The sequence below is a fragment of the Chelativorans alearensis genome, from assembly GCF_010993735.1.
Taxonomy (GTDB): Bacteria; Pseudomonadota; Alphaproteobacteria; order Rhizobiales; family Rhizobiaceae; genus Chelativorans; species Chelativorans alearense.
Window position 1 is genome coordinate 165430 of sequence record NZ_WQNI01000002.1, and the last position, 54975, is coordinate 220404.

The 54975-nt window shown below is 65.0% G+C and carries 55 protein-coding genes and 1 tRNA gene; 32 read left to right on the top strand and 24 right to left on the bottom strand.

The window, feature by feature from the left end:
• Positions 1 to 27: 27 nt before the first annotated feature.
• On the top strand, positions 28 to 291 hold the full coding sequence (locus GPJ75_RS03595; protein WP_425483111.1) for a DUF1674 domain-containing protein: 264 nt from the start codon (positions 28 to 30) through the stop codon (positions 289 to 291).
• A gap of 117 nt (positions 292 to 408) precedes the next feature.
• Here GPJ75_RS03595 and GPJ75_RS03600 read toward each other — a convergent pair whose 3' ends face one another.
• Positions 409 to 1236 (bottom strand): ferredoxin--NADP reductase, encoded by an 828-nt coding sequence (locus GPJ75_RS03600; protein WP_163265227.1) that lies wholly within the window; start codon positions 1234 to 1236, stop codon positions 409 to 411.
• 161 nt (positions 1237 to 1397) lie between these two features.
• Here GPJ75_RS03600 and GPJ75_RS03605 point away from each other — a divergent pair, with 161 nt between their 5' ends.
• Both GPJ75_RS03605 and GPJ75_RS03610 read left to right on the top strand, forming a co-directional pair.
• Entirely contained in the window at positions 1398 to 3476 is a 2079-nt protein-coding gene (locus GPJ75_RS03605) for a hydantoinase/oxoprolinase family protein (RefSeq protein ID WP_163265229.1), read from the top strand.
• A 2-nt stretch (positions 3477 to 3478) separates the two neighbouring features.
• Positions 3479 to 5233, top strand: coding sequence for a hydantoinase B/oxoprolinase family protein (locus tag GPJ75_RS03610; protein ID WP_163265231.1), 1755 nt, complete (start codon positions 3479 to 3481; stop codon positions 5231 to 5233).
• A 961-nt stretch (positions 5234 to 6194) separates the two neighbouring features.
• On the opposite strand, the gene rpsP is transcribed toward GPJ75_RS03610, so the two are convergent.
• The 5 genes from rpsP to GPJ75_RS03635 form a co-directional block, all read right to left on the bottom strand.
• Positions 6195 to 6653, bottom strand: a complete 459-nt coding sequence (gene rpsP / locus GPJ75_RS03615) for a 30S ribosomal protein S16 (protein ID WP_163265233.1) — start codon at positions 6651 to 6653, stop codon at positions 6195 to 6197.
• A gap of 24 nt (positions 6654 to 6677) precedes the next feature.
• Positions 6678 to 6884: a GNAT family protein gene (locus GPJ75_RS03620; protein WP_163265235.1), complete on the bottom strand. Its 207-nt coding sequence runs from the start codon at positions 6882 to 6884 to the stop codon at positions 6678 to 6680.
• Complete coding sequence (locus GPJ75_RS03625) at positions 6881 to 7219, bottom strand: chorismate mutase (protein ID WP_163265237.1); 339 nt, start codon at positions 7217 to 7219, stop codon at positions 6881 to 6883. The genes GPJ75_RS03620 and GPJ75_RS03625 overlap by 4 nt, the downstream gene beginning before the upstream one ends.
• Positions 7220 to 7228: 9 nt before the next feature.
• A complete protein-coding gene (gene ffh, locus GPJ75_RS03630; RefSeq protein WP_163265240.1) occupies positions 7229 to 8770 on the bottom strand; it encodes a signal recognition particle protein in 1542 nt (513 codons plus the stop codon).
• 351 nt (positions 8771 to 9121) lie between these two features.
• Positions 9122 to 9697 carry a DUF1236 domain-containing protein gene (locus GPJ75_RS03635; protein ID WP_163265242.1) on the bottom strand — a complete coding sequence of 192 codons (576 nt, stop codon included), beginning with the start codon at positions 9695 to 9697 and terminating at the stop codon, positions 9122 to 9124.
• Positions 9698 to 9858: 161 nt separating this feature from the next.
• On the opposite strand from GPJ75_RS03635, the gene GPJ75_RS03640 reads away from it, so the two are divergent.
• The gene (locus tag GPJ75_RS03640) at positions 9859 to 10674 is read left to right on the top strand and encodes a lytic murein transglycosylase (RefSeq protein WP_163265244.1); all 816 of its coding nucleotides are present in this window, start codon (positions 9859 to 9861) and stop codon (positions 10672 to 10674) included.
• A 328-nt stretch (positions 10675 to 11002) separates the two neighbouring features.
• Here GPJ75_RS03640 and acs read toward each other — a convergent pair whose 3' ends face one another.
• Positions 11003 to 12958, bottom strand: coding sequence for an acetate--CoA ligase (gene acs, locus GPJ75_RS03645; RefSeq protein ID WP_163265246.1), 1956 nt, complete (start codon positions 12956 to 12958; stop codon positions 11003 to 11005).
• Positions 12959 to 13227: 269 nt separating this feature from the next.
• On the opposite strand from acs, the gene GPJ75_RS03650 reads away from it, so the two are divergent.
• On the top strand, positions 13228 to 13500 hold the full coding sequence (locus GPJ75_RS03650) for an usg protein (protein WP_163265248.1): 273 nt from the start codon (positions 13228 to 13230) through the stop codon (positions 13498 to 13500).
• A gap of 142 nt (positions 13501 to 13642) precedes the next feature.
• Here the strand turns inward: GPJ75_RS03650 and GPJ75_RS03655 are convergent, their stop codons facing one another.
• Positions 13643 to 14677 (bottom strand): aldo/keto reductase, encoded by a 1035-nt coding sequence (locus GPJ75_RS03655; RefSeq protein ID WP_163265250.1) that lies wholly within the window; start codon positions 14675 to 14677, stop codon positions 13643 to 13645.
• Between the two features lie 38 nt (positions 14678 to 14715).
• Positions 14716 to 15891 (bottom strand): MFS transporter, encoded by a 1176-nt coding sequence (locus GPJ75_RS03660; protein WP_163265252.1) that lies wholly within the window; start codon positions 15889 to 15891, stop codon positions 14716 to 14718.
• A 132-nt stretch (positions 15892 to 16023) separates the two neighbouring features.
• Between GPJ75_RS03660 and GPJ75_RS03665 the strand changes: the two genes are divergently transcribed.
• Positions 16024 to 16932, top strand: a complete 909-nt coding sequence (locus tag GPJ75_RS03665) for a LysR family transcriptional regulator (protein ID WP_163265255.1) — start codon at positions 16024 to 16026, stop codon at positions 16930 to 16932.
• A gap of 24 nt (positions 16933 to 16956) precedes the next feature.
• Here the strand turns inward: GPJ75_RS03665 and GPJ75_RS03670 are convergent, their stop codons facing one another.
• Both GPJ75_RS03670 and GPJ75_RS03675 read right to left on the bottom strand, forming a co-directional pair.
• Positions 16957 to 17337, bottom strand: a complete 381-nt coding sequence (locus GPJ75_RS03670; protein WP_163265257.1) for a hypothetical protein — start codon at positions 17335 to 17337, stop codon at positions 16957 to 16959.
• A 124-nt stretch (positions 17338 to 17461) separates the two neighbouring features.
• Positions 17462 to 18133: a YggS family pyridoxal phosphate-dependent enzyme gene (locus GPJ75_RS03675; RefSeq protein WP_163265259.1), complete on the bottom strand. Its 672-nt coding sequence runs from the start codon at positions 18131 to 18133 to the stop codon at positions 17462 to 17464.
• Positions 18134 to 18379: 246 nt separating this feature from the next.
• On the opposite strand from GPJ75_RS03675, the gene leuS reads away from it, so the two are divergent.
• The 3 genes from leuS (at position 18380) to GPJ75_RS03690 (ending at position 22606) form a co-directional block, all read left to right on the top strand.
• Positions 18380 to 20995, top strand: coding sequence for a leucine--tRNA ligase (leuS, locus tag GPJ75_RS03680; RefSeq protein WP_163265261.1), 2616 nt, complete (start codon positions 18380 to 18382; stop codon positions 20993 to 20995).
• Positions 20996 to 21006: 11 nt separating this feature from the next.
• Positions 21007 to 21549, top strand: coding sequence for an LPS assembly lipoprotein LptE (locus tag GPJ75_RS03685; protein WP_246248894.1), 543 nt, complete (start codon positions 21007 to 21009; stop codon positions 21547 to 21549).
• A 124-nt stretch (positions 21550 to 21673) separates the two neighbouring features.
• On the top strand, positions 21674 to 22606 hold the full coding sequence (locus tag GPJ75_RS03690) for a GNAT family N-acetyltransferase (RefSeq protein ID WP_163265263.1): 933 nt from the start codon (positions 21674 to 21676) through the stop codon (positions 22604 to 22606).
• 132 nt (positions 22607 to 22738) lie between these two features.
• Here GPJ75_RS03690 and fsa read toward each other — a convergent pair whose 3' ends face one another.
• A complete protein-coding gene (fsa, locus tag GPJ75_RS03695; protein WP_163265265.1) occupies positions 22739 to 23392 on the bottom strand; it encodes a fructose-6-phosphate aldolase in 654 nt (217 codons plus the stop codon).
• Positions 23393 to 23496: 104 nt separating this feature from the next.
• Between fsa and GPJ75_RS03700 the strand changes: the two genes are divergently transcribed.
• From GPJ75_RS03700 to GPJ75_RS03740, 9 genes are all read left to right on the top strand, one after another.
• Complete coding sequence (locus GPJ75_RS03700) at positions 23497 to 25680, top strand: primosomal protein N' (RefSeq protein ID WP_163265267.1); 2184 nt, start codon at positions 23497 to 23499, stop codon at positions 25678 to 25680.
• 75 nt (positions 25681 to 25755) lie between these two features.
• Positions 25756 to 26151 (top strand): AGROH133_08824 family phage infection protein, encoded by a 396-nt coding sequence (locus GPJ75_RS03705; protein ID WP_163265269.1) that lies wholly within the window; start codon positions 25756 to 25758, stop codon positions 26149 to 26151.
• Between the two features lie 235 nt (positions 26152 to 26386).
• Positions 26387 to 26947: a F0F1 ATP synthase subunit delta gene (locus tag GPJ75_RS03710; RefSeq protein ID WP_163265271.1), complete on the top strand. Its 561-nt coding sequence runs from the start codon at positions 26387 to 26389 to the stop codon at positions 26945 to 26947.
• On the top strand, positions 26947 to 28476 hold the full coding sequence (gene atpA / locus GPJ75_RS03715) for a F0F1 ATP synthase subunit alpha (protein WP_163265273.1): 1530 nt from the start codon (positions 26947 to 26949) through the stop codon (positions 28474 to 28476). Before GPJ75_RS03710 ends, atpA begins: the two co-directional genes overlap by 1 nt.
• A gap of 19 nt (positions 28477 to 28495) precedes the next feature.
• Entirely contained in the window at positions 28496 to 28933 is a 438-nt protein-coding gene (locus tag GPJ75_RS03720) for a GlcG/HbpS family heme-binding protein (RefSeq protein WP_163265275.1), read from the top strand.
• A gap of 9 nt (positions 28934 to 28942) precedes the next feature.
• Complete coding sequence (locus GPJ75_RS03725) at positions 28943 to 29824, top strand: F0F1 ATP synthase subunit gamma (RefSeq protein WP_163265277.1); 882 nt, start codon at positions 28943 to 28945, stop codon at positions 29822 to 29824.
• Between the two features lie 22 nt (positions 29825 to 29846).
• Positions 29847 to 31439, top strand: coding sequence for a F0F1 ATP synthase subunit beta (atpD, locus tag GPJ75_RS03730; RefSeq protein ID WP_163265279.1), 1593 nt, complete (start codon positions 29847 to 29849; stop codon positions 31437 to 31439).
• 72 nt (positions 31440 to 31511) lie between these two features.
• Complete coding sequence (locus GPJ75_RS03735; RefSeq protein ID WP_163265281.1) at positions 31512 to 31916, top strand: F0F1 ATP synthase subunit epsilon; 405 nt, start codon at positions 31512 to 31514, stop codon at positions 31914 to 31916.
• A 165-nt stretch (positions 31917 to 32081) separates the two neighbouring features.
• Positions 32082 to 32603 (top strand): superoxide dismutase family protein, encoded by a 522-nt coding sequence (locus GPJ75_RS03740; protein WP_163265283.1) that lies wholly within the window; start codon positions 32082 to 32084, stop codon positions 32601 to 32603.
• 90 nt (positions 32604 to 32693) lie between these two features.
• Here the strand turns inward: GPJ75_RS03740 and acnA are convergent, their stop codons facing one another.
• Positions 32694 to 35381, bottom strand: coding sequence for an aconitate hydratase AcnA (gene acnA / locus GPJ75_RS03745; RefSeq protein WP_246248914.1), 2688 nt, complete (start codon positions 35379 to 35381; stop codon positions 32694 to 32696).
• 282 nt (positions 35382 to 35663) lie between these two features.
• On the opposite strand from acnA, the gene ccmA reads away from it, so the two are divergent.
• From ccmA to GPJ75_RS03775, 6 genes are all read left to right on the top strand, one after another.
• On the top strand, positions 35664 to 36305 hold the full coding sequence (gene ccmA, locus GPJ75_RS03750) for a heme ABC exporter ATP-binding protein CcmA (protein WP_163265287.1): 642 nt from the start codon (positions 35664 to 35666) through the stop codon (positions 36303 to 36305).
• The gene (gene ccmB, locus GPJ75_RS03755; protein WP_163265289.1) at positions 36305 to 36967 is read left to right on the top strand and encodes a heme exporter protein CcmB; all 663 of its coding nucleotides are present in this window, start codon (positions 36305 to 36307) and stop codon (positions 36965 to 36967) included. The genes ccmA and ccmB overlap by 1 nt, the downstream gene beginning before the upstream one ends.
• 85 nt (positions 36968 to 37052) lie before the next feature.
• Positions 37053 to 37832 (top strand): heme ABC transporter permease, encoded by a 780-nt coding sequence (locus GPJ75_RS03760; protein WP_163265291.1) that lies wholly within the window; start codon positions 37053 to 37055, stop codon positions 37830 to 37832.
• Positions 37829 to 37996: a heme exporter protein CcmD gene (ccmD, locus tag GPJ75_RS03765; protein ID WP_163265293.1), complete on the top strand. Its 168-nt coding sequence runs from the start codon at positions 37829 to 37831 to the stop codon at positions 37994 to 37996. The genes GPJ75_RS03760 and ccmD overlap by 4 nt, the downstream gene beginning before the upstream one ends.
• Complete coding sequence (locus tag GPJ75_RS03770; RefSeq protein ID WP_163265295.1) at positions 37993 to 38583, top strand: DsbE family thiol:disulfide interchange protein; 591 nt, start codon at positions 37993 to 37995, stop codon at positions 38581 to 38583. Before ccmD ends, GPJ75_RS03770 begins: the two co-directional genes overlap by 4 nt.
• 135 nt (positions 38584 to 38718) lie before the next feature.
• Positions 38719 to 39765, top strand: a complete 1047-nt coding sequence (locus tag GPJ75_RS03775; protein ID WP_246248895.1) for a DUF2332 domain-containing protein — start codon at positions 38719 to 38721, stop codon at positions 39763 to 39765.
• 3 nt (positions 39766 to 39768) lie between these two features.
• Here GPJ75_RS03775 and typA read toward each other — a convergent pair whose 3' ends face one another.
• The 3 genes from typA to GPJ75_RS03790 all read right to left on the bottom strand — a co-directional run bounded on the left by typA (position 39769) and on the right by GPJ75_RS03790 (position 45243).
• Entirely contained in the window at positions 39769 to 41595 is a 1827-nt protein-coding gene (gene typA / locus GPJ75_RS03780; RefSeq protein ID WP_163265299.1) for a translational GTPase TypA, read from the bottom strand.
• Positions 41596 to 42140: 545 nt separating this feature from the next.
• The gene (locus GPJ75_RS03785) at positions 42141 to 43022 is read right to left on the bottom strand and encodes an MBL fold metallo-hydrolase (RefSeq protein ID WP_163265301.1); all 882 of its coding nucleotides are present in this window, start codon (positions 43020 to 43022) and stop codon (positions 42141 to 42143) included.
• Positions 43023 to 43185: 163 nt separating this feature from the next.
• A complete protein-coding gene (locus GPJ75_RS03790; RefSeq protein ID WP_163265303.1) occupies positions 43186 to 45243 on the bottom strand; it encodes a M3 family metallopeptidase in 2058 nt (685 codons plus the stop codon).
• 178 nt (positions 45244 to 45421) lie between these two features.
• Here GPJ75_RS03790 and GPJ75_RS03795 point away from each other — a divergent pair, with 178 nt between their 5' ends.
• Together GPJ75_RS03795 and GPJ75_RS03800 are read left to right on the top strand one after the other, a co-directional pair.
• Entirely contained in the window at positions 45422 to 45865 is a 444-nt protein-coding gene (locus GPJ75_RS03795; RefSeq protein WP_246248896.1) for a MarR family winged helix-turn-helix transcriptional regulator, read from the top strand.
• 40 nt (positions 45866 to 45905) lie between these two features.
• The gene (locus tag GPJ75_RS03800) at positions 45906 to 47153 is read left to right on the top strand and encodes a multidrug effflux MFS transporter (RefSeq protein WP_163265305.1); all 1248 of its coding nucleotides are present in this window, start codon (positions 45906 to 45908) and stop codon (positions 47151 to 47153) included.
• 3 nt (positions 47154 to 47156) lie between these two features.
• Here the strand turns inward: GPJ75_RS03800 and GPJ75_RS03805 are convergent, their stop codons facing one another.
• The 3 genes from GPJ75_RS03805 to GPJ75_RS03815 all read right to left on the bottom strand — a co-directional run bounded on the left by GPJ75_RS03805 (position 47157) and on the right by GPJ75_RS03815 (position 49068).
• Complete coding sequence (locus GPJ75_RS03805; RefSeq protein WP_159589377.1) at positions 47157 to 47801, bottom strand: carbonic anhydrase; 645 nt, start codon at positions 47799 to 47801, stop codon at positions 47157 to 47159.
• Between the two features lie 110 nt (positions 47802 to 47911).
• The gene (gene pdxY / locus GPJ75_RS03810; protein ID WP_163265841.1) at positions 47912 to 48781 is read right to left on the bottom strand and encodes a pyridoxal kinase PdxY; all 870 of its coding nucleotides are present in this window, start codon (positions 48779 to 48781) and stop codon (positions 47912 to 47914) included.
• 8 nt (positions 48782 to 48789) lie between these two features.
• Positions 48790 to 49068, bottom strand: coding sequence for a hypothetical protein (locus tag GPJ75_RS03815; RefSeq protein ID WP_246226198.1), 279 nt, complete (start codon positions 49066 to 49068; stop codon positions 48790 to 48792).
• 62 nt (positions 49069 to 49130) lie between these two features.
• Between GPJ75_RS03815 and GPJ75_RS03820 the strand changes: the two genes are divergently transcribed.
• The 5 genes from GPJ75_RS03820 to ppa all read left to right on the top strand — a co-directional run bounded on the left by GPJ75_RS03820 (position 49131) and on the right by ppa (position 52534).
• The gene (locus GPJ75_RS03820) at positions 49131 to 49763 is read left to right on the top strand and encodes a LemA family protein (RefSeq protein ID WP_159589375.1); all 633 of its coding nucleotides are present in this window, start codon (positions 49131 to 49133) and stop codon (positions 49761 to 49763) included.
• 121 nt (positions 49764 to 49884) lie between these two features.
• The gene (locus tag GPJ75_RS03825; RefSeq protein WP_163265307.1) at positions 49885 to 50679 is read left to right on the top strand and encodes a TPM domain-containing protein; all 795 of its coding nucleotides are present in this window, start codon (positions 49885 to 49887) and stop codon (positions 50677 to 50679) included.
• A 5-nt stretch (positions 50680 to 50684) separates the two neighbouring features.
• Entirely contained in the window at positions 50685 to 51326 is a 642-nt protein-coding gene (locus tag GPJ75_RS03830; RefSeq protein WP_163265309.1) for a TPM domain-containing protein, read from the top strand.
• Positions 51327 to 51398: 72 nt separating this feature from the next.
• Complete coding sequence (locus GPJ75_RS03835; RefSeq protein ID WP_159589369.1) at positions 51399 to 51905, top strand: GNAT family N-acetyltransferase; 507 nt, start codon at positions 51399 to 51401, stop codon at positions 51903 to 51905.
• Positions 51906 to 51997: 92 nt separating this feature from the next.
• On the top strand, positions 51998 to 52534 hold the full coding sequence (ppa, locus tag GPJ75_RS03840; RefSeq protein ID WP_163265311.1) for an inorganic diphosphatase: 537 nt from the start codon (positions 51998 to 52000) through the stop codon (positions 52532 to 52534).
• Positions 52535 to 52542: 8 nt separating this feature from the next.
• Here the strand turns inward: ppa and GPJ75_RS03845 are convergent, their stop codons facing one another.
• Genes GPJ75_RS03845 through GPJ75_RS03855 form a run of 3 tightly spaced genes read right to left on the bottom strand, consistent with a single transcriptional unit; the run spans position 52543 to position 53817 of the window.
• Positions 52543 to 53136, bottom strand: a complete 594-nt coding sequence (locus GPJ75_RS03845) for a hypothetical protein (protein WP_163265313.1) — start codon at positions 53134 to 53136, stop codon at positions 52543 to 52545.
• Positions 53137 to 53191: 55 nt separating this feature from the next.
• On the bottom strand, positions 53192 to 53524 hold the full coding sequence (locus GPJ75_RS03850; protein WP_163265315.1) for a DUF167 family protein: 333 nt from the start codon (positions 53522 to 53524) through the stop codon (positions 53192 to 53194).
• Between the two features lie 2 nt (positions 53525 to 53526).
• The gene (locus GPJ75_RS03855; protein WP_159589361.1) at positions 53527 to 53817 is read right to left on the bottom strand and encodes a YggT family protein; all 291 of its coding nucleotides are present in this window, start codon (positions 53815 to 53817) and stop codon (positions 53527 to 53529) included.
• A gap of 130 nt (positions 53818 to 53947) precedes the next feature.
• Between GPJ75_RS03855 and GPJ75_RS03860 the strand changes: the two genes are divergently transcribed.
• Positions 53948 to 54023, top strand: a tRNA-Ala gene (locus tag GPJ75_RS03860).
• Between the two features lie 234 nt (positions 54024 to 54257).
• On the opposite strand, the gene GPJ75_RS03865 is transcribed toward GPJ75_RS03860, so the two are convergent.
• Complete coding sequence (locus GPJ75_RS03865; protein WP_159589359.1) at positions 54258 to 54521, bottom strand: DUF2312 domain-containing protein; 264 nt, start codon at positions 54519 to 54521, stop codon at positions 54258 to 54260.
• Positions 54522 to 54663: 142 nt separating this feature from the next.
• A complete protein-coding gene (locus GPJ75_RS03870) occupies positions 54664 to 54972 on the bottom strand; it encodes a DUF1244 domain-containing protein (protein ID WP_163265317.1) in 309 nt (102 codons plus the stop codon).
• Positions 54973 to 54975 lie beyond the last annotated feature (3 nt).

Sequence of the window (54975 nt, forward strand, 5' to 3'; positions counted from 1 at the left end):
TTTTACGGCGGCGATCCTTTCGCCTATATGATGGGAAGACAACGATGCATATTCAACAAATGTGCCTTCGGGCGCGACGGAATGAAGCCTGTGAGTGAAGACACGAACAAGACCGCGAGATCCCGTGAACTGCCGCCCGCCGCCGAGCGTGCGCTGAAGGAGGCGGAGGAGCGGCGCCGGCAGCAGGCGGAGCGTGAAATGCAGGCGCCACGCGAGATCGGTGGCCGGAAGGGACTTGATCCCGCCCGCTACGGCGACTGGGAAGTCAAAGGCATCGCCAGCGATTTTTGAGCCGTCTGGGGCTCCGCCCAGACCAGGTCATCGTTTCATGGAATCGATGACCTGGTCCAACTCCTTGTTTTGCCGCAGTTCCGGATGGAAAACGGTTTCCGCTTTTCCTGGAAATGCCTACCCGACGAAGGCGCGCTCCACCACGAAATCGGCGGGTTCGGCGTTGGAGCCTTCCTTGAGGCCGGCCTTTTCAACAAGCGCCTTCACATCCTTGAGCATGTTCATGGAGCCGCAGATCATCACGCGGTCCTCTGCCCGGTCGAAGGGCTTCGTGCCAAGCGCCTCGAAGAGCTCGCCGTTCTCGATCAGCGTCGTGATGCGGCCCATGCGCGGCGAGGCCTCACGCGTGGTGGAGGTGAAGTGGAAGAGCCGGCCCTCGGTCAGCTCGCCGATCAGCGGGTCCTCGCGCGTGGCGGCGATCAGTTCCTCGCCGTATTTCAGCTCCGCCAGATCGCGGCAGGTGTGGGTGAGGATGATCTCTCCGAACTTGTCGTAGGTCTCGGGATCGCGGATGAGGCTGGCGAAGGGCGCGATGCCGGTGCCCGTCGAGATCATGTAGAGGCGCTTTCCCGGCGTCAGCGCGTCGTTGACCAGCGTGCCCGTCGACTTCTGCCGCATCAGCACCGTGTCACCCGGCTGGATCTTCTGCAAGTGCTGGGTAAGCGGCCCGTCCGGCACCTTGATGGAGAAGAACTCCACCTCCTCGTCCCAGCTGGGGCTGGCGATGGAATAAGCGCGGAAGACGGGTTTCTCCGCGTTCGGCAGGCCGATCATGACGAACTCGCCGGAGCGGAAGCGGAAGCTCTGCGGCCGCGTGATGCGGAAGGAGAATAGCCGGTCCGTGTAGTGCTTCACCGAAACCACGCGCTCGGCATAGACGCCGGCGGGAATCGGGAACTCCAGCGCCTGAACGGCTTCGGTGTTGCGCAGGGCGGCAGTGTTCATGGACTGATCCTTTGTCCGTCGCGGTTCCAGCCTGTCTTGCGAGCACGCTCTTGCTTCACAAGATTATTAGTATACAAATGATTTTAGGGTCAAGCTCCTAGTGGAAAAGACCTATTCCAAAACGCCGCCTGGAAAAAGGTTTTGCATTCCGGATTTTCAGCATGAGTGAGAAAAGCGGCGCAGAATCGGGCCATGTCGTAGCAGGCATCGATGTCGGAGGCACCTTCACCGACCTTCTGCTGGTCGATGGGCGTGGGGGCGGCTCGGCCCGCGTCGCTGTCGCCAAGACACCAACGACGACTGAGAACCAGGCCCACGGCGTGGTGAACGCGCTTCATCAGGCCGGCGTGCCGGCGGCCGAGATCGGCCTCATCGTGCACGGCACGACGACCACCACCAACGCCGTGCTGGAGCGCCGGCTGGCGGCGACGGGCATGATCACCACGAGGGGTTTTCGCGACGTGATCGAGCTTGGGCGCCGCACCCGGCCGCAAGCCTATGGTATGACCGGCACCTTCACGCCCATCATCCCGCGCAATCTGCGGCTGGAAGTGGCAGAGCGCATGGATGCCTCGGGCCGGGTGCTGGAGCTGCTCGACGAAGAGGGCTTGCGCGCTGCGCTGCGCCAGTTGCTCGATGCCGGCTGCGTCTCCCTCGTCATCCATTTCCTGCATGCTTATGCCAATCCGGCGCACGAGCTGCGCGCGGCCGAGATCGCACGCGAGGTCTGGCCGAACGACCACATCACCACCGGCCATTCGCTCCTGTCGGAGGCGCGGGAATTCGAGCGTGGCGTGACGGCGGCCGTCAATGCGGCGGTGCAGCCGATCCTGGAACGCTATGTCGCTCGGTTGTCGGACGAACTGAAGATGCTCGGCTATCGGCGCGATTTCCTCGTCATGAACGGCAATGGCGGCATGATCTCGGCCGCGCATGTGGCACGCGAGGCGGCGAAGACGGTGATGTCCGGCCCCGCTTCCGGCGTCATGGCCGCCGCCTATACGGCGCGGCGGGCGGGGGTCGAGAACCTGATCACCTACGACATGGGCGGCACGTCGACAGACGTGGCGCTGGTGCGCGGCGGGCAGGCGGCGGTCTCCAACGAGATCGAGATCGAGTATGCCATGCCCATCCACGTGCCCATGGTCGACGTGCACACGGTGGGCGCGGGCGGTGGCTCCATCGCCAGGGTCAACGATGCGGGGCTGATAGAGGTCGGCCCCGAGAGCGCGGGTGCGGTACCGGGGCCGATCTGCTACGGCCGTGGCGGGATGGAGCCCACGATCTCGGACGCCAACCTGCTGCTCGGCCGGCTGAACCCGCGAAAGCTGCTGTCGGTGGACAGCCCGGTGTCGGTCGACGACGTGAAGGGGGTCTTCGCAGAGAAGCTCGGCCGGCATATGGGCCTCGACGCGGTGGAGGCGGCGGGCGCGGTGTTGAGGCTCGCCAACATCAAGATGGCGGGCGCCATCCGCATGGTCTCGCTCGGCAAGGGGCACGATCCGCGCGACTTCGCCCTCTTCGCCTTCGGCGGCGCCGGGCCGTTGCACGCTTCGGCGCTTGCCCGCGAGCTCGGCATCCCGCGCGTCATGGTGCCGGCACGGCCAGGCATCACCAATGCACTCGGCTGCGTGGTGGCCGATCTCAGGCATGACTTCGTCAACACGGTGAACCGGCCGGTGGCCGACGTCGATCTCGATCTGGTGCGCGGGGTGCTCGAGGCGCAGCGGGCGGAGGGCGAGGCGTTGATCGCCGGGGAGACCGTGCGGCCGGAGCGTATGGAGTATGCTCATTCCGCCGATATGCAGTTCGTCGGCCAGACGCATCTCCTGAACGTGCCGCTGCCCGGCCCCGGGGTGGACCGCGAGACGCTGCAGGCGCTCTTCGAGGAAGCCTACTTCGCCCGCTTCAAGGTGCGGCTGCCGGAAATCCGCGCCAATCTGGTGAACCTCAACACGTCCGTCATCGGCGTCCGGCCCGAGATCGATCTCGCCACACTGATCGACCCCGCCGGCCGCATGCAGCGGCTGGAGGAGGCGCTGCTGGAGAGGCGGCCGGTCTGGTTCGACGACGCCTGGCACGACACGCCCGTCTACGGCCGCGGAAAGCTGCCGCTCGACGCCGTCATCGAGGGACCGGCTATCCTGGAGCAGCTCGATACGACGACGGTGATCGAGCCCGGCGACCGGGTAACGATGGATGACGACGGGAATATTATCATCGCGGTGAGGAGCGTGTGACGATGACGGGCAGGCGCGCGACCAAGCTGGATGCCATCACCCTTTCCGTCATCCAGGCGGCGTTGCAGCAGGTTTGCGACGAGATGGACCTGGTATTCTCCCGCGCCGCCTTCTCTCCCGTCATCGCCGAGGCCAACGACCGCTCCGACGGGATCTATTCGGCCGAAGACGGTTCGCTGATCGCGCAGGGGGCGGGCGGGCTGCCGGTCTTCGTCGGCGTCATGCAATATTCGACCGGCACGCTGATCGAGCGCATTCGCGAGGGCGTGACGGCGCCGCCCGAGCCGGGCGACATCTACATCGTCAACGATCCCTATCTGGGCGGCACGCATCTCATGGATGTGCGGTTCGCCATGCCCGTGTGGCGCGGCGGTGAAATCTATTGCTGGCTCTCCAACACGGGGCACTGGCCGGATATCGGCGGGGCGGTGCCGGGAGGCTTCTCGGCCTCGGCCACGGCGGTGGAGCAGGAGGGGCTGCGCCTGCCGCCCGTAAAGCTCTTCAAGAAGGGCGTGCTCGACCCCGAGATATACGCCATCATCTCATCCAACATCCGCGTGGCGGACCAGCGCATCGGCGACATCCGCGCGCAGGCCGCGGCGCTCGAAGTGGGTGCCGAGCGGCTGGGGGAAGTGCTGGACCGTTACGGGGACGAAACGGTGCGCATGGCGATTGCCGAACTGCGCTTAAGGGCGGCGGCGCAGATGCGGGCGCGCATCACCGAAATTCCCGACGGGATCTATCGCGGCGAAGCGTATGTGGACTCGGACGGGGTGGTGAATGCGCCGCTGACGATCGCGCTAGCGGTCGAAAAGAAGGGCGATGCGCTGACCTTCGATTTCTCCGGTTCCAGCCCGCCCTGCACCGGGCCGATGAACAGCGTGCTGGCGACGACGCTCTCCTCGGTCTACCTCGCCATGCGGCACATCTTTCCCGAGGTGCCGCTTTCCGCCGGCGCCTTCGATCCGCTCCTCGTCAAGCGGCCGGAGGGCACCTTCCTCGATGCCCGCTATCCGCGCCCCGTCTCCGGCTGCGCGGCGGAGGTCTCGCAGCGCATCGCGGAAGCCGTCTTTTCCGCCATGGTGAAGGCGCTGCCCGACGAGGTGACGGCCGCGCCCGCCGGCTCCAGCGGCAATTTCGCGCTGGGCGGGCACGATCCCGCGCGCGGGCGCGACTTCGTGATGTACCAGATCTCCGGCGGCGGCTATGGCGGCAACGCCCGTCACGACGGGCTTTCCAACGGCTGCTCCACCATCGGCATTTCCAAGTCGCCGCCCATCGAGGTGATGGAGCAGGCCTTTCCCGTGCTCTACCGGCACTACGCGCTGCGCGAGGGCTCGGGCGGGGCCGGACGCCAGCGCGGCGGATTCGGGCTTGCCTACGAGGTAGAGCTCCTGCGCGGGGAGGCGCGTGCTTCCTTCGTCATGGACCATGGCCGTACCGGGCCGCTAGGCGCGCTCGGCGGAGCCGACGGGGCGGTGAACACGGTGACGGTCTGGCGCGACGGCAAGGCACACGTGCCGCCGCATTTGTCGAAGGAGCAGGACATTCCTCTCCATGCCGGCGACCGCGTGTCCGTCGGCACGCCGGGCGGCGGCGGGTATGGCGATCCGTTCGAGCGCAAACCGGAGCTGGTGTTGCGGGATGTGGCGCTGGGGTACTACACGGCGAGCCAAGCCGAAGCGCTGTTCGGCGTGGTGCTGAGCACCGACGGCAGCGCCATCGACGAGGCGGCGACGGCGCGGCGGCGGGGCTAACCAGTTCATCGTCTCATGGAATCGATGATTCTGGTATAATTCGTTGTTTTCTCGCAATTCCGAACGGAAAACCGGTTCCCACTTTTCCTGGAGTTGCTCTAGCTGCCCTTAAGGCACACCTATCCGTTGCCGCGCGGGGTTTGCCCGCCGGGCTATGTCAAGGAACGTGGGAAGCGGGGCGCGTTGTCCGTGCCACTCAATTTTTTTTTAAGGCGCGTCCAACGCGCCCCGCCGGAGGCTGTCCCGACGGTCGGCCGGTCACTTGGGTTCCATCTTTCCCGGCTGCACCCAATTACGGGGTGGTCTTAGCCGGGCCATACGAAACCCTAGCGGCTTCTCCGCGGTCTCCGTGGCGCTGTCTCTCACCCAGCACCCCGGCACCGCCGGCCTGTCGCGGGCCCTCACGCCTGCGGGCACCGGCAGCCCGCAGGAAGAGGTCTCCGCCGCCCTCCCCGTGTCCCCGGTCCGGACCAAGGTTCCCGTGAGGGCGATGGGGAGGATTTTAAGGGCCGGCTAGGGAGGGGGGCGTATTTTTTCGCGAAAAAGTTGGAGAAATTTTTCCGAAGTGAATGAAAACAATGGCTTGTCGGGAAGGAAAGGTTCTTTGTCGCCGCATTTTATCCCCGCGCAGGGGAGGCATCGCCGGCTGAGGTGAGGGGCGCCCGCATTCCGTGACTCGTCCACCTTCCGGAATGGGTCCCGGACAGTCTCCGCTTCGCTCCGACTTCCGGGATGACGCCCGCGGGTGGGCTTCTTTTGAAATGTTGAAATGCCGGCGCCCCTTCGCGCCCCCTTGTCCTGCCGGACATCTCCCCACACGGGGGAGATTGGCTGTCGCGGCTGTTTTCGCCAATCGCGAATATTGCAGGAGGCCGGCGCTGGGTTGTTCTTCGTCTTGCTTTCAAACGAAAAATGGCGGGCCGAGGCCCGCCATTTGTCTTTGCGCGCGATCGAGTGGCCGTCAGCCCTCGGTCTTCTCGCTCTCGGCGGCCTCCGCAACCGCCTCGGCGGGAGCTTCGGCAGCGGCAGGCTCCTCGGCCGGCGTCTCGGCGGCGGCCTCGGCTTCGGCGGCAGCGGCCTTCGCCTCCTCCTCGGCCTGCTTCGCGGCGGCGAGGCGCTCCTGCGCCTTCTTGCCGGGCTCGGCCTTGTTCGGGTTGTTGCGCTCGGGACGCTTGGCAAGGCCCGCCTGGTCGAGGAAGCGGAGCACGCGGTCGGTCGGCAGGGCGCCGTTGTCGAGCCAATGCTTGATGCGCTCCTCGTTGAGCTTCACGCGCTCGGCGTCCTTGGGCAGCGTCGGGTTCCAGGAGCCGAGCTGCTCGATGAAGCGGCCGTCGCGCGGTGCGCGCACGTCGGCCACGACGACGTGGTAGTAGGGGCGTTTCTTGGAGCCCGCGCGGGCCAGTCGGATTTTCAGTGCCATTGTTCTTCCTTTCGATGATGGCGATCAGGCCGGCACGGCGTGCCGGAAACACAAGCGCGGCTCGCCGCGCAGGGTGGTGGGCGGCAGGGGTGTCGCCCCCAGCCTTTCGACTACCGCCTGGGACGGCAGGTTCTCGGGATGGACGAAGCTCATGAGCGGCGGCAGGCCAAGAAGGTCGTCCTTCCGCCAGCCGCGCAAGACCAGTCGCTCGCTTTCAAGCACGGGTGTCATATCTGCGCCTCGCCCTTTTCCGGTGCACCGTTGCCGTGCTCCTCGGCGATCGCCTCGTGATGGCGGATGACCTCGCGGATGATGAAGTTCAGGAACTTTTCCGCAAAATCGGGGTCGAGTTGCGCTTCGTCCGCCAGCCGGCGCAGCCGGGCGATCTGCGCCTGCTCGCGCGCCGGGTCGGCCGGCGGCAGGCCGTGAGTCGCCTTCAGGACGCCGACCGCCTTGGTGCAGCGGAAGCGCTCGGCGAGCATGTGGAGGAGGGCGGCGTCGATATTGTCGATCGACGCACGCAGCTCCAGGAGCTGCGCCTTGGCAAAATCCTTCTCCGCGTTCATCCCCTCCCCCTATTTCTTCCTCGGCAGGCCCGGCAGGCCTGGCAAGCCGCCACCGCCGCCTCCGGGGAGGCCCGGTAACCCCTTGGGTAACCCTTGCGGAAGGCCGCCGGCACCACCCATCTGTTGCTGCAGCGCCTCGAGCTCTTTCGGGTCCATCTTGGAGAGGTCCGGCATTCCGCCCCCCATGCCGCCAAGGCCCATCTTCTGCGCCATGCCGCCCATCATCCCGCGCATCATGCCGCCCTTTTTGCCCTTGCCGCCCATGGCCTTCATCATGTCGGCCATCTGGCGATGCATCTTAAGGAGCTTGTTGATCTGCGCGGCGTCGGTGCCGGAGCCGGCGGCGATGCGCTTCTTGCGGCTGTGCTTGAGGAGTTCTGGGTTGGCCCTCTCCTTGGGCGTCATCGACTGGATGATGGCGATCTGGCGGCCGAACATCTTGTCGTCGAGGCCGGCGGCGGCGAGCTGATCCTTCATCTTGCCCATGCCCGGCATCATGCCCATGATGCCGCCCATGCCGCCCATTTTCTGCATTTGCGCGAGCTGATCGGCGAGGTCGTTCAGGTCGAACTTGCCGGCCTGCATCTTTTTCGCCATCGCCGCGGCTTTTTCCTGGTCGATGGTCTCTGCCGCCTTCTCGACCAGGGAGACGATGTCGCCCATGCCGAGGATGCGGTCGGCGATGCGCTTGGGATGGAACTCCTCCAGCGCGTCCATCTTCTCGCCGACGCCGATGAGCTTGATCGGCTTGCCGGTGACGGCGCGCATGGAAAGGGCAGCGCCGCCGCGGCCGTCGCCGTCCATGCGAGTCAAGACAAGGCCGGTGATGCCGACCCGCTCGTCGAAGCTTTTCGCCAGGTTCACCGCGTCCTGGCCGGTGAGCGAATCGGCGACCAGCAGGATCTCGTGCGGGTTCGACGTGCGCTTGATGTCGGCCATCTCGACCATCAGCGGCTCATCGATATGGGTGCGGCCGGCGGTGTCGAGGATGACGACGTCGTGGCCGCCGAGCTTGGCCGCCTGCACGGCGCGCCTGGCGATGTCGACGGGGGTCTGATTGGCGACGATGGGGAGCGTGGCGACCGAGACCTGCTCTCCGATCTGGCGCAGCTGCTCCTGGGCGGCGGGGCGGCGCGTGTCGAGCGAGGCCATGAGCACTTTCTTGCCCTGGCGCTCGGTCAGCCGCTTGGCGATCTTTCCGGTGGTGGTCGTCTTACCGGAGCCCTGCAGACCGACCATCATGACGACGACGGGGGCCGGCGCGTTGAGATCGATTGTCTCGCCCTCGGCGCCCAGCATCTCGACCAGTTCGTCGTGGACGATCTTGACGACCATCTGGCCGGGCTTGACGGACTTCAGCACCTCAGCGCCGACGGCCTTCTCGCGCACGCGGTCAGTGAAGGAACGCACCACGTCGAGCGCCACGTCGGCCTCGATCAGCGCCCGGCGCACCTCGCGCAGCGCAGCCGCGACGTCGGCCTCCGACAGGGCGCCGCGCCCGGTCAGGCCGTTCAGGATTGCGCCGAGGCGTTCCTGCAGGTTCTCAAACATCAGCGTTCCTCTTGTCTCGCATCGTCAGACACGAGAGGTAATGCATCCGCGGCCGGGGTTAAACCTCGCGCAAAGCCGAAAAGCACCCGGGGGCGCATCGCGCTGCCGGGTGTTGACCTCCGGGATCGGCCCTTGGAAGGGCGCCCCGGTCGGCTGCTCGGAGTTTGCACTCGTCGCGGAAAGTCGGCGCTTCTAGACAGGAAATAGCGGCGAGTGTCAAGCGGCGGCATGGGATGCCGCAGGGCAAACGCATGAAAACCTGGGCCTACGGCGCCCCTTCGCGTCTACTTTCCCCAATCACCAGCGCAGGCAGCCGGCGCCGTCGGGAGGGCGGCGCCGGGTGGGGGGTGGTCAGGGCATCACGTAGACGACGCGGCGGGTCTCCGGCTCGACGAGGACCGGCTGGCCGTTCACGTAGACGTAGTGGTACTCGTAGCCCGGTACATCGTAGACATCGATCGCCTCGGGCAAGCCTGCGCCGATGCTCACTTCGCCTTCCAGATAGACCGGCTCGACGCGGTTGCGCTCGACATAGGTGATGACCTCGGGCGGCGGTGGGACGGTTTCGACCGCGATCGAACCCGTCACGCTTCTCTCATAGGTGGTAAGCGGCACCGCCTCCGGTGGGCTTTCAACGATGATGCTCTCCGCACCGCTATCGTAACCGGTCGCCAGGTAGCCCGAATAGGCCCAGCCTTCGACGCCGGCATGGTTGATCGAGCACCAGCTGCCACCTTCGTCGCAGCCGTTGATGACGACCTCTTCCGAGGCGCGGATGACATCGACGACCGGGTACTCCGGGCCGGGGCCGCTGCGAAGGTTGAGGTCGGCCGTTGCCGTTGCCGTCTCAACCTGGGCCGCTGCGACGCCCGCGAGCGAAAGCAGCCCCGCTGCCGCTACCGTGCCTTTCAAGATGAGTGACTTCATTTCCGGTCTCCTCACTAGCCTACTCACCAATATGAACTGGAACCGGCGCATTTGGTTCCCGGCGAGCGGCCGCCCCACCTGGGGCAGCCGGCATCAAAGGTGACAACACCATGAATCGCTGGCACAATTCGGCGATTCTATTTTTTACGAGGTACATAAAAATGATTCTGGGGTGGAGGGGGGATTGGCTCGCCGCGACCTTGGTTGTCTCGTTTCTCGTCGCTGGGCCCGCGTTCGCGGGAACATGCGGCAACGGTGCGAACGGTTTCGAAGGCTGGAAAGCGCAATTCATGCAGGAGGCGTCGGCGCGTGGCGTCGGTCCGAGGGCGCTCGATGCGCTTGCGCGGACGCGCTATGCCTCGAAGACGATCGCGGCCGACCGCGGGCAGAAGAGCTTCAAGCTGTCGCTCGACAGCTTCATGCGGAAGCGCGGCGCCAACGCCATCATCTCACGCGGCAGGAGCATGAAGCAAAGGCATGCCGGCCTGCTTTCGGCGATCGAGAGCCGTTACGGCGTTCCGCCGGGGCCGTTGCTTGCCATCTGGGGCATGGAGACCGGGTTCGGCGGTTTTCTCGGCAACCAGAACATCCTTTCTGCCGTCGCCACACTTGCCTATGACTGCCGCCGCTCCGAGTTTTTCACCGGCCATCTCTATGCGGCGCTGGTGCTGGTGGAACGTGGCATTTTGAGCCCTTCGGACGTGGGCGCCGCCCATGGCGAGATCGGGCAGACGCAGTTTCTGCCCGGCAACGCGCTGAATTACGGCGTCGACGGCGACGGCAACGGCCGCATCGACATGATCGGCTCTACGGCCGACGCGCTTGCCTCCACGGCAAACTTCCTGCGTGCCCACGGATGGCAGCCGGGCGCCGGCTATCAGCCTGGCGAGGTCAATTTCCGCGCCTTGCAAGGCTGGAATGCGGCCAGCGTCTATCAGCAGGCCATCGCCATCATGGGCAAGGCGATCGACGGCTGAGCCTCAAATGAAAAGGGCCGCCCCATGGGGACGGCCCTCCGTGTCTTCGTTCCCGGCGCGGCCAGCGACACGACACCGTGGCGCCTTTGCCGCGCGTCATGCGCTTAGCCGAGAGGCTGCTCCCGGAAAAGGCAATCCGCCGAGGCCACGCTGGAACTGAATTCACTCGACATTGGATCACCTCCTTTCGCTTCGTTGAACACCGGCCCAATGTGGACGGTGCGGCGGCATCGTGCAAGGGGAGCGCCGGCTTTTCTTGTTCCGGCAGGGAATGGGTTGCTGAGGAGGCATGCCGCCAGCGGTGACAGGACCGCCGGCGGCGAGTTGCCTACGCCTTCTTGTTCTGCCGGTTCTCGACCAGGTCTTCCACGACGGCCGGATCGGCGAGGGTCGAGGTGTCGCCGAGGGCCTTGAAGTCGTCCTCGGCGATCTTGCGCAGGATGCGGCGCATGATCTTGCCGGAGCGCGTCTTGGGCAGGCTCGGGGCGAACTGGATCTTGTCTGGGGTGGCGATGGGGCCGATCTCGCCGCGTACATGGGCGACAAGCTCCTTCAGGAGCGTGTCGGAGCTCTTCTCCCCGTTCATCAGGGTTACGTAGCAATAGATGCCCTGGCCCTTGATATCGTGCGGATAGCCGACGACGGCGGCTTCCGAGACCTTGGGATGGGCGACGAGGGCCGATTCCACCTCGGCCGTGCCCATGCGGTGACCGGAGACGTTGAGCACGTCGTCGACGCGGCCGGTGATCCAGTAATAGCCGTCGTCGTCGCGGCGGCAGCCGTCGCCGGTGAAATATTTCCCCTTGTAGGTGGAGAAATAGGTCTGCACGAAGCGGTCATGGTCGCCATAGACCGTGCGCATCTGGCCGGGCCAGGAATCGAGGATGCACAGGTTGCCGCTGGCCGCGCCCTCCAGCACCTTGCCGTCACCGTCGACGAGCTCTGGCCGGACGCCGAAGAAGGGCTTCGTGGCGGAGCCCGCCTTCAGGTCGATGGCGCCGGGAAGCGGCGTGATCAGGATGCCGCCGGTCTCGGTCTGCCACCAGGTGTCGACGATCGGCACCTTCTTGTCGCCGACGACGTTGTAGTACCACTCCCAGGCTTCCGGATTGATCGGCTCGCCTACCGTGCCGAGGATGCGCAGGGACTTGCGGGAGGTCTTTTTCACGAAATCGTCGCCGGCGCCCATCAGGGCGCGGATGGCCGTGGGGGCAGTGTAGAAGATGTCGACCTGGTGCTTGTCCACCACCTCCCAGAAACGCGAGGCGTCGGGGTAGTTGGGCACGCCCTCGAACATCAGCGTGGTGGCGCCGTTGGCGAGCGGGCCGTAGACGATGTAGCTGTGGCCGGTCACCCAGCCGACATCGGCCGTGCACCAGAAGACGTCGCCGTCGTGGTAGTCAAAGATGTACTGGTGCGTCATGGAGACATAGACGAGGTAGCCGCCGGTGGTGTGCAGGACGCCCTTCGGCTTGCCGGTGGAGCCCGAGGTGTAGAGGATGAAGAGCGGGTCCTCGGCCTTCATCCTCTCAGGCTTGCAGTCGGGCTTCGCCGCGCGCGTCTCCTCGTGGTACCAGAGGTCGCGGCCGTCCACCCAGCCGATCTTGGCGCCGGTGCGGCGGACCACCAGCACGTGGCGTACCTTGGCGCCCGCCTTTTCGGCGATGGCAATGGCTTTGTCGGTGTTCTCCTTCAGGGGGATCGCCTTGCCGCCGCGCAGACCCTGGTCTGCGGTGATCACGAAATCCGATTTGCAGTCCTCGATGCGGCCGGCCAGCGCATCGGGCGAGAAGCCGCCGAAGACGACGGAATGGATGGCGCCGATGCGGGCGCAGGCGAGCATGGCGTAAGTGGCTTCGGGGATCATCGGCATGTAGATGGTCACCCGGTCGCCCTTCTTGACGCCCTTCGACTTCAGGACGTTGGCGAGCCGGCACACGTGCCCGTAGAGCTCGTTGTAGGTGATCTTCTTGTCGTCGTAAGGGTTGTCGCCCTCCCAGATGATGGCGGTCTGGTCGCCGCGCTTCTTCAAGTGCCGGTCGATGCAGTTGTAGGCGACGTTGGTGACGCCGTCCTCGAACCATTTGATCGACACCTTGCCCTTGAAAGAGGTGTTCTTGACCTTCGTGTAGGGCTTGAACCAGTCGATGCGCTTGCCGTGCTTGCCCCAGAACTTATCCGGATTCTTGATGCTGTCCTTGTACCATTTCTCGTAGGTGCCGCTGTCGATCAGCGCGCGCTTCTTCCAGGCCGGCTTGACGCGATGAACATGCACTTCGGACATTTTTCCTCCTCCAGATGGCATTTGCCGGACGGACGTGCCGGCTTGGGACGCGAGGGCCCCTCGCTTCGCGCGCATTATTACCATTCTGCTGGCGGCGACAACATTAGACAATGGAAGGTCGCGCCAAAGCTGTCAGCAGCCGTCGAGGCATGCTGCTAACATTTTGTAATTCAAGGAACTTTCGGAGGCCATTGAGCATTTTCCGACTGGACGGTCAAGCCGCCGGAGGACAAGATCACGAGGTGTGGGAATCACAGGGCAGGGCCATCATGCGTGAAACCAGAGAGACAGAACTGATGCTGAAGGGCTACGGGCTGACCACGGCAGAGGTGCTCTACCACCTCCCCGACCATCCGCACCTTCTGCAAACCTTCGTCTGGCAGCAATACGACATCGCGCCGAAATTCCCCGCGCTGCGCAAATTCCTCGCCTTCTGGCAGGACTCCATCGACGGGCCGCTGCACTCGGTCACCTACACCCACCGCCGCCTCGTCACGCCGAGCGAATGGCGCAACGTCACGGGAGAGCTGGTGTTGCACTGACGTGGCCGCGACGGCGGTAAGGTCCTAGTGGTGCGATCCTGACAGATGGTACCCATCTGTCAGGACAAATCGCCCCATCGGATCAACAGCTTGTGGGCTGACTTTTCCAAACAGATGGGTACCATCTGTTTGGGTCAGACCACTAGACGACTGGGGGATTGAGGCGGGCAAAGCCTTCCTGGCGCCGATAAGGGAAGTATGGGTAGGGCACCGTGACGCCGCTCGCCTCGTCGAGCCTGGCCATCTGGTCCGGTGCCAGGTTCCATCCCACGGCGCCGAGGTTCTGGCGCAACTGCTCCTCATTGCGTGCACCGACGATGATGGAGGAGACCGTCGGGCGCTGGGCCAGCCAGTTCAGCGCCACCTGGGGGACGGTCTTGCCGATCTCTCCAGCGACTTCCTCCAGGGCCTCGACCACCCGGAAAAGATGCTCGTCCTCCACCGGAGGGCCGAACTTGGCCGTATCGTGCAGGCGGCTTCCCGCAGGCAATGGCGCGCCGCGGCGGATCTTGCCGGTGAGGCGACCCCAGCCAAGCGGGCTCCAGACAAGGGCGCCGACGCCCTGGTCGAGACCGAGCGGCATCAGCTCCCATTCGTAGTCGCGGCCGATCAGCGAATAGTAGACCTGATGCGCGACGTAGCGCGGCCAGCCGTGCCTTTCCGCCACGGAAAGCGACTTCATCAACTGCCAACCGGAGAAATTGGACACGCCGACATAGCGCAGCTTGCCGGCGCGAACGAGGACGTCGAGGGTGGCCAGCACCTCCTCGACGGGCGTGCCGGCATCGAAGGCGTGAAGCTGCAGGAGGTCGATATAGTCCGTGCCGAGGCGGCGCAGCGCGTCCTCCACCGCGCGGACGAGGCGCGAGCGGGAGGAGCCGGCATCGTTCGGCCCGTCGCCCATGGGCAGCGTCGTCTTGGTGGAGATCAGCACGTCGCTGCGGCGTCCCTCGATCGCTTTGCCGAGCACCTCTTCGGAGGCGCCGTTCGAATAGACGTCGGCAGTGTCGAAGAGCGTGACGCCGGCATCCAGGCAGATGTCAAGGAGGCGGCGCGCTTCGGCCGCATCGGTGGTGCCCCAGGCACCAAAGAGGGGGCCGGTGCCGCCGAACGTTCCGGTACCGAAACCAAGCAGGGGAACCTTGAGACCGGATGTGCCGAGATGTCGATATTCCATGATGTTTCTCCGTGTTTACGAGTGGTTGGAGGAAGGGTTCAGGCGCAGCCGCGGGGCACCAGTGCCGCGGCACGTTCCAGGCGTATGCTGGCAAGGGCGACGCCCAGCGCGGCGATGGGCACAAGTCCCGCCACCAGCGGTAGTGCGGCGAGGCCCGGCCCGTGATCGATGACGAGACCCCCGAGCCAGGCGCCGGTGGCATTGCCGAGATTGAAGGCGGCGATGTTGAAGCTGGAGGCGAGGCCCTGACCGGCACCCTCTGCCTTCTCCAGCACCCACATCTGCAGGGGCGGGACAGTGGAAAAGGCGGCAGCGCCGAAGAGGCCTATGGCGAGGACGGCGAGCAGGCGGTCGTTCACCGCGAATCCGAGCAGGAAGAGGGCGGCGGCAAGGGCGAGGAGCGTACCCAGGACCGCCGGCACCAGCCTCAAGTCTGCGAGCCGCCCGCCGAGCAGGTTTCCGGCGATGAGGCCGACACCGAAGACGAGCAGGATGGGCGACACCGCGGTCTCGGGAAAGCCGGTGACCTGCGTGAGGATCGGCGCGATGTAGGTGAAGGCGGCGAACACGCCGACCCAGCTCAAGACGGTCGTCAGCAGGCCAAGCCACACCTGCGGACGAGCCAGAACGGCAAGACCGTTTCCGGCGCTGTCGCTTGCTTCGGCCTTTTCCTCGCGCGGCACCAGCAGGGCGATCACGGCAATAGCGGCAAGCCCGATGAGGGTGACCGCCCAGAACGTGGCACGCCAACCGAAGGCCTGACCGAGCCAGGTGCCGAAGGGCACGCCGAGAATATTGGCGACGGTCAGGCCGGTGAACATGATGGCGATGGCCGAGGCCTTGCGGCGCGGCGCGACAAGGCCGGTCGCCACCACGGAGCCGATGCCGAAGAAGGAGGCGTGCGCGAAAGCGGTCAGCACGCGGGCGGCCATAAGCGTCCAGTAGTCAGGGGCGAGCGCGCAGGCGAGGTTGCCGAGGGTGAAGACGACCATCAGCGCCATGAGCAGCGTCTTGCGCGGCCAGCGGCCGGTCAGCGCGCCGAGCAGTGGTGCGCCGGCCACGACTCCGAGTGCATAGCCGGTGATGAGCAATCCCGCCGCGGAAATCGAAACGCCGAGATCGGCGCTGACCTCCAGAAGCAGGCCCATGATGACGAACTCGGTAACGCCGATGCCGAAGGCGCCGGCGGTAAGAGCGTAGAGTGCAAGTGGCATGCGGTGATCCCCTCACTTGAACGGCGAAGCCGCGCCGCACCGGCGGCGCACGTGGTGGGAACGTAGATGGACGTGCGGCGATTGGTGATGTAGACCGCCGGAAGGAAAATGATTTGTGATATGAGTTCACAAATGACTCAAAGCGAAACCAACCGGCTGCGAGAGATCGAGGTGTTCGTGCAGGTGGTGGAGGCGCAGGGCTTTTCCGCGGCGGCACGGCGCCTGCGGATGACGCCGTCGGCCGTCAGCAAGCTGATCGCGCGGCTCGAAGAGCGGCTTGGCGTATCGCTCGTCCGGCGCTCCACGCGACGCCTGCAGGTGACGCCGGAAGGCGCGGCTTTCTACGAGGCCGGCATGCGCATTCTGAGCGAGGTCGCGGCGGCGGAACGGGAGGCGGCGGCAGGGGCAGCGCCGCGTGGGCGCCTGCGCGTCAACAGCAACGTCCCCTTCGGGCATCACTGGCTGATCCCCCTCCTGCCGAAGTTTCAGACGCTTTATCCAGACGTGGCGGTCGACATCGCTTTGACGGACCGTGTGGTCGACCTGATCGAGGAGCGGGCTGATCTGGCCATCCGCACCGGGCCGCTGAAGGCGCCCAACCTGATCGCGCGCAAGCTCATTCAGACCCCAATGTCCGTCGTGGCGGCACCATCCTATCTCCATGCGCACGGGACGCCTCGGAAGCCTGCCGACCTTGAGAGGCACAGGCTGCTGGGGTTCTGCTTTTCGCGCATTTTCGAGGGCTGGCCTTTCCTCGACGAGGAGGGGAGGCCGATCGTCGTCCAGCCGAGCGGCGGCTCGTTGATCAGCGATGGCGAGGCCATGCGTCTTGCCGCGCTCGCCGGAGCCGGAATCGCGCGCCTGGCCCATTGGCACCTACGGGCCGATATCGAGGCCGGACGGCTGGTGCCGCTTCTGGAGGACTACAATCCGGGCGACGAGGAAACCTTCTATGCCGTCTATGTCGGCCATGGACGGTATCTGCCGGCGCGGGTGCGGGCGTTCCTGGACTTCCTGGTGGAAGAGATCAATCTCGATTGAGGCGTTTTGGACGCAAGCGGCATTTTAGCCGACGATGTGTGCCAGCACCGCAAAGGCGAGCATGCCGAATGCCACCGCCGCGAGCGGGAGCAGTATCTCCACCGTCGCGATATAGCCCTTGACCGGCTTGTCGGCGACGTCGACGTAGGTTTTCGCCCAGCGCTCGAAGCTGTCTCTTTTTGCCGGGCGTGCCGAGGGATGTTGCCTCCGGAGGCGGCCGGCTGTCGAAGCAAGGCCGACGCAGAATGCGAGGAATGCCGTTACGACGAACAGCAGATAATCGGTATATTCCCGCCCCGAGAAACCGTACCAAACGGCCAGCACGTAAAGCGCCGTCAAACCGACGACTGCGCGGTAAACGCCGGGGTGAAGGCCGGTGGTGCGTCTGTTTGAAACACGTTTCATCGTGTCCTCCTTGGCCAAGGCCAGGAAGCCCACACGCCGGATAGCTTGTGGGCTAACCGGCCGATGACAAGAATCTGGGACTGCGGCGCCCGGCGTGCATGGGACAGAGTGACGCGAAACGCTGCTATCTTTTGACGCGGCTGCCGAAGATGGCCGTGCCGACACGGACGGCGGTGGCCCCGAAGGCGATCGCCGTCTCGTAGTCGGCCGACATGCCCATTGAGAGCTTTTCGACACCGGCCTCGCAGGCGAGGTTTTCCAGCAATGCGAAATGGGGGCCGGGGTTCTCGTCGATGGGTGGGATGCACATCAGGCCCTCGATTTCCAGGCCGTGCACATTGCGGCAGCGGGCGACGAAGGCTGCGGTCTCGCGTGGGTCTATGCCGGCCTTCTGCTCCTCGAGGCCGGTGTTGACCTGGACATAGAGGCGCGGGTGGCGGCCTTGCCTGGCCGTCTCGGAGGCGAGGGTGGCGGCGATCTTTTCGCGGTCGACCGTCTCGATCACGTCGAACAGAGCCACGGCCTCCCTGGCCTTGTTGGACTGCAAGGGGCCGATCAGGTGCAACTCGATGTCGGGGAAAGCCTCCTTGAGAGCCGGCCATTTGCTTAAAGCTTCCTGCACGCGGTTTTCGCCGAAGACGCGCTGGCCGGCCTCGATCGCCGGGCGAATCCGCTCGACGGGGAAGGTTTTCGACACGGCGACGAGCGTCACGTCTTCCGGCGGGCGGGAGGCGGCGCGGGCGGCCTCGGCTATTTTTTCGCGGACGGTGCGGAGGTTGTGAGCGGCGTCGGTCATGGTGGATTCAGAAAGGTCTTCGGGTCTCGTCGCGGGCGGGAACGACCAGTGGTGCGATCCTGACAGATGGTCCCCATCTGCCAGGACAAATCGCCCCACCAGATTAATAGCTTGTGGGCTGACTTCTCCAAACAGACGGGTACCATCTGTTTGGGTCAGACCACTAGCCGGAGTTGACGGTTGTCGCAAACCGTGGTGAAGGTCCGCCGGAAAATTCTCGTCTCTTACTTACGTGAAATACCTGGCATGGCAACCGAACGTTACAATCCGCGCGCATCCGAACCCCGCTGGCAGAAAGCGTGGGAGGAGGCGCGCCTGTTCGAAGCCTCCAACGAGGACGAGCGGCCGACCTACTACGTGCTCGAGATGTTTCCCTACCCATCGGGGCGCATCCATATCGGGCACACGCGCAACTACACGATGGGCGACGTGGTGGCGCGCTACAAGCGGGCAAAGGGCTTCAGCGTGCTGCATCCGATGGGGTGGGACGCCTTCGGCATGCCGGCGGAGAACGCGGCCATACAGAACAAGGTCCATCCCAAGGAATGGACTTACCAGAACATCGCGGCGATGCGCGGCCAGCTCAAGATGATGGGCCTTTCGCTCGACTGGAGCCGCGAGTTCGCCACGTGCGACGTGGACTACTACCACCGCCAGCAGATGCTGTTCCTCGACTTCCACGAGAAGGGGCTGGTGACGCGGAAGACCTCGAAGGTGAACTGGGACCCCGTGGACCAGACGGTGCTCGCCAACGAGCAGGTGATCGACGGGCGCGGCTGGCGCTCCGGCGCCGAGGTGGAGCAGCGCGAGCTGGCGCAGTGGTTCTTCAAGATCACCGACTATTCGGAAGACCTGCTTCAGGCGATCGACGGGCTCGACGAATGGCCGGAGAAGGTGCGGCTGATGCAGCGCAACTGGATCGGCCGGTCCGAGGGGCTGTCGATCCGCTGGGCGCTGGTCGAGGAGACCGCGCCTAAGAGCGAAAAGGAGCTGGAGGTCTATACGACGCGGCCGGACACCATCTTCGGCGCCTCCTTCATGGCCATTGCACCCGACCATCCGCTGGCGAAGAAGGCGGCCGAGGGGAACGCGGAGCTGGCGGCCTTCATCGAGGAATGCCGGCGCATCGGCACGTCGGCCGCCGCCCTGGAGACGGCGGAGAAGAAGGGTTTCGATACGGGTATCAAGGTGCGCCACCCGTTCGACCCGAAATGGACGCTGCCGGTCTATGTGGCCAATTTCGTGCTGATGGAATATGGCACGGGCGCCATCTTCGGCTGTCCGTCGGGCGATCAGCGCGACCTCGACTTCGCCAACAAATACGGCCTGCCGGTTATCCCGGTGGTGATGCCGGAAGGGGCCGACCCGGCGACCTTCCAGATCACCGAGGAATCCTATTCGGACGACGGCGTGATGCTCAATTCGCGCTTCCTCGACGGCATGACGAACGATCAGGCCTTCGAGGAGGTGGCGAAGCGGCTGGAAAAGGAGATGCTGGACGGCCGGCCCGTGGGGACGCGCGAGGTGAACTTCCGCCTGCGCGACTGGGGCGTCTCGCGTCAGCGCTATTGGGGCTGCCCAATCCCCATGATCCATTGCGATGCCTGCGGCGTGGTGCCGGTGCCGAAGGCGGACCTGCCCGTCAGGTTGCCGGACGATGTGGACTTCGACCGGCCGGGCAATCCGCTCGACCGGCATCCCACCTGGCGGCACGTCAAATGCCCGAAATGCAGGGCGGATGCGCGGCGCGAGACGGACACGATGGACACCTTCGTCGATTCGTCCTGGTATTTCATCCGCTTCGCCTCGCCGCACGCGCAGACGCCGACCGAGCGCGAGGCGGTGAACCGGTGGCTGCCGGTGGACCAGTATATCGGCGGCATCGAGCACGCCATCCTGCATCTGCTCTATTCGCGCTTCTTCACCCGCGCCATGCGGGCGACCGGGCACCTTGACCTGGACGAGCCGTTCAAGGGCCTGTTCACGCAAGGAATGGTAGTGCACGAGACCTATCGCGCGGCGGACGGGCGCTGGCTGGCGCCGGGCGAGGTGCGTCTCGAAGGGACGGGCGAAGGGCGCAAGGCCATCGAGATCGCCACCGGCGACGAGGTGGCGATCGGCTCGCTGGAAAAGATGTCGAAGTCGAAGAAGAACACGGTAAGCCCGGAGGACATTACCGAGTCCTTCGGCGCCGACACGGCGCGCTGGTTCATGCTGTCCGATTCGCCGCCCGACCGCGACGTGGAATGGACGGACGAAGGGGCGGCGGGCGCGCACCGCTTCGTGCAGCGCGTGTGGCGGCTGGTGAACGAGGCGGCGCCTGCCGTTGCGGATGCTTCGCCGCGTGCGGCGAAGACAGGGGAGGCCGCCGCTATCTCCAAGCCGGCGCACAAGGCGCTGAAGGCGGTTGGCGAGGATATCGAGCGGCTGGCCTTCAACCGCGCGATCGCCCGCATACACGAATTGGTCAACGAGCTTCAGGCGCCGTTCTCCGGCCTGGGCGGGGCCGACGGCGATGCCCGCGCGGCGGCCCGGGAGGCAGTGGAGATCCTGATCCACCTGGTTGCGCCCTTCATGCCGCATCTGGCGGAGGAGTGCTGGGCGAGGATCGGCGGAAACAGCCTGGTCGCCGCCGGCGCCTGGCCCGACTACGATGCCGATCTCGTTGTGGACAACGACATCGTGCTGCCGGTGCAGATCAACGGCAAGAAGCGTGGGGATTTGACAATCGCCCGCGACGCGGATCAAGCTGCCGTCGAAAAAGCGGTCCTCGGGCTCGATTTCGTGCAGAAGGCGCTGGGCGGCGCCGCTCCGCGCAAGGTGATCGTGGTTCCGCAACGAATCGTCAACGTCGTCGCCTGAGGGGTAAGCCCGTGAACGCCACCATCCGCGCTCTGGCCCTGGCCGGCTCAGGCCTCCTGCTGATGATCGCCGCCGGCTGCACGGTGCGGCCGATGCTGGCCGAGTATACACCCGGCACGGCGGGGCAGGAGGCGGTCGCGGAGCTCAACTCCATTTCCGTGGCGCCTGTCTCCACGCGTTTTGCCCAACAGGTGCGCAATCATCTCGTTTTCCTGCTTCATGGCGGGGCCAGCGAGCCGGCGAAGCCCGAATACAAGCTCGACCTCACGGTAGCCCGCGGCGTCGGCTCGTCCGTGCAGATCCAGCGCGGAAGCGAGAACGAACCGACCGCCGGCACAGTCACCCTGACGGGGCGATACCGCATCACCGACAGTGTGACCGGCAAGGAGGTGGGCAACGGAACGCAACGTGTGAACGCCTTCTTCGACCGTCCGCCCCAGGAATTCGCCGTGCTGCGCGCCCAGCGCGACGCGGAGGACCGGGCCGCGCGGGAGTTGGCGGAATTTATCCACCTTGCCGTGGCCCAGGATCTGGCAAGGCTGGACGTGCGCTAGGCGGGCTGTGCTATGATGCCATCATGGCTTCAGGAAACCACATCATGTCCGCTTGTAATCGGTAGGGTCGTCATTGCGTCGTCATAGTTTTCGGTGAAACAGCCGCTAACGGAGTGCTTCGCTTATGGATTTTCACACGACGCTCATGTCGGTCGCCGGAGTGCTGGGAAATCGTGTGCTCAAGCGTGACGCGCTCGCCGCAAAAGAGGCTCCGCATATCGTCGACCAGCTCATTGCGGAGCGCACCACCCATCTTTCACGGCATCCCCTGTGGCCGGTGGCGCGGCCGCTGCTCTACCGCTACTTCCATTACCGGCAGGCGCTGGCCATGGCCGACGAGATCGCCGAGCTTTCCGGCTGGGACGCTTTCACCTATATCAGCACGTTGCTTTCGCTGAATGTCTCCGCCCATGGCACGGAGAACATCCCGGCGACGGGCGGGTTCATCCTAGCGCCGACGCACCCCACGGGCATTGCAGACGGCATCGCCGTCTTCGACCTGATGAAAGAGCGGCGGCCGGATCTGGCCATCTTCGCCAATCGAGATGCATTGCGCGTCAATCCGCGCTTCCGCGATCTTATTATCCCGGTGGAATGGCGCCCTGGCGTGAAATCCCACGCCAAGAGCCGCGATACGCTGGAGATGACGGCGAAGTCCTTCGCCGAGGCCAAGGCCATCGTGCTGTTTCCGGCCGGTCGCATCGCCTATTGGAACGAGGACAAGCTGACCGAGCGGCCCTGGCAGCCCTCGGTGGTGGCGCTGGCGCGGCGGTACGAGGTGCCGGTAATCCCGGTCAACATCACGGCACGCAATTCGGGCCTGTTCTATCTCTTGTCCAAATACTCGGCGGAGCTGCGCGACATGACGCTGTTCCACGAGCTTCTGAACAAGAAGGGCCGCGATTTTCACATGACCATCGGCAAGCCGATCGCACCGGATCTGCTGGATGGCGAGCCGGCGGATGTCGCCGCGGCGCTTCAGGCGCATGCGCTTACCCGGCTGGCGGAGAACCCGGCGGTGGAATTTGGCGCCGGTTGTCAGCCGAGCGCAGCCTGATCTATAGCGCGTCATTCGGGAAGCCGGAGCGAAACAGATGCTGTCCGGAACCCATTCCGGAACGCAGATGTCACGGAATGGATCCCGGACAAGCCTTCGGCTTTCCGGGATGACGACCTGCGAGAGAAGCCTTTACCCGATCTTCTGCCCGGTCTTTGCCCAGTCGGCGAGGAAGGCTTCCAGTCCCTTGTCGGTGAGCGGGTGCTTGACCAGGGCCTTCAGCACCGACGGCGGGACCGTCGCGACGTCGGCGCCGATGAGGGCGGCCTGCTTGACGTGGTTCATGGTGCGGATGGAGGCGGCGAGGATTTCCGTGTCGAAATCGTAGTTGTCGTAGATGGTACGGATCTCCGAGATCAGCTCCATGCCGTCGATGCCCGTATCGTCCAGCCGGCCGATGAAGGGCGAGATGAAGGTGGCGCCGGCTTTGGCGGCAAGCAGTGCCTGGTTGGCCGAGAAGCACAGCGTGACGTTGACCTTGCGGCCGCTGCCGGTCAGCGCCTTGCAGGCCTTCAGGCCGTCCATCGTGAGCGGCACCTTGATGCAGATGTTGTCGGCGATCTCCGACAGGATGTCGGCCTCGCGCATCATCTCCTCGAATTCCACCGCCGTCACCTCGGCCGAGACAGGGCCGTCGACGATGTCGCAGATCTCCTTGGTGACCTCGAGAATGGGGCGGCCGGACTTCATGATCAGCGACGGGTTGGTGGTCACCCCGTCGAGAAGCCCGGTCTCGCTGAGCTCGCGGATTTCGTTGACGTCGGCTGTGTCGACGAAGAACTTCATGTCTGTCTCCTTAGCTTGCTTGGCCGGGCCAGCGACGGCAGGCCGCCGCATCTCATCTATGCTCGGCCTTGCTCTAATCCAAGAATCCGGCAAGGTCACGCCTGATGAAACGAGATTCGTTCCAAAAGCGCGTGATTCCCGTCATGGTGCCCATGCCGGCGGAGCGGCCCTACTCCTATGCCGTACCCGACGGCGCGAGGGTGGAGCCGGGGGCGATCCTGCGCGTGCCGCTTGGCCCGCGCGAGGTGGCGGGCGTGGCATGGGACGGCGACGGCGAGCCGGTTGCGGCGAAGAAGCTGCGCGCGATATCGGAGGTCTTCGATTGCCCGGCCGTGCCGGCGGACATGCGCCGCTTCATCGATTGGGTGGCCGACTACACGCTGTCGCCCCCGGGCATGGTGGCGCGTATGGTGCTGCGCGCGCCGGGCGCCTTCGACCCGGAGCCGCCGACCGAGGGGCTGCGCCTGACGGCGAACCGGCCCGACCGCATGACGGCGGCGCGCGAGCGCGTGCTCGGCTGCGTGGCCGACGGCCAGGCGTGGACGCGCTCAGGCCTGGCGCATGCGGCCGGCGTGTCGATGAGCGTCGTCGACGGGCTTGCCGCGCAGGGCGTGTTCGAGAAGGTTGAGATCCCGCCGCGGCCGGTGGTGGCCGCGCCGGACCCCGATTTCGGACGCGCGGCACTCACCCCGGACCAGAGCGAGGCCGCAAGCCGGGTGCGCGAAAAGGCGGCGGCTGAGCACTTCAGCGTGACGCTGATCGACGGGGTGACGGGTTCGGGCAAGACCGAGGTCTATTTCGAGGCCGTGGCGGCGGCGCTTGCGAGGGGGAAGCAGGTGCTTATCCTCCTGCCGGAGATCGCGCTGACGCAGGCTTTTCTCGAACGTTTTCACGACCGCTTTGGCGCCAAGCCGGCAGAATGGCACTCCGACATCGCCCCGAGGAAGCGGGAGCGCGTGTGGCGGCAGGTGGCCGAGGGGCAGGTGCGCGTGGTGGCGGGCGCACGCTCGGCGCTCTTCCTGCCGTTTAAGGAACTCGGGCTGATCGTCGTCGACGAGGAGCACGACCCGGCCTACAAGCAGGAGGATAGGGTTTTCTACAACGCCCGCGATATGAGCGTGGTGCGTGGGCATCTGGGCAATTTTCCCGTGGTTTTGGCCTCGGCCACGCCATCGCTCGAAAGCCGGGTGAACGCCGACCAGGGGCGCTACGAGCGTATCCTTCTGCCGGCTCGCTTCGCGGATGCGGCGCTGCCGGAGCTTCGCGCCGTCGACATGCGCAAGGCGCCGCCGGCGCGCGGCGGATTCTTGTCGCCGGTGCTCATCGAAGCGATGGCGCAGACAATCGAGCGCAAGGAACAGGCGCTGCTCTTCCTCAACCGCCGAGGCTATGCGCCGCTGACGCTCTGCCGCGTGTGCGGGCACCGCTTCCAGTGCCCCAACTGTTCGAGCTGGCTGGTGGAGCATCGCTTCCGCCGTCAGCTTGTCTGCCACCATTGCGGCTATCACGAACAGCAGCCGGAGGCCTGCCCCGAATGCGGTACGCTCGACCATCTGGCGGCCTGCGGCCCCGGCGTCGAGCGCATCGCGGAGGAAGTGGACCGGCACTTCCCCGAGGCGCGCACGATCGTCCTGTCGTCGGACCTGATGGGCGGTGTAAAACGGCTCCGGCTGGAGCTGGAGGCCATCGCCGAGGGCGAGGCCGACATCGTGGTGGGCACGCAGCTGGTCGCCAAGGGGCACAATTTTCCGTTGATGACGCTGGTCGGTGTGGTGGACGCCGATCTGGGGCTTGCCAACGGCGACCCGCGGGCGGCCGAGCGTACCTTTCAGCTCTTGAGCCAGGTTACGGGCCGGGCCGGCCGCTTCGGCAAGAAGAGCACCGGCCTTCTGCAGACTTACCAGCCGGAGCACCCGGTGATGCAGGCGCTGGTCTCCGGCGATGCCGAGACCTTCTATGAACGCGAGATCGCCGAGCGCGAGCGCGCCGGTCTGCCGCCTTTCGGCCGGCTGGCAGCGCTGATCGTCAGCGCCGCCACGCGGGTGGAGGCCGAAAGCCATGCCCGCGCCCTGCGCCGGTCAGCCCCCGCAGCCAGCGAGATCGAGGTTCTGGGCCCGGCGGAGGCGCCGCTGGCGCTGGTCGCCGGGCGGCACCGCTTCCGGCTCCTGGTACAGGGACCGCGGCGCGCCGACCTGCAGGCGTATCTGCGCCGGCTAATCGCGGCGGCACCGCGACCGCGCGGTTCGGTGCGAGTGCAGGTGGATATCGATCCGCAGAGTTTTTTATAACCGCAGCGTACGGCATGTTGGCGGCGGCATCCGAACCGGCTAAGGCGTCAACGGCGCAGATGGAGGGCACATCCAATGGATTTCGCATTTCCCTGGCCCTACAGCCAGGGCGAATGGCTGGCTTGGGGGGCTGCCGTCTTCACGGCTCTTCTCGGCCTTGTCGCAATGTTTGCTCCGCGGCTCAGCCTGCGGGCGCTGAGGCTGCGTGCGGTGGAGCGTCATCCCGAGGCGCTGTCGGAATCGCGTTCTCTGCTGGGCGGCTTTTATGTCGGTATCGGCCTGTCGGCGATCCTGTTCGCGCAGCCGCTGATCTACATGACGTTGGGGATTGCCTGGGCGCTGGCCGCTTTCGGGCGGATCGTCTCCATGATGTCGGATAGGGGCGGTACGCTTTTCAACTGGATCGCTCTTCTCGTCATGTTGGCGCTGGCCGCGCTGCCGCTGGCTTTCGCGCTCGGTTTCATTCGCTGATCAGGCCTTCCCGCGCGCGCCTGCGTGCATGCGACAAAGGTGCCGCCACTCCTTGGGCGCGCGCGTGTTGCGAGTCCCGTAAGCCTGTGCTAGACGGCAAACGGCTTTCGACCGGGGGACGGCGGCGCCCGTTCCCTCGGGTTGAGAAACTATCAACAAGGTCAGAGATTTAGCCCGAGTCTCGCACTCCAGCGTCAAATCTCGTGACCCCCAAGCTGCGGGAAGAGGCCATTTGGTGGCACAGTCTGGCTCGATGATCTCCGGGGTGGCGGGACGCTATGCGCTTTCGCTGTTCGAACTGGCGCAGGAATCGAACGCGATTCCGCAGGTCGAAGAGGACCTCGGCCGTTTCGAGGCCATGCTGGAGGGAAGTGAAGACCTTCAGCGGCTGATCAAAAGCCCCGTCTTTTCCGCCGACGAGCAGTTCAAGGCTGTCGACGCCGTTCTCACCAGGACGAAGATCGGCGGGCTGGTCGGCAATTTCCTGCGTGTCGTGGCCAAGAACCGGCGGCTGTTCGCAGTGCCGCAGATGATCCGCGGCTTCCGCAAGGTGGCGGCCGAGGCGCGCGGCGAGGCGGCTGCCGAGGTGGCTTCGGCGCATGCGCTGAGCGCTGCGCAGGAGCGGGGGCTGAAGGCTGCGCTCAAACAGGTCGCCGGCAAGGAAGTTACCGTAAAGGTTACGGTCGATCCCTCGCTGCTCGGCGGCCTTGTCGTGAAGCTCGGCTCACGCCAGATCGATACATCGCTCAAAACAAAACTCAATTCGCTTAAGCTTGCACTGAAAGAGGTCGGCTGATGGATATCCGCGCGGCGGAAATTTCCGCAATTCTCAAGGACCAGATCAAGAATTTCGGCAAGGAGGCCGAGGTTTCCGAGGTCGGCCAGGTGCTCTCCGTCGGTGACGGCATCGCCCGCGTCTACGGCCTGGACAACGTGCAGGCCGGCGAGATGGTGGAGTTTCCCGGCGGCATCCGCGGCATGGCGCTCAACCTCGAGGTCGACAATGTCGGCGTCGTGATCTTCGGCTCCGACCGCGACATCAAGGAAGGCGACACGGTCAAGCGCACCGGCGCCATCGTCGACGTGCCGGTGGGGCCCGGCCTTCTCGGCCGCGTGGTCGACGCGCTCGGCAACCCGATCGACGGCAAGGGCCCGATCAAGGCTGCAGAGCGCCGCCGTGTCGATGTGAAGGCGCCGGGCATCATCCCCCGCAAGTCGGTGCATGAGCCGATGTCGACGGGCCTGAAGGCCATCGACGCGCTGATCCCGATCGGCCGCGGCCAGCGCGAGCTCATCATCGGCGACCGCCAGACCGGCAAGACCGCCATCCTGCTCGACACCTTCCTCAACCAGAAGCCGCTCAACGAGGGCGACGACGAGAGCCAGAAGCTCTACTGCGTCTATGTCGCCGTCGGCCAGAAGCGCTCGACCGTCGCGCAGTTCGTGAAGGTGCTCGAAGAGCGCGGCGCGCTGGACTATTCCATCATCGTCGCCGCCACGGCTTCCGACCCTGCGCCGATGCAGTTCCTGGCGCCGTTCGCCGGCTGCGCCATGGGCGAATATTTCCGCGACAACGGCAAGCACGCGGTGATCGGCTATGACGACCTGTCCAAGCAGGCCGTCGCCTACCGCCAGATGTCGCTGCTTCTGCGCCGCCCGCCGGGCCGCGAGGCCTATCCGGGCGACGTGTTCTACCTGCACTCGCGGCTTCTCGAGCGCGCGGCGAAGATGAACGAGGACAACGGCGCGGGTTCGCTTACCGCGCTCCCCATCATCGAGACGCAGGCCAACGACGTGTCGGCCTATATCCCGACCAACGTCATCTCCATCACCGACGGGCAGATCTTCCTGGAGACGAACCTGTTCTTCCAGGGCATCCGGCCGGCCGTGAATGTCGGCCTGTCGGTGTCCCGCGTGGGCTCGGCAGCGCAGGTCAAGGCGATGAAGCAGGTGGCCGGCTCGATCAAGGGCGAGCTGGCGCAGTACCGCGAGATGGCGGCCTTCGCCCAGTTCGGCTCGGACCTCGACGCGGCCACGCAGCGCATGCTCAACCGCGGCGCGCGCCTGACGGAACTCCTGAAGCAGCCGCAGTTCTCGCCGCTCAAGACCGAAGAGCAGGTGGTGGTGATCTTCTCCGGCGTGCAGGGCTATCTCGACAAGCTGGCACTCGGCGACGTGACGCGCTTCGAGCAGGCGCTGCTTGCGCATATGCGTTCCGAGGGCAAGGAGATCCTCGACGCGATCCGCAAGGAGAAGGCGCTTTCGGACGAGCTGCGCGACAAGCTCAAGGCCGAGATCGACGCCTTCGCCAAGAACTTCGCCTGAGGCTGAAAGGCAGCGAAGCGTGAGCACCGCAACCCAACCAGGCTACGGAGCGTCGCTTTCTCTCGCCGATGCACGGCGGATTGCGGACGCGGCCAGCCAGACGGCGCTTGCAAAGGGCATGCCGTCGGTGATTGCGGTGGTCGATGTCGGCGGGCATCTCGTGCTTCAGGAAAGGCTCGACGACACGCAGTTCGGCAGCATCCGCGTGGCGGAGGCCAAGGCGCGCTCGGCGGTGGCGTTCAAGCGTCCGACAAAGGTTTTCGAGGAAAGCCTGGCGCACACGCCTCGCATCCTTGCGTTGGATGAAGCAATGCCTGTGGATGGCGGCTTTCCGCTCATCGTGGGTGGAGAGATCGTCGGCGGCATCGGCGCGGCGGGAGCGACACCGGACGAGGGCGCGGAAATCGCGCTGGCCGGCGTAAACGCATTGACTTCGGCGGCAGCCGGTAAGGACTAGGGTATTCGAATGGCTTCACTGAAAGACCTTCGCAACCGGATCGCCTCCGTCAAGGCGACGCAGAAGATCACCAAGGCGATGCAGATGGTCGCCGCGGCGAAGCTGCGTCGTGCCCAGGAGGCGGCCGAGGCCGCGCGCCCTTACGCCACGCGCATGGGCGTGGTGCTCGCCAATGTGACGAGCACCGTCTCGGGCACGGATGCGCCGCCGCTGATGGCCGGCACCGGCAAGGACGACACCCACCTTCTGGTCGTGGCGACCGCGGAGCGCGGGCTTTGCGGCGGCTTCAACAGCCAGATCGCCAAGCTGGCGCGCGAGCATGCGCGCGAATTAATCGCCAACGGCAAGCAGGTGAAGATCCTCACCGTCGGCAAGAAGGGTTTCGATATCCTGCGCCGCGACTTCAGCGAGCTCATCATCGACCGCGTGGAGCTTCGCGAGGTCAAGCAGATCGGCTTCGCCAACGCCGACGCCATTGCCAGGAAGGTGATCGGGCTGTTCGACGAGGGCCAGTTCGACGTCTGCACGCTGTTCTATTCCGAGTTCAAGTCGGTCATCAGCCAGGTGCCGACGGCACTGCAGATCATCCCCGCCGCCGTTTCGGTGGACGAGGAAGCGGAGGAGGTCGCCGGCGGGGCGGTCTATGAATACGAGCCGGAAGCGGCGGCGATCCTGGCGGACCTCATCCCGCGCAATATTGCCGTGCAGGTGTTCCGCGCGCTGCTCGAGAACGCTGCAGGCGAGATGGGCGCCAAGATGACAGCGATGGACAATGCGACGCGCAATGCGGGCGACATGATCGACAAGCTGTCGATCACCTACAACCGCCAGCGCCAGGCGCAGATCACCAAGGAACTGATCGAAATCATTTCGGGCGCGGAAGCGCTCTAGCGGATCGAAGAGGTAGAAACCAATGGCAAAAGCAGCGACCCCGAAGCGGGCACCGGCAGGTACGGCCAAGACCACAGAGGCGGCCAAGCCGGCCGCGAAGACCGTCAGGAAGGCGCCCGCCAAGGCCGCCGCGGCGAATACGAAGGCGCCTGCCAGGGCGGCCGCCGCGAAGACGCCTGCCGCCCGCGCCAAGGCTTCCGGCCCGGCCGGCATCGTCCGCCAGGTCATCGGCGCCGTTGTCGACGTGCAGTTCGAGGATAACCTGCCGGCGATCCTGAACGCGCTGGAGACCGACAATCAGGGTAACCGGCTGGTGCTCGAAGTGGCCCAGCACCTGGGCGAAAACACCGTTCGCTGCATCGCCATGGACGGTACTGAAGGGCTCGTGCGCGGCCAGAAGGTGTTCGATACGGGCGATTCGATCTCGGTTCCCGTCGGGCCGCAGATGCTCGGCCGCATCATCAACGTGATCGGCGAGCCGACCGACGAGGCCGGCCCGATCGAGGCGACGGAAATGCGCGGCATCCACCAGCCGGCGCCGACCTATGTCGAGCAATCGACGGAGGCCGAGATCCTGGTCACCGGCATCAAGGTGCTCGATCTTCTGGCGCCATACGCCAAGGGCGGCAAGATCGGCCTGTTCGGCGGCGCGGGCGTCGGCAAGACGGTTCTCATCCAGGAGCTGATCAACAACGTGGCGAAGGCCCATGGCGGTTACTCGGTGTTCGCCGGCGTCGGCGAGCGCACGCGCGAGGGCAACGACCTCTATCACGAGTTCATCGATTCGGGCGTCAACAAGGCCGGCGGCGGCGAGGGCTCCAAGGCCGCGCTCGTCTACGGCCAGATGAACGAGCCGCCCGGCGCCCGCGCGCGCGTCGGCCTCACCGGCCTGACGGTGGCGGAGTATTTCCGCGACCAGGGCCAGGACGTGCTGTTCTTCGTCGACAACATCTTCCGCTTCACGCAGGCGGGCTCCGAAGTGTCGGCGCTTCTCGGCCGCATTCCCTCGGCCGTGGGCTACCAGCCGACGCTTGCCACCGACATGGGCGCGCTGCAGGAGCGCATCACGACGACGACCACCGGCTCGATCACCTCGGTGCAGGCGATCTACGTGCCCGCCGACGACCTGACCGACCCGGCGCCGGCCACCTCGTTCGCCCACCTGGACGCGACGACGGTGCTCAACCGCGCCATCTCGGAAAAGGGCATCTACCCGGCGGTCGACCCGCTCGACTCCACCTCGCGCATGCTCGACCCGATGATCGTCGGCGAAGAGCACTACCAGGTGGCGCGCGACGTGCAGCAGACGCTGCAGCGCTACAAGTCGCTGCAGGACATCATCGCCATCCTGGGCATGGACGAGCTTTCCGAAGAGGACAAGCTGACGGTGGCGCGCGCCCGCAAGATCGAGCGCTTCCTGTCGCAGCCCTTCTTCGTGGCCGAGGTGTTCACCGGTTCGCCGGGCAAGCTGGTGGACCTTGCCGACACGATCAAGGGCTTCAAGGGCTTGGTCGCCGGCGAGTACGACCACCTGCCGGAAGCGGCGTTCTACATGGTCGGCACGATCGAGGACGCGATCGAGAAGGCCGAGCGGCTGGCCGCCGAGGCCGCCTGACGCGCAGGCTGAACATTGAATAGCGGCCGAAGGCGGAACCCGCCTCGGCCGAACCTCACTCGGTAGGACGTCATGGCTCAAGCTTTCAAATTCGAACTGGTCTCGCCCGAGCGGTTGCTCGTTTCCGAGGACGTCGAGTATGTCGTTATTCCCGGTACGGAAGGCGAGATGACCGTAATGGCCAACCACGCTCCGACCATGACCAACATCAAGCCGGGCGTGATCACCGTTGCGCGCGAGGGCAGGGAAGACCGTTATGTCGTCTTCGGCGGCTTTGCGGACGTTCTGCCCGATGGCTGTACGCTGCTGGCGGAATCGGCGATGCATGTCGATGACATCGACCGTGAGGATGTTGCGCGCCGTATCCAGGAAGCGCGAGAGGACGTCGAAGACGCCAAGGACGACGAGGCGCGTACGAAGGCGGAGGAATTCCTCGCCCAGCTCACCACGCTGGAACGTGCGATACTGCCGGCGTGAGGCCGATTGCACGGAAGTTGAAAGGGCCGGCCGTTGCGCCGGCCTTTTTCTTTTTCCGGCTGTTTCTGCCGATTGCGAAACAAAACGCCCTAGATGCTGGTTGGTGCGGAGGGCTGCACCGCACCTGAATGTACAGGGCAGCGACACCGAGCAAGGAGAGACGATATGCGAGTGACGGCCACGGCCATACTGGCGGCGCTGCTGCCGCTTTCTCACGCTTCTGCGCAGGAGAACGGGAAGAGCCTTTCAGCCAACATGATCGATCCCGAAGAGCGGGAGGTCGGCACGGTGACGTTCAACGAAACGGCCTCGGGGATGGTGCACATCGTCGTCGAGATGACGGACCTGCCTCCCGGCCCGCATGGCTTCCACGTCCATGAAACGGGCACGTGCAACGTCGGGGATGGCTTCGCATCGGCGGGCGGCCATTACGCCGGCGACAGGGAGCACGGCGTCTTGAGCGAAGGAGGACCGCATCCGGGCGATCTGCCCAATGTGAATGTCGGACAGGACGGCGTCTTGAGGGTGGAGTTCTTCACCGACCGGGTGTCGGTAAGCGAAGACGGTGAAAACCCGCTACAGGACGATGACGGTTCGGCCGTCGTGGTGCACGCCGATCCAGACGACTACGGCAGCCAGCCTTCCGGCGAGGCGGGGGACCGGATTGCCTGCGGGGTGATCGAGTAATTAAGGCTCCGGGCGTCAAGGCCAGCCGCACCTATAAAACAAGAAAGCCGCCGGGGGCCGGCGGCTTTCTTTCTGGATCCGTGCTGTGAGCTAGGCGGCGAGATCGCGCAGCACGTAGTGCAGGATGCCGCCGTTCTTGAAGTACTCGAGCTCGTCCAGCGTATCGATGCGGCACAGCACCGGAACGTCCTTCACCGTGCCGTCGGCATAGGTGATCCTGGCGGTGAGCGTGACGCGGGGTTGGATGTTGTCCAGCCCTTCGATGCTGACGGTCTCGTCGCCCTTCAGCCCCAGCTCCTGCCAGCTCGTCTCCTCGGCGAAGACGAAGGGGATGACGCCCATGCCGACGAGGTTCGAGCGGTGGATGCGCTCGAAGGACTGGGCGATGACGGCGCGCACGCCGAGCAGGTTGGTGCCCTTGGCCGCCCAGTCGCGCGAGGAGCCGTTGCCGTATTCCACGCCGGCGAAGATGACCAGCGGCACGCCTTCGGCCTTGTAGCGCATGGCGGCGTCGTAGATCGACATCTCTTCCTTCGAGGGATAGTGGAACGTGTAGCCGCCCTCGGTGCCGTTTTCGCCCAGCATATGGTTGCGGATGCGGATGTTGGCGAAGGTGCCGCGCATCATCACCTCATGATTGCCGCGCCGCGTGCCGTACTGGTTGAAGTCGGCGACACCGACGCCGTGGTCCATGAGGTACTTGCCGGCGGGCGACTGCGCCTTGATGGAGCCGGCCGGTGAGATGTGATCGGTGGTGATCTTGTCACCGAACAGCCCCAGGACGCGCGCGCCCTTGATGTCGCCGGACGGCTTCGGCGCCGGCGCCATGCCCTCGAAGTAGGGCGGGTTCTGGACGTAGGTCGAATCCGAGTCCCAGGCGTAAGTCTGGCCCGTCGGCGCCTTGACCTCGCGCCACAATTCGTCGCCTTTGAAGACGTCAGCGTATTTGGAGGCGAAGAGCTCGCGGGTGACGTGCTTCGTGATGAAGTCGTTCACCTCCTGGCTGGTGGGCCAGATGTCCTTCAGGTAGACTGGCTGGCCGTCCTTGTCCTCGCCGATGGGCTCCGTGGTCAGGTCCCTGGTCACCGAGCCGGCGAGCGCGTAGGCGACGACCAGCGGCGGAGAAGCGAGGTAGTTCGCCTGCACGTCAGGCGACACACGGCCCTCGAAGTTGCGGTTGCCGGAAAGCACCGAGGCGACGATCAGGCCCTTGTCGTTTATCACCTTGGAGATCGGCTCGAGAAGCGGGCCGGAATTGCCGATGCAGGTGGTGCAGCCGAAGCCAACAAGGTTGAAGCCGAGCTGGTCCAACTCCTTCTGAAGGCCGGATTTTTCCAGATACTCGGCCACCACCTGGCTGCCGGGGGCGAGTGAAGTCTTCACCCACGGCTTCTGCTTGAGGCCCAGCCGGTTGGCGTTGCGGGCGAGAAGGCCGGCGGCGATCAGCACGCTCGGGTTCGAGGTGTTGGTGCACGAGGTGATGGCGGCGATCGCCACGTCGCCGTGGGCGATGTCGATGTCCATGCCCTCGACCGGGTAGCGCTTCGTAGTGTCTCCGGACTTCTTGTATTCCTTCGCCAGCGCTTCCTCGAAGCCGGAGGCGATGCTGCCCAGCGGAATGCGGCCCTCGGGGCGCTTCGGGCCGGCCATGGAAGGCACGACATCGCCGAGGTCTAGCTGCAGCATGTCGGTGAAGACAGGCTCCGGGGCGTCCGCGTCGCGCCACATGCCTTGTGCCTTGGAATAGGCTTCCACGAGGGCAATGCGGTCCTCATCGCGGCCGGAGGTGCGCAGATATTTCAGCGTCTCCTCGTCGGTGGGGAAGAAGCCGCAGGTGGCGCCGTATTCCGGCGACATGTTGCCGATGGTGGCGCGGTCGGCCAGTGTCATGTTGTTGAGGCCGGGGCCGAAGAACTCGACGAACTTGCCGACGACCCCCTTCTGGCGCAGCATCTGCGTGACGGTGAGCACTAGGTCTGTCGCCGTCACGCCCTCATTGAGCTTGCCGGTGAGCTTGAAGCCGATGACCTCGGGAAGCAGCATGGAGACCGGCTGGCCGAGCATGGCCGCTTCCGCCTCGATGCCGCCGACGCCCCAGCCGAGAACGCCGAGGCCGTTGATCATCGTGGTGTGCGAATCGGTGCCGACGCAGGTGTCGGGATAGGCGACCGTCTCGCCGTCTTCGTCCTTCGTCCACACGACCTGGCCGAGATATTCCAGGTTCACCTGGTGGCAGATGCCGGTGCCGGGAGGCACGACACGGAAGTTCTTGAATGCCTGCTGGCCCCATTTCAGGAAGCGGTAACGCTCGCCGTTGCGCTTGTACTCCAGCTCGACATTGCGCTTGAAGGCCTTTGGCGTGCCGAACTCGTCGACGATGACCGAGTGGTCGATGACGAGGTCGACCGGCACCAGCGGGTTGATCTTCTCCGGATCTCCGCCGAGTGCGGCCATGGCGTCGCGCATGGCGGCAAGGTCGACCACCGCCGGGACGCCGGTGAAGTCCTGCATCAGGACGCGGGCCGGCGAATAGGCGACCTCGACGCCGGCCGTGCCCCTATCCTCGAGCCACTTTGCCACGGCCTGGATGCTTTCCTTGGTGACCGAGCGCCCGTCCTCGCGGCGCAGCAGGTTCTCCAGAAGCACCTTCATGGAGAAGGGAAGCCGGGAGATGCCGGAAAGCCCGTTCTTCTCCGCCTCCTTGAGGTCGAAATAGGTGTATTCCTTATCGCCAACCTTGAGGCTGCGGCGGCATTTGTAACTGTCGAGGGAAGAAATAGACACGAGCGATCCTATCCTAGTCTGTTCATCCGAAACGGGAACGGACTCCTGAGGCGACAGGCGCGTAGGTGCGGGTGCGATCATTTCCGCTGTCCGCTCCCCTGCGTCCCGGCCGGTCAAGGCGGCGCGCGCGCGGGTATCGGCACAAAGTGACACGCCGACCGCTGGCGTGGTTGTCCGGGATATAGAGAATTTCGTAGAAGAGTTCCATACCGAGTTTCGTGAAACTTTCCCGTTGTCGATTTCCAAGGACATCCATTGCCGGACGGACAAAAAACAATGCGGCTCGCCGCCGAGGCGCTGAGCGGCGAGCGTGGGGGAGAGGTCATATTCTCCGACACTTCGTTCGCGGTTGCGAGCGGCGAAGCTTTGCTGGTGAAGGGACCGAATGGAGCCGGCAAAACAACGCTACTGCGCATCCTCGCCGGGCTGTTGCGGCCTGCGGCGGGGCGGCTGGCGCTGACTGGAGGCGGGGAGCAATGGCCGGATATCAGGGCCGCCTGCCACTATCTGGGGCACTTCAACGCGATGAAGACCGCGCTGACCGTGGAAGAGAACCTGGTTTTCTGGCAGCGCTTCCTCGGGCAGGCGCAGACGACGGTATCGGAGGCGCTGGAGACGGTGGGGCTCGAGGATATCGGGTATCTGCCGTTCGGCTATCTCTCCACCGGGCAGCGGCGGCGGGCGGCGATCGCGCGGCTCTTGGTTTCGCATCGGCCGGTGTGGCTCTTGGATGAGCCGACGGCGGGCCTCGACCGGGCGTCGGAGGGGCGGTTTGCGGAACTGATGCGGGGGCATCTTCGGGAAGGGGGGATGATCGTGGCGGCGACGCATTTGCCGCTGGGGCTCGAGGGGGCTAGGGAGTTGGCGATGGGGGCTCGGCGCGACGGGCATGATGCCCCTATTCGGAGCACCCCCTGATGCTCGCCCTCTACGTCCGTGAAGTCAGGCTCGGCATCCGTGCCGGCAGCGGCGCCTTGACGGGCGTGCTCTTTTTCCTCGCCGTCGTCGCCGTCATCCCCTTCGGCGTTGGGCCGGACCTCAATCTGCTCGCCCGCATCGGCCCGGCGATCCTTTGGATCGGCGCTTTGCTGGCGAGCCTCCTGGGGCTGGAGCGGCTGTTTCAGGCGGACCGCGAGGACGGTTCGCTCGACCTCATGCTTATCGCCGACGGGCGGCACATGCTGGCGCTGACCGTGTTCGTCAAATGCCTGGCGCACTGGACGGCGAACGTGTTGCCGCTGGTGGCGGTGGCGCCGCTGCTCGGCCTGTTCATGAACATGCCGCCGGCGGGCCTTGCCGCGGCGACGCTGACGCTTCTCGTCGGCACGCCGGCCATCACCTTCATCGGCGCCGTGGGGGCGGCGCTGGTGGTGGCGCTGCCGCGCGGCGGGCTGCTCGTTTCCGTGCTGATCCTGCCGCTCTCGATCCCTGTCCTCATCTTCGGCGTGGCGGCGAGCCGGGGGGCGGTGGCCGAGCCCGATCCGTTTCTGCCGGCCTTCCTCATCCTCCTCGCGCTGACCCTCTTCTTCGCCGTCATCGGCCCAGCGGCGGCAGCACTGGCCCTACGCAACGCCGACTGACGGGCACGAAAATGTGAGACGCGCGGCCCGCTGCGGCAATGTGGATGAATTGCTAGGGACGGTCTGGCGGTCTATTTACGACAGGATGAGTGAAACGGCCAATCTGACGGCGCGGCTGACCGCGCTCGCCAACCCGACGCGCTTCCTGGCGCTTGCGGGCAGCCTCTTGCCGTGGCTGGGAGGAGCGGCGGTGCTGGTGCTTGTCGTTGGCCTCGGCATGGCCTTTGCCGCGCCCGAGGACTACCAGCAGGGTATCACGGTGCGCATCATGTATATCCACGTGCCCTTCGCGTGGCTTGCCATGTTCTGCTACACGCTGATGGCGGCCTCGGCGCTCGGCACGCTGGTGTGGCGGCATCCGCTGGCCGATGTCGCGCTCAAGGCGGCCGCGCCCATCGGCGCTGTCTTCACGGCGCTGGCGCTCGTTACCGGCTCCATCTGGGGCAAGCCCATGTGGGGCACGTGGTGGGTGTGGGACGCGCGGCTGACGTCGGTGTTTGTGCTGTTTCTCATGTATCTTGGCATCATTGCGCTGACGCGGGCTTTGGACGACCAGAGCCGGGCAGCGCGCGCCGCGGCGATCCTCACGCTGGTCGGCTTCATCAACATCCCGATCATCAAGTTCTCGGTCGATTGGTGGAACACGTTGCACCAGCCGGCCTCCGTGTTCCGGCTCGACGGGCCGACCATCCACCCGAGCCTCTTGTGGCCGCTCCTGATCTCGGCCGTGGGCTTCACGCTTCTGTTCCTGGCGCTGCATCTCATGGCGATGCGTGCCGAGATTTGGCGGCGCAGGGTGAGCGCCATGCGGCGCATGTCGGCGCGGGCGGCGGAAGGCAAGCTCGCGGAGGGGCGGGCGTCATGATGCATATGGCCTATGTCGTGGCGGCCTACGCCATCTCGGCTTTCGCGATCGGCGGGCTGGCGGCGTGGATCCTGCTCGATCAGAAAGCGCAGAAGCGAGCGCTCAGGGAACTGGAAGAGCGCGGCGTTCGCCGACGCTCGGCCAGGACGGAGGCAGCCGGATGACGACGGACCAGGAACGCGTGCAGAAGCCGCGCCGGCTCACCCTCTTCTTGCTCCTCTTGCCGCTTGTGGTTTTTCTGGCGCTGTCGGCGGTGTTCCTGGCGCAGCTCTTCTCCGGCCGCGACACTTCCGTCGTGCCTTCCGCGCTCATCGGCCAGCCGGTGCCGCAGACGGAGCTGCCGCCGCTCGAGGGCATGGACCTGCCGGGCCTTTCGCCGGCCGATTTCCAGGGCAATGTGACGCTGGTGAACGTGTGGGGCTCCTGGTGCCTGCCGTGCCGCGACGAGCACCCCTTCCTGATGCAGCTGGGCGAGGACGAGCGCATTCGGCTCGTCGGCCTCAACTACAAGGACAGGGCGGAGAACGCCCGCCGCTTCCTCGGCGAGCTCGGCAACCCGTTCGATGCCATCGGCGTCGACCAGAGCGGCCGGGCGGCGATCGAGTGGGGTGTCTACGGCGTGCCGGAAACATTCCTTGTCGGCCCCGATGGGACGATACGCTACAAGCATGTGGGCCCCTTCACGCCGCGCAGTCTCAAGAACGATCTGATGCCCGAAGTGGAGAAGGCGCTGGCCGAGACGGCGGGGTGACAGCCGGGCGGAAGCTTTAGACCAGTTCATCGTTTCACGGAATCGATGAACTGGTCTAACTGTTTGTTTTGCCGCAATTCCGGACGGAAAACCGGTTTCCACTTTTCCTGGAATTGCTCTAGCGGGGAGGGGATCGTGACGCTCAGCGGGAAGATCGAAGAGCACTTCCTGAAACAGGCGGACGGCAGCGAAACGCTAGGCTCTCCCTTCACCGCGCGGCTGTGCCGCCTGCTGTCGGGCCTCCTGGACGAAGGCACCGAGGCGGGCCGCCGCGTCGCCGCCTGGCCGGGAAAGCCGCGCGACGATGCGGTCGCGCTGCGGCTTGCCGGGGCGCTGCATGCGCTTGTGCTTTCAGGCGCCGATCCGGCGCTTGCCGCCGCCTATCCGCCCAACCGGGTAACGGACGAGGCGCTGCGCAAGGCGTTGGCGGCGGCAATCGCCCGGCACGATACGCGGCTTGCGCAAGGGCTCGATTCGCCGCCGCAGACCAACGAGATCGCCCGGGCGGCGATGCTTCTGCCTGGCTTTCTCGCCATCGGCCGCGAGACGGGCATGCCGCTTGCCATCCGCGAGATCGGGTCGAGCGCCGGGCTCAACCTTCTCTTCGATCGCTTTCACTATCGCTATGGCGAGGCTTGCTGGGGCGACGAGGCTTCGCCCGTGAAGCTGACGGCGGAGGCACGCGGCAAGGCGCCTCCATTGGGCGGCTTCCTCGACATCGCCTCGCGAAAGGGCAGCGACGTGGCACCCATCGACGTTACGGATGCCGAGGAGGGATTGCGGCTGAAGTCTTACGTCTGGCCCGACCAGACGGCGCGGCTCGAGCGGCTGGAAGCGGCGCTCGCGCTGGCGCGGGAGACGCCTTTCAGCATCGAGAAGGCGGACGCCGCCGATTTCATCGCCGCGGAGCTTGCCGTAAGAGGCGATGACGCGGTCTTCGTGCTATTCCACTCGATCATGTGGCAGTACCTGCCTTACGAGAAGCGCCGACATATCGAGACCCTGCTCGACGAGGCGGGCAATGCGCCGGGCTCCACCCCGCTCGCCTGGCTGAGAATGGAGCCGGTCTCGGGCGACACCGGCTTTGCCCGGCTACGGCTTACCCTGTGGCCTTCGGGAGTGACACGTGACCTTGCCCGTTGCGACTTTCACGGACGCTGGATCGAGTGGCTGGGTGGGTGAGGCTTACGCCGCACCTGCCATCTTCTGCTTCTCGAAACGCTTGCGCTCGTGGGGGTCGAGATAGAGCTTGCGCAGGCGGATGGACTTCGGCGTCACCTCCACCAGCTCGTCCTCCTGGATCCAGGAAAGCGCGCGCTCCAGCGTCATGCGGATGGGCGGGGTGAGTTTCACCGCCTCGTCTTTGCCGGCGGCGCGCACGTTGGAAAGCTTCTTGCCCTTAAGGACGTTCACTTCCAGGTCGTTGTCTCTCGAGTGGATACCGATGATCATGCCCTGGTAGACCTTCACGCCCGGGTCGATGACCATCGGGCCGCGGTCTTCCAGGTTCCAGAGCGCGAAGGCGACCGCCTCGCCCGAATCGTTCGAAATCAGCACGCCGTTGACGCGGCCGCCGATCTCGCCCTTGTAGGGCTGGTATTCGTGGAACAGGCGGTTCATGACCGCCGTGCCGCGCGTGTCGGTCAGAAGCTCCGACTGGTAGCCGATGAGGCCACGGGTGGGCGCGTGGAAGACGAGGCGCTGGCGGTCGCCACCCGAGGGGCGGAGCTCCACCATCTCGGCCTTACGCTCCGACATCTTCTGCACGACGATGCCGGCGTGCTCCTCGTCGACGTCGACGACGACTTCCTCGATAGGCTCCAGAAGCTGGCCGCTGTCGTCCTTCGTCATGACGACGCGCGGGCGCGAGACGGCAAGCTCGAAACCCTCGCGGCGCATGGTCTCGATGAGGACGGCAAGCTGCAACTCGCCGCGGCCGGAGACGAAGAAGGAGTCCTTGTCGGCCGATTCCTCGATCTTCAGCGCCACATTGCCTTCCGCCTCCTTCAGGAGACGGTCACGGATGACGCGGCTCGTCACCTTGTCGCCCTCGGTGCCGGCAAGCGGCGAATCGTTGACGAGGAAGCTCATCGTCACCGTTGGCGGATCGATGGGCTGGGCCTCCATGGGTTGCGCCACGGAGGGGTCGCAGAAGGTGTCGGCCACGGTGCCCTTGGACAAGCCGGCGATGGCGACGATGTCGCCTGCCTGTGCTTCGTCGATGGGCTGGCGCTCGAGGCCACGGAAGGCGAGGATTTTCGAGATGCGGCCCTGTTCGAGGAGGCTGCCGTCGCCGGCGAGCACCTTGACTGCCTGATTCGGTTTCACCGAGCCGGAGGCGATGCGCCCGGTAATGATGCGGCCGAGAAAGGGGTTGGCTTCCAGAATGGTGCCGATCATGCGGAAGGGGCCATCTTCCACCTTCGGCTCCGGAACGTGCTTCAGCACCAGGTCGAACAGCGGCGCGAGCCCCTCGTCCTTCGGGCCCGCCGGATCATAGTTCATCCAGCCGTCGCGCCCGGAGCCATAGAGGATCGGGAAATCGAGCTGCTCGTCGGTGGCGTCGAGGGCGGCGAAGAGGTCGAAGACCTCATTGATCACCTCGTCGGCGCGCGCGTCCGGCCGGTCGATCTTGTTGACGGCGACGATGGGCTTCAACCCCACCTTCAGCGCCTTGCCGACGACGAACTTGGTCTGCGGCATCGGCCCTTCGGCTGCGTCCACCAGGAGCACCGCGCCGTCCACCATGTTGAGGATGCGCTCCACCTCGCCGCCGAAGTCGGCGTGGCCGGGCGTGTCGACGATGTTGATGCGCACGTCCTTCCAGACCACGGAGGTGGCCTTGGCGAGGATGGTGATGCCGCGCTCCTTCTCCAGGTCGTTGGAGTCCATGGCGCGCTCGTCAACGCGCTGGTTGTCGCGCAGGGAGCCCGACTGCTTCAGGAGCGCGTCGACAAGGGTGGTCTTCCCATGATCGACATGGGCGATGATCGCAATATTGCGGAGTTTCATTGGTTCTCTTCGGGGTCGTCGGACGCGGCTTCAGGCGCGGCCGTATCTTCGTTGGCCGCGCTCATACAGGTTTTTTCGCAATTGCGAAAGGGAGGTGCCGATGGAGTGCCGCTTTAATATAGGTACTCTCGGTCGGCGTATGGAGTGCCACGCCTTGCGAATTATGGCCTACCTGACGATCCTTTCCGGAGGGTAGGAAGGCGGGGGGACCCCGTATCGACCGCCGTCTCCATCATCGGTGAGCATTCCGTTATCGTAGATCACTTCGTTGCCATCGTCGAACATGCCTTTAGGGGTGGGGCACTGGTCGTTCATGCAAGCATGACGCTCTCCGCCGGAAATGCATCCAGAAAGTGCAAGACATGCCAGCCCGAACAGGGCAGGTGAGATATATTTCTCGATCAAACGATTCTATCCAATAATTATGTTGTATAAATTAATATTAATTCTAGATATACCATATTCTATGCAGAAAATGGCAAACATAAGTCATGGCGACGCTTCAAAGCGTTTCGCCACGGTCGATCAGGCAGTATATTCGACCTTCAAATGTCGCGTCCAAGCGCGTTTAGTGGAAATTTGAGATAGCGCCGCCCGTTCCCTTCCGGTTCCGGCAGCCGCCCGCCATTCATATTCACCTGCAGCGCGTGGAGGATGAGCCTCGGCATGGGGAGTGTCCTGTCACGCGCATGGCGCACACGAACGAATTCCTCCGTCGTTCGGCATCTTGAAATATGGATGTTCTGCGCCTTCTGCTCGGCCACGGTGCTTTCCCAGCGCGGCTCACGCTCACCGGGCTGATAGTCGTGGCCGGTGAAGAGGCGCGTTTGGTCCGGAAGCGAGAGGATTTCCTGGATCGAGAGCCAAAGCCGCTCGGCGCTGCCGCCGGGGAAATCCGCGCGCGCCGTGCCGCTATCGGGCATGAAGAGCGTATCGTGCACGAACGCGGCATCACCGATGACATAGGTGATGGAGGCGAGCGTATGGCCAGGGGAGAAGAGCACCTTCGCCGGGATTTCCCCCACACGGAAGCTCTCCCCTGCCGCGAAAAGCTTGTCCCATTGCGAACCGTCGGTGGGGAAGTCCGGCCAGTTGTAAATCGCTTTCCAGAGCTTCTGTACTTCGACCACCTTTGCGCCGATGGCTGTGGGCGCGCCGGTCTTTCGTTTCAGATAATCCGCCGCGGAGAAATGATCGGCGTGGGGATGGGTGTCGAGAATCCACTCGACGGTGAGGCCCTGCTTATCGATGAATGCCAGAATTCCATCGGCGCTGCGTGTGGCCGTGGCGCCGGATTTTTCGTCGAAGTCGAGCACCGGATCGATGATCGCGCATCTGCTTGTCACAGGATCGGCCGCGACATATTGCAGGGAAGAGGTGTACTCCTCGAAAAACGCTGTCACTTCGAGCGCCGAACAATCCTGCATCGCTATCTCCGTCACGCCGTGTCTTGTGGCAACGGCGTGTAGTTAGCGAGGAAACCGCCAAGATGCAATTTCCATAAATGCATTAGGAATGAGACGATTTTTCTAAGCTACAAGGATGTGGCGATCGGTTTCTTCCATCCTTTGCGGAGACCCGCATGACGGCCTAGACGAGCCCTTTCTTCTCCATCATCGCCTCCGGGCTCGGCAGCCGGCCACGGAAGGCTTTGTAGAGGTCTTCCGGGTCGGCCGAGCCACCGGCGGAATAGATGTGGCGGCGGAGTTTTTCGGCGGCCTCCCGGTCGAACGGGTCGCTGGCCTCCTCGAAGGCGCGGAAGGCATCGGCGTCCAACACCTCTGACCACATGTACGAGTAATACCCGGCCGAATAGCCGTCGCCGGAGAAGACGTGCAGGAAGTGCGGCGTGCGGTGGCGCATGGGGATGGCGGCGGGCTTTTCGAGCTTTTCCAGCGTCTCCGCCTCGAAGCGCAGCGGGTCCTCCGGCGCCTCTTCCCGCGCGTGGAAGGCCATGTCGACCAGTGCGGAGGCGGTGAACTCAACCGTGGCGAAGCCGGAACCGAAATTGCGTGCGGCGCGCATCTTTTCCAGAAGCTCTTGCGGCATGGGTTCGCCGGTCTCCACATGGCGGGCGTGCCTTGAGAGCACCTCCGGCACGGTGAACCAGTGCTCGAAAAGCTGCGAGGGGAGCTCGACAAAATCGCGGGCGACGGCGGTGCCCGATATGGAGGGCCAGGTAACGTCGCTCAGCAGGCCATGGAGGGCGTGGCCGAACTCGTGGAACAGCGTACGCGCGTCGTCTACGGACAGGAGCGCCGGCTTGCCCTTGGGCGGCTTGGCGAAGTTCATCACGTTGTAGACGATGGGCTTTTGGCCGCGGCCCAGCCTGAAGCCGGACTGGAGGGCGCTCATCCAGGCACCGGAGCGTTTGGAAGGGCGGTTGAAATAGTCGGCGAGGAAGACGCCGCGCGTCGTCCCGTCGCCGTTCTTCACAGTAAAAGTCCGCACGTCCTCGTGCCATGCGGCTATACCCTTCTGCTCCTCGAAGGTGAGGCCGAAGAGGCGGTGGGCGACGTCGAAGGCGGCGGCGATAACGTTTTCGAGCGCCAGATAGGGCTCCAGCGCGCCCTCGTCGAAGGCGAAACGCTCGCCGCGCAGCTTCTCGGCGTAGTAGCGCCAGTCCCAGGGGGCGATGGCGTGGTTGTGGCCTTCGGCGGCAGCAATGCGCTGCAGCTCCTTCTCGTCCTCGGCCGCCTTTTCGCGCGCCTTCTTCCAGACGGGCTCAAGGAGCTCCATCACGGCGTCCGGCGTCTTGGCCATCGTGTCGTCAAGCTTGTAGGCGGCGTAGTTCTGGTAGCCGAGCAGCCGCGCCTTCTCGGCGCGCAGCCGAAGCGTATCGCGCACGATGCCGGCGTTGTTCGCCTCGCCCCCGTTCTCGCCGCGGCGGATGAAGGCCTGAAGCACCGTCTCGCGCAGGTCGCGGCGGGCGGAGGCGGCAAGGAAGGGCTCGGCGAGGGAGCGCGACAGGGTGACGGCGTAGCGGCCGGGCTCTCCACGGGATTCGGCTGCCTCCGCCATGGCGCTTCTTAGCGAGGCGGGCAGGCCGGCGAGGTCGCTCTCGTCCAGGAATAGCGCCCACTTGCTCTCGTCGGCCAGCACGTTCTGGCCGAAGCGGGCGCCGAGGGCGGCCAGCTCCTCGTTGATCTCGGCAAGGCGCGTCTTGCCTTCCGCGTCGAGCCTGGCGCCGCCGCGGACGAATCGCTTCCACGTCTTTTCCAGAACGCGGTCCGTCTCCTTGTCGAGGCCGAGGGTTTCGCGCGCCGCGTAGAGCGTGTCGAGGCGCTGAAACAGCGCCTCGTTCATGGTGATGCGGGAATAGTGACGCGCCATGCGGGGCGAGATCTCGCGCTCCAGCTTCTGGATCGTCTCGTTCGTATGTGCGCCGGCGCGGCACCAGAAGACGGCCGAGACGCGCGACAGCGGCTCGCCGGAAAGCTCGAGCGCGGCAAGCGTGTTGTCGATGGTCGGCGCTTCGCCATTTTCGGCGATGGCGGCGATCTCCATCTCGTGGGCGGCAAGGGCGGCGTCGAAGGCCGATGAGAGCGTGCTTTCATCGATGCGGCCGAACTCAGGCAGGCCGAGCGGCCCGTTCCACACGGTGAGCGGATGTGTCGCAAGATCGACGGCAGAGGGGGCAGGAGCCATGGGAAACCCTTGAAACGAATCAGGAAAGGGAGGCGCCGGAACAGCAGACCGTACCCGATGTAGAACTGGCGGGCCCGCTGCGCAACACTTGAACTTGACTCCGTCAGGCACGCGCTTACATTCGCATTTAATAAGCAACACTTACTATTTTGCGAGCCATCTCGCGGAGAGAGACTTTTTGAGCCCTCGATTCGATCCTGATTCCTTCGGCTTTCTCGTTACCGATCTGGCGCGCCTGATACGGGCGGAGATGGACCGGTGCATCGAGGCGGCGGGCATCGGCGTGACGCCGGGCGAGGCGCGCACGCTCGTCTATGCCGCGCGCTTCGGTGAGGTTCGCCAGAACGTCTTGGCCGAGCGCATGGGGTTGGAGGCGATGACGCTGAGCGCCTATCTCGACCGGCTCGAGGAACGGGGGCTGGTCAAGCGCGTGCCGGACCCCTCCGACCGCCGCGCCAAGCTGGTGCGCCTGACGGAAAAGGCCGACGGCGCGCTGGAGGCGGTCCGGCGTGTGGGGCTGAAGGTGCGTTCCCGCGCGCGCGGGAACTTAAGCGAGGCGGAATGGTCCGTCCTCCAGGAACTCTTGAAGGCGGTGCGCGGCAACTTCACCGGCGGCGCGTGAACGTGGCGGCGCGGGCCGCGCCGGAGGCAAGCGAAAACGAATGAACATCCAGAGCAATGCCATCTCCATGGCGGCGCCGATCATGAGCGAGCGCCGCGTCAGCATGATCGGCGCCATGCTCGTGGCCGTGGGGCCGGTCTCCATGGCGCTCTACACGCCCGCCATGCCGCAGATCGTCGAGGCGTTCGGCAGCACCGAGGCCGCCGTGAAGATGACGCTGTCGCTCTATTTCGCCGGCTTTGCCGTCTCGCAGCTCTTCTGCGGTCCGCTTTCGGACGGGTTCGGGCGCAAGCCTGTCACCTTTGCCTTCATGGGCATCTATGCGCTGGCAAGCCTGTTAGCGGTGCTGGCTCCGAGCGTGGAAGTGCTGATCGCCGCGCGTTTTCTGCAGGGGTTCGGCGCCGCCGTCGGCGTGGCCGTGGCGCGGGCGGTGGTGCGCGATCTCTTCACGCATGAGCAGTCCGCCCGCATCATGAACCTGATGGGCATCATCCTCGCGATCGGCCCTGCCTTGTCGCCGACGATCGGCGGGCTGACGATGGAGCTTGCCGGGTGGCACGCCATCTTCCTGATCATGCTGGCAGCCGGTTTCGTCATCGTGCTCGTCGTGCGGTTCTGGATGCGCGAGACGGTGAGCCGGGATCTCTCGCGCATCAGTCCGCGCGGGCTCATGCGGGCCTATGGAACGTTGCTCAAGAGCCCTTATTTCATGACGTCCAGCATGGTCATCGCGGGCAGCGTCGGCGCCTTGTACACCCAAGCGACGGTGCTGCCTTTCATCCTCATGGGCCGCGTCGGGCTCTCCCCGTCGGAGTTTGGCGTCGGCATGCTGATGCAGTCGGGCATGTTCTTCGTCGGCTCGCTCACGGTGCGTTTCCTCATGCGCCGCGTCAGCGCCTACCGTCTGGTGCCCGTCGGCCTCGGCTTTATCGCGATCGGCGGCACGTTGCTCGCCTATCTGCTCAACGCCGCGCCGCCCACCTTTCTGAGCGTGATGGGCCCCGTGGGCTTCTATGCCATCGGCATTTCCTTCGTCATGCCGGCGATGATGACCGCGTCGCTGGCGCCCTTCCCGCATATCGCCGGCGCGGCGGCGGCCCTGGCTGGGTTCATGCAGATGGGCGGCGGGCTCGTGGGCGGGTCGATTGCCGCTCTTATCGGCGAGCCGGTCTTCGCCATTAGTGTGGTCGTGCCGACGATGGGCGCCATGGCGATTGTGGCATGGCTTCTTTGGCGGCGCCTGCCGGAGCCGGCGCAGGCATCCGTGGTTCCCGTCGTGCCCGGTTAAGGATCAGCCGAGGTCGGGGCGGGCGAAATCGCCGGTTTTGGGGTCCATTACCCAGAGTTCGCCGGTCTGGATGTCGAACCAGGCGCCGTGCAGGGTGAGGCGGCCCTTGTCCTCGAGGATCTTTACGCAGGGGAAGGTGCGCAGGTTGGCCACCTGATAGCGGATGGAGATGCGCTCCAGCGCGGTCTGGCGCTCCGCCGCCGTCATCATGGTGTTGCCGGAGACGGCCTCGGCGGCGGGCGCGACGAGGCCCATCCACTTGCCGATGAAGTCGCCCGGCGACAGCGGCTCGGGTGACGGGTTGAGCGCGGCGCCGATACCGCCGCAGCGGCCGTGCCCCATCACGACGATGTGCTTCACCTTGAGGCTCTGCACGGCGAATTCGAGGGCGGCGGAGGTGCCGTGGAGGCGGTCGTCAGGCGCGTAGGGCGGCACGAGGTTGGCGACGTTGCGCACCACGAAGAGCTCACCGGGACCGGCGTCGAAGACAGTCTCGGGAGCGGCGCGCGAATCGCAGCAGGCGATCACCATTGTGTCCGGCGACTGCCCGTCGCGCGCCAGAGACTGATAGCGGGCGCTTTCGGTGGGATAGCGCCGAGACATGAAATTGCGATATCCGGCCAGGAGCCGCTCAGGCAGGTGTATCATGGATACCGCAAATAGCCGGGAGGAGCGCGGTTCGCAAGGCTGTAAGCGCTATCTAGGCACGCTGGTGGTCTGACCGAAGCAGATAGTACCATCCTATCAGGATCGCACCACTAGGCCCCGCGGGGCAGCGGAACGGGGCGCATCTGCGCGGTCGCAGTGGGCCTGGAAAGGCTTTTGGCATCGGTCTCCAGCATGAGTTCGTCGGCGCCGCGCTCGGCTGTGCGCGCCAGCGCTTCGAATACCGCCGCAGTGGTGCGGCGGAGCGCTTCCGCCGGTGATGCGCCGCGCAACAGCCAAGCCAGAAGCAGCGCCGCCGTCAGGTCGCCCGGCCCCTTGGCGGGATCCTCTATGGCGGGATGCTCGGCCAGATACGCTTCCCCGGACATGAGGAGCAGGTTGGCTATGCTGTTTTTTGCCGAACCGGGCGCCGAGGTCACCAGCATGGCGGGTGGGGCGGCGCGAAGTGCGGCGTCGGCGAGTGCCTCGAGCGTTTCCAGCTTTTCACCGGCGAGCCAGGCCAATTCGTAGCGGTTGGGCGTGGCGATGTCGGCGAGTGGCAGGAGGTCCTCCCGCATGGCCGCGGCGACGGCTTTCGGCACGTAAAGCCCGCCGATGTCACCGATGATGGGATCGCAGAGGTAGAGCGCCTCGGGGTTTTTCGCCTTTACCCGACGCACCAGCGAGGCAACCGCCGGGGCCTGCGCGGCCTCGCCAAGATAGCCAGAGAGCACCGCGGCGACCTCGCCCAACCAGGGCGCCTCCTCCAGATCGCGCATGAAGGCGGCGAAATCGGCAGCCGGCGGCACGATGCGCGTCGCCGGTCCGTGGCCGGGATGCCAGGGCAGCATGACCGTCGGCACCGCCCACACGGGATGCCCCAGCGTCTCCAGCGCGAAGACGGAGGCGCGATTTCCCACCGAGCCGCGCGCTACGTGGCTCGATATGACGACGACTGCGCGCCGGCGGGGGACGCCGTCCATCGTCTCCGTCACGATGCGCCGCCCGCCAGATACGACCACAGCCAGATGATGAGAGCGAGCGCAAAGAGCACTCCCAGGACACGGCCGATGCGCCGGCCCCACAGCTCCGTCCAGTCCTCGCTTTGCGCTTCCGATGCGGTGAGATGGTCGCGCGCTCTAGAGGCCATGCGCATGAAGAGGTCCGATTCCCGGTCGACGCGCTCCAGGATGCGGCGAGACTCCTCCTGTGCCTGCTCGTCGCGGCGCTTGTCGCCCATCCGCCTGTCGGTCCGTTTCTTGTCGGTCATTCCCTTGCCAGGCGAATAGCATTATTCTCCGCCTCGGTCGATTTTCGATTCGAGGATTTTTCATGCCGAACTCATTGACCCTGGCGACCTTGGCGCCGAAGAGCTTTCGTGTCTTTCTCTTGCTTCTCCTCACGCTGCCCTTCCTTTCTGCCTGCGGGTTCAACACCATCCCCACACGGGAGGAGCAGGCGAAGGCGGCGTGGAGCGAGGTCCTGAACCAGTATCAGCGCCGCACGGACCTGATCCCCAATCTGGTGGAGACGGTGAAGGGCTATGCCAGCCACGAGCGCGAGGTGCTCGAAGGGGTGGTGGAAGCGCGCGCCAAAGCGACACAGGTGCAGATAACGCCGGACATGCTGACCGACCCGGAGGCGTTCCGTGTCTTCCAGGAAAACCAGGCGCAGCTGACCGGGGCGCTGTCGCGGCTGCTCGCGGTGGTGGAGAACTATCCGGACCTGAAGGCGAACCAGAATTTCCTGGCGCTCCAGGCGCAGCTCGAAGGCACGGAAAACCGCATCGCGGTGGCCCGGCGCGACTATATCGAGGCGGTGCGGCTCTACAACACCTCGCTCCGGACGCTGCCGTCGCTCTTGTGGGCGAAGTTCTGGTTCACCGACGCCGAGCCGATGCAGAGCTTCACGATCTCCGAAGAGAATATGCAGGTGCCCGAAGTCGATTTCGGCAATGGCGGCTAGACCAGTTCATCGTTTCATGGAACCGATGAACTGGTCTAACTCATTGTTTTGTCGCAATTCCGGACGGAAAACCGATTTCCACTTTTCCTGGAATTGCTTTAGCCTGACGGGATATTACCGCATGGCGGGACGGGGTGTTTTCGCCTGGGTTTGCGCAGGCCTGCTTCTGTTTGCCGTGTCCGCGCTCGCGGCCGAACTGCCCCTGCTCACAGGCCGCGTGGTGGACAATGCCGGCCTGCTCGACGCCGGGGCCGAGGCGGGGCTCACGGAAAAGCTCGCGGCCTTCGAGGCAAAGTCGTCGGACCAGATCGTGGTTGCTACCATCGAAAGTCTCGACGGCGAAGCCATCGAGCCCTACGCCAACCGCCTGTTCCGCGCCTGGGGCCTGGGGCAGGCCGGCGAGGACAATGGCGTGCTGCTTCTGGTGGCGCTCAACGACCGCAGGATGCGCATCGAGGTGGGCTACGGGCTGGAAGGGACGCTGACGGACCTGCATGCCAAGCTCATCATCGAGAACACAATGGTTCCGGCCTTCCGAGCGGGGGATTATGCCGGCGGCATTGCCGGCGCCGTCGACGATATCGTCACCGTGCTCGAAGGCAATGCCGCCGAGCTGGAAGCCCGCGCCCGGCGCGCCGCGGAGGAGAACGCGGAGCCCATCTGGCCGGTGGTTCTGTTCTTCATCGTGTGGAGCACCATCTTCTTCGGCGGCTTCGCCTTCGCGTTTCTGCCGCAGTTTTTTGGCCGCAAGATCGGCCCCAGGCGCTATCGTTGGCTGGGCATGGAGTTCGACTACACCTCTCGCGGCGGGCGCGGTGGACGCAGCGGCTCGTCTGGCTGGTCGTCGGGCAGCAGCGGCGGGTTTTCCGGCGGCGGCGGCTCGTCGGGCGGCGGCGGCGCTTCAGGGAGCTGGTGAGACCGATGGCGGACGAAAACATCTTCACCGATGAAGAGCGGAAACGTGTTGCCGATGCGATCGGGCGAGCGGAGAGCCGGACTTCCGGCGAGATCTATTGCGTCCTGGCGCGCGCGAGCGACAGCTATTTCTATCCCGCCGCCTTTTTCGTCGCCCTGTCGATCCTGGTCGTCAGCCTGCTGGCGGCTTTCGCTCTGCATTACTGGTGGGTGAGCATCGCGCCCGCGATGCTGGTTGCCGCCGAGCTTGCGGCGCTGGGCGCCGCGCTCCTGGTGCTGAGGGCGTTTCCGGACTGGCGCATATGTTTCGTTCCGCGAGGGCTGCGCTATCGGCGTGCCCACGGGGAGGCCCTGCGTCAGTTTTTCGCCCACAATATCCACATGACCCGCGAGCGGACGGGTGTTCTGATCTTCGTCTCACTGGCCGAGCATTATGCCGAGGTGATGGCCGACGCGGGTATCAATGCGCGGGTGCCGCAGGAGCGCTGGAACGAAACCGTGGCGAAGCTCACGGGGGCCGCGGCGCGCGGTGTGCTCGCCGAAGGCTTTGCCGAGGCGGTGGAGATCGTCGGTGCCGAGCTTGCTGCCCACTTTCCCGCGGGCGACGAAAACCCCAACGAGATCGACAATCACCTGGTCGAAATCTGACGGGCTTAACCCCAATTGAGGACCTTCGTCCGTCTTGCCGGGGCGGGTGACGGCGTTTATGGTTAATCGATCATGACGACGCTTTCGATCGACATCAGACGGGCGGATCCGCAGGATGCCGAGGCCATCGCTGCGGTGCACGACCGCGCCTGGCGCGGCGCCTATGCCGGCATCATCCCGCATCGCGCGCTCAACGCGATGATCGGGCGCCGCGGGCCGCGCTGGTGGGCCAATGCCATACGCCGCTCGGCCACGGTGCTGGTGATGGAGGTCGGCGGCGAGGTGGCCGGCTATGCCACGCTGGGGCGCAACCGGGCGCGTGAGCTCAAGCAGGGGGGTGAGATTTACGAGCTTTATCTCAGTCCCGAATATCAGGGCATCGGAATGGGACGGCGCCTCTTCCAGGCGGCGCGCGACATGCTTACCGCCCACGGCTTCAAGGGTCTGGTCGTCTGGGCGCTGGAGGAGAACAGCGGCGCGCTGTCCTTCTACGAAGGCGCGGGCGGGCGCGATGCGGCGGAAGGTGTCGAGGTGTTTGGCAGCAAGGCCCTGCGCAAGATCGCCTTCGTGTGGGATTAACGGGCAGAAACCATCCGTGTTGATTCGCCATCTTGCCTGACCGGGCAAGAGCCGCTAGGCACGCCGCAGCATCAACAACACCGGAAGACCCAATGCGTATCGAGGCCATCTCCATCGGCGACAACCCGCCCGAGGATGTGAACGTCATCGTCGAAGTGCCGGTCGGTGGGCAGCCGATCAAGTATGAGATGGACAAGAAGGCCGGCACGCTCGTGGTTGACCGCTTCCTCTACACGCCGATGACCTATCCGGGAAATTATGGCTTCGTGCCTCATACGCTTTCCGACGACGGCGACCCGATCGACGTTCTGGTGTGCAACACGCGTGAGCTCGTTCCTGGCTGTGTCATCAATGTGCGGCCGATCGGCGTTCTGGTGATGGAGGACAATTCCGGCCAGGACGAGAAGATCATCGCCGTACCGTCGCCGCATCTCACCCGCCGCTATGAGAACGTGACGAATTTCACCGACCTGCCGGAGATCACGCTGCAGCAGATCCAACACTTTTTCGAGCACTACAAGGATCTGGAGCCCGGCAAGTGGGTGAAGATCGGCGACTGGATGGACGCCGCCGCCGCCCGCCGCCTTATCACAGAGGCGATCGAGCGGGCGAAGGGTACGGCGGCGTAGACCTTATCTCAGCGGGTTAGACCCGGCATGGGAACGCTGCCGGCGATGACCGTTGGCTGATCGGTGCCGCACTCGAAGTCGCGCGCCCGAGCGTCGGCGATGCGTCTCGCCTCCTCGTTGGCATCTTCCTTGCCGGTGGCGACGACATAGCCCACGGAGCAGCCTTCCCACGTGCCGATCTGGGCGACTTTCTCGACGACCAGCACCTCGATCTGCTTTTCCGGATCGTCCGCGTCGGCGACCGACCAGCGGTGAATGGTGGCGAAGGGGATTTCACGCCCGCCTTCCTTGACGATACGCCACTCTATGCTGGGGCCGGCGCTGTTGAAGCCGGAGAAGGATTCCCAGGCCGGCGCCAAATGGCCGGACGGCGGAAAGCCGTAGAAGAGGGATTCGCGCGCATCACTGTAATAGATGAGGACGGGATAGCCCTTGTAGCCTGAACAGACGAGATCGCTCCAGTGCTCACCCTCCCCATTGCCGCCGGCGAAGGGGCTACAGTTCTCCTCGGGCTTGAGTTCGGTATAGGCGCTGTCAATATTCGAGGCCTGCGCGCCGCTGGACAATAAAGTGGAAAAGACAATTATAAGTAAATATTTCATGGTGTTACCTCTACCTAAAGTGGTAGTATCTTTTACCGCAGATCCATCGCGAAGGCTATACTTTTTCTTGTCGGGCGCTCAGCAGCCGTTGGGCGAGGGCCTGCGGATCGCCTGCGATATACAGGGTTTTCAGCCGCGAGGTAGCACCAGTGACAAGCGACACGTCGCGCGTTGGCATGCCCAGCCATTTCGCCAGCAGCTTTTCCAGCGCCTTATTGGCCTTGCCGTCCTCCGGCACGGCGCGTACGCGCGCCTTCAGATGGCAACGCCCGTCCGCCGTCTCCGCCACCCCTTCGACTGCGTCCTTGGAGGACTTTGGCGTCAGCCGCACGGAAACTTCCACCCCCTCTGCCGTGAGGCGGAAGAAGGACGGCGGCTGGGTGTCCATCGTCAGAGGATCGCCGGGGCCACTGTCGTGAGAATGAACTGGCGGAGGAAGAAGATGATGAGGAGAAGGATGATCGGCGAGATGTCGATGCCGCCCAAATCCGGCATGACATTGCGGATCGGCCTCAGCGCCGGCTCCGTCACCCGGAACAGGAAATTGCTGAACATGCCCACGAACTGGTTGCGCGGGTTGACCACGTTGAACGCGTAGAGCCAAGAAAACACCACCGCGGCGATGATGAACCACCAGTAGATGTCGAGCGCCATGACGATGGTTTGGATGAGCGCGAGCATGCCGATCTCCCAAAGGTTTTGCGACATGTAGCCACTGGGGCGCGGCGCGGCAAGTCCCGTGCCCTTGCCGCAATCCAATGCTTGACAGGTATAGTGCCCAGGACCTAAATGCGCCCCGTTCCGATGGAACGGGGCTGTAGCTCAGATGGGAGAGCGCATCGTTCGCAATGATGAGGTCAGGGGTTCGATTCCCCTCAGCTCCACCACCCTTCGCTCTTCGAGCTTCGGGTGGCAGGCCACCCGGAGGCCGTTAGACGAAGGAGTGTCCTCCTTGGCCTTGGCGTAGGAAGACTGGTTCAAGTCCTCTCCGAGAAGGTGATATAGGCGAAGCAATGCCCGGCGTGGCTGCAGCGAAGCGGAAGCGAAGGCGGGCCGCCGAAGCTGCCTGGAACTGAATATCCCCCGCAGCTTCGACCGACGTTTCCACACTATTTTCCGAATCAGGTCATTCCCAGCGCCGCCTTGTAGAGGTCGATCATCGCCTCTTCCTCCTGGCGCTCGGACTGGTCCTTCTTGCGCAGACGGACGATGGTGCGCACGGCCTTGGTGTCGAAGCCGGTTCCCTTCATCTCGGCGTAGACTTCCTTGATGTCGTCGGCGATCGTCTTTTTCTCCTCCTCGAGCCGCTCGATGCGTTCGATGAAGGCACGCAGCTGCCCGGCGGCAACGGTCTGCGCGGTTTCGGTGGTGATGTCGTCGGCCATGGTTCACTCCGGCTGAAGGGGGATGACGCCCGCGACTCGGGGCGCACCTACTGGAAAGGATGCCGGCTCGATGCCTTAGCCGGTGGCCGAGGTCAAGACGCTTGCGCTTGCTGAGGCCGATGGTGTGCCGGTGGTGTGGACGTCAATGGTCGCCGGGGCGGCTTTTCTCGAAGGCGGCCTTTTGCGTGTCGCTCGCCTCTTTCTGGTATTTTTCCCGCCATTCGGCATAGGGCATGCCGTAGACGATTTCGCGTGATTCGTCCTTGGACAGTGGGAGGCCGGCTTCCTCGGCCGCTTCGCGGTACCAGTTGGAGAGGCAGTTGCGGCAGAAGCCGGCGAGGTTCATCAGGTCGATGTTCTGCACGTCCGTGCGCTCACGCAGATGCGCCACCAACCGGCGAAAGGCGGCGGCCTCCAGGTCTCGCTTCTGCTCTCGCGAAAGATCGGTCATGAT

Bases quoted from the DNA above. Each gene is read 5' to 3' on its own strand.
- GPJ75_RS03595 (WP_425483111.1), top strand. From the start codon at position 28: ATGATGGGAAGACAACGATGCATATTCAACAAATGTGCCTTCGGGCGC.
- GPJ75_RS03600 (WP_163265227.1), bottom strand. From the start codon at position 1,236: ATGAACACTGCCGCCCTGCGCAACACCGAAGCCGTTCAGGCGCTGGAG.
- GPJ75_RS03605 (WP_163265229.1), top strand. From the start codon at position 1,398: ATGAGTGAGAAAAGCGGCGCAGAATCGGGCCATGTCGTAGCAGGCATC.
- GPJ75_RS03610 (WP_163265231.1), top strand. From the start codon at position 3,479: ATGACGGGCAGGCGCGCGACCAAGCTGGATGCCATCACCCTTTCCGTC.
- rpsP (WP_163265233.1), bottom strand. From the start codon at position 6,653: ATGGCACTGAAAATCCGACTGGCCCGCGCGGGCTCCAAGAAACGCCCC.
- GPJ75_RS03620 (WP_163265235.1), bottom strand. From the start codon at position 6,884: ATGACACCCGTGCTTGAAAGCGAGCGACTGGTCTTGCGCGGCTGGCGG.
- GPJ75_RS03625 (WP_163265237.1), bottom strand. From the start codon at position 7,219: ATGAACGCGGAGAAGGATTTTGCCAAGGCGCAGCTCCTGGAGCTGCGT.
- ffh (WP_163265240.1), bottom strand. From the start codon at position 8,770: ATGTTTGAGAACCTGCAGGAACGCCTCGGCGCAATCCTGAACGGCCTG.
- GPJ75_RS03635 (WP_163265242.1), bottom strand. From the start codon at position 9,697: ATGAAGTCACTCATCTTGAAAGGCACGGTAGCGGCAGCGGGGCTGCTT.
- GPJ75_RS03640 (WP_163265244.1), top strand. From the start codon at position 9,859: ATGATTCTGGGGTGGAGGGGGGATTGGCTCGCCGCGACCTTGGTTGTC.
- acs (WP_163265246.1), bottom strand. From the start codon at position 12,958: ATGTCCGAAGTGCATGTTCATCGCGTCAAGCCGGCCTGGAAGAAGCGC.
- GPJ75_RS03650 (WP_163265248.1), top strand. From the start codon at position 13,228: ATGCGTGAAACCAGAGAGACAGAACTGATGCTGAAGGGCTACGGGCTG.
- GPJ75_RS03655 (WP_163265250.1), bottom strand. From the start codon at position 14,677: ATGGAATATCGACATCTCGGCACATCCGGTCTCAAGGTTCCCCTGCTT.
- GPJ75_RS03660 (WP_163265252.1), bottom strand. From the start codon at position 15,891: ATGCCACTTGCACTCTACGCTCTTACCGCCGGCGCCTTCGGCATCGGC.
- GPJ75_RS03665 (WP_163265255.1), top strand. From the start codon at position 16,024: ATGACTCAAAGCGAAACCAACCGGCTGCGAGAGATCGAGGTGTTCGTG.
- GPJ75_RS03670 (WP_163265257.1), bottom strand. From the start codon at position 17,337: ATGAAACGTGTTTCAAACAGACGCACCACCGGCCTTCACCCCGGCGTT.
- GPJ75_RS03675 (WP_163265259.1), bottom strand. From the start codon at position 18,133: ATGACCGACGCCGCTCACAACCTCCGCACCGTCCGCGAAAAAATAGCC.
- leuS (WP_163265261.1), top strand. From the start codon at position 18,380: ATGGCAACCGAACGTTACAATCCGCGCGCATCCGAACCCCGCTGGCAG.
- GPJ75_RS03690 (WP_163265263.1), top strand. From the start codon at position 21,674: ATGGATTTTCACACGACGCTCATGTCGGTCGCCGGAGTGCTGGGAAAT.
- fsa (WP_163265265.1), bottom strand. From the start codon at position 23,392: ATGAAGTTCTTCGTCGACACAGCCGACGTCAACGAAATCCGCGAGCTC.
- GPJ75_RS03700 (WP_163265267.1), top strand. From the start codon at position 23,497: ATGAAACGAGATTCGTTCCAAAAGCGCGTGATTCCCGTCATGGTGCCC.
- GPJ75_RS03705 (WP_163265269.1), top strand. From the start codon at position 25,756: ATGGATTTCGCATTTCCCTGGCCCTACAGCCAGGGCGAATGGCTGGCT.
- atpA (WP_163265273.1), top strand. From the start codon at position 26,947: ATGGATATCCGCGCGGCGGAAATTTCCGCAATTCTCAAGGACCAGATC.
- GPJ75_RS03725 (WP_163265277.1), top strand. From the start codon at position 28,943: ATGGCTTCACTGAAAGACCTTCGCAACCGGATCGCCTCCGTCAAGGCG.
- atpD (WP_163265279.1), top strand. From the start codon at position 29,847: ATGGCAAAAGCAGCGACCCCGAAGCGGGCACCGGCAGGTACGGCCAAG.
- GPJ75_RS03735 (WP_163265281.1), top strand. From the start codon at position 31,512: ATGGCTCAAGCTTTCAAATTCGAACTGGTCTCGCCCGAGCGGTTGCTC.
- GPJ75_RS03740 (WP_163265283.1), top strand. From the start codon at position 32,082: ATGCGAGTGACGGCCACGGCCATACTGGCGGCGCTGCTGCCGCTTTCT.
- ccmA (WP_163265287.1), top strand. From the start codon at position 35,664: ATGCGGCTCGCCGCCGAGGCGCTGAGCGGCGAGCGTGGGGGAGAGGTC.
- ccmB (WP_163265289.1), top strand. From the start codon at position 36,305: ATGCTCGCCCTCTACGTCCGTGAAGTCAGGCTCGGCATCCGTGCCGGC.
- GPJ75_RS03760 (WP_163265291.1), top strand. From the start codon at position 37,053: ATGAGTGAAACGGCCAATCTGACGGCGCGGCTGACCGCGCTCGCCAAC.
- ccmD (WP_163265293.1), top strand. From the start codon at position 37,829: ATGATGCATATGGCCTATGTCGTGGCGGCCTACGCCATCTCGGCTTTC.
- GPJ75_RS03770 (WP_163265295.1), top strand. From the start codon at position 37,993: ATGACGACGGACCAGGAACGCGTGCAGAAGCCGCGCCGGCTCACCCTC.
- typA (WP_163265299.1), bottom strand. From the start codon at position 41,595: ATGAAACTCCGCAATATTGCGATCATCGCCCATGTCGATCATGGGAAG.
- GPJ75_RS03785 (WP_163265301.1), bottom strand. From the start codon at position 43,022: ATGCAGGATTGTTCGGCGCTCGAAGTGACAGCGTTTTTCGAGGAGTAC.
- GPJ75_RS03790 (WP_163265303.1), bottom strand. From the start codon at position 45,243: ATGGCTCCTGCCCCCTCTGCCGTCGATCTTGCGACACATCCGCTCACC.
- GPJ75_RS03800 (WP_163265305.1), top strand. From the start codon at position 45,906: ATGAACATCCAGAGCAATGCCATCTCCATGGCGGCGCCGATCATGAGC.
- GPJ75_RS03805 (WP_159589377.1), bottom strand. From the start codon at position 47,801: ATGATACACCTGCCTGAGCGGCTCCTGGCCGGATATCGCAATTTCATG.
- pdxY (WP_163265841.1), bottom strand. From the start codon at position 48,781: ATGGACGGCGTCCCCCGCCGGCGCGCAGTCGTCGTCATATCGAGCCAC.
- GPJ75_RS03815 (WP_246226198.1), bottom strand. From the start codon at position 49,068: ATGACCGACAAGAAACGGACCGACAGGCGGATGGGCGACAAGCGCCGC.
- GPJ75_RS03820 (WP_159589375.1), top strand. From the start codon at position 49,131: ATGCCGAACTCATTGACCCTGGCGACCTTGGCGCCGAAGAGCTTTCGT.
- GPJ75_RS03825 (WP_163265307.1), top strand. From the start codon at position 49,885: ATGGCGGGACGGGGTGTTTTCGCCTGGGTTTGCGCAGGCCTGCTTCTG.
- GPJ75_RS03830 (WP_163265309.1), top strand. From the start codon at position 50,685: ATGGCGGACGAAAACATCTTCACCGATGAAGAGCGGAAACGTGTTGCC.
- GPJ75_RS03835 (WP_159589369.1), top strand. From the start codon at position 51,399: ATGACGACGCTTTCGATCGACATCAGACGGGCGGATCCGCAGGATGCC.
- ppa (WP_163265311.1), top strand. From the start codon at position 51,998: ATGCGTATCGAGGCCATCTCCATCGGCGACAACCCGCCCGAGGATGTG.
- GPJ75_RS03845 (WP_163265313.1), bottom strand. From the start codon at position 53,136: ATGAAATATTTACTTATAATTGTCTTTTCCACTTTATTGTCCAGCGGC.
- GPJ75_RS03850 (WP_163265315.1), bottom strand. From the start codon at position 53,524: ATGGACACCCAGCCGCCGTCCTTCTTCCGCCTCACGGCAGAGGGGGTG.
- GPJ75_RS03855 (WP_159589361.1), bottom strand. From the start codon at position 53,817: ATGCTCGCGCTCATCCAAACCATCGTCATGGCGCTCGACATCTACTGG.
- GPJ75_RS03865 (WP_159589359.1), bottom strand. From the start codon at position 54,521: ATGGCCGACGACATCACCACCGAAACCGCGCAGACCGTTGCCGCCGGG.
- GPJ75_RS03870 (WP_163265317.1), bottom strand. From the start codon at position 54,972: ATGACCGATCTTTCGCGAGAGCAGAAGCGAGACCTGGAGGCCGCCGCC.